Source organism: Spongiibacter marinus (assembly GCF_016906995.1).
GTDB lineage: Bacteria > Pseudomonadota > Gammaproteobacteria > Pseudomonadales > Spongiibacteraceae > Spongiibacter > Spongiibacter marinus.
In genome coordinates this window covers 378,353-435,069 of record NZ_JAFBBD010000002.1, presented here as the reverse complement: position 1 = coordinate 435,069, position 56,717 = coordinate 378,353, and the positions used below count along the sequence as shown (strand labels likewise).

Here is a 56,717-nt window from a genome sequence, read left to right as displayed (position 1 = left end):
AACCCAAGCCCACCGTACTGACAATCGCCTCGTGACCACTCACTTGCGCGTAGACATTCGGCCGCAGGCGCTGGCGGCGAAACCACTGCTCGATCAGGCTTCGTGCGACGCCCCGCTCAGGAAGAATAAAAGGTAGTGTATTGAGCAGGGACGCGCTGAACTCCCCGCCGTGGCCAGCAATTTGCTCACTGAGGGCGCAGGGAATATTCGGCACCAGCAACTGCAGTGAAGACCGGCTCAGCGGCAAGTAGTCTAGCCGACTGGGTAATTGCGGCGGGCGAACAGTAATTCCGAGGTCTTCGCCGCCATCAGCGATCCGGTCAACGGCATCAGCTTGGTCGCCGGTATGCAGTTTCAGGTCAATGCCGGGGTAGCGCTGACGAAACGTCTCCAAAATCGTACTGAGCACGCTGTAGGCCGCGGTCACCGAACAGAACAGACTGATCTCCCCCTGCAGAGATTCTCCTTGTTGCCGCAGACGCTGAGAAAGCGAGCGCCAACTCAACACCGCCTGCTCCGCGTAGCGCAAGAACTCTCTGCCGGCCGGTGTTAATCTGACACTGCGCCGATCCCGCTCAAACAAAGCCACGCCGGCTTCGTCCTCCAAGCGCTGTATCGCCCGGCTAACGGCTGAAACACTGAGATGCATTGCCTCACTCGTTTTGCCAAAGTGCAGCGACTGGCTCAGGTGAATATAGATCTCCAGCTCTTTGGTTTTCACGGCGGCTTCAGTCTCGAAAAATGCAACACAGTTTCCACTATATATCAATTTACGCAACAATAAAGACTTGCTAGAGTGCCTCCCACTAACCCCCCCTTTACTACACGAGCACATAATCAGGAGCCTCACCATGGGTCAGAACTACTTCAACAGCTTGCCGCTGCGCCTGCAGCTCGAAGAGCTGGGTAAATGCCGTTTTATGGATCGCAGCGAGTTTGCAGATGGCTGCAACTACCTGAAAGGTAAGAAAATCGTTATCGTTGGCTGCGGCGCCCAGGGCTTGAACCAGGGTCTGAACCTGCGCGACTCTGGCCTCGACGTATCCTATGCCCTGCGCGCAAGCGCGATCGAGGAAAAACGCCAAAGTTGGAAAAATGCAACCGAGAACGGTTTTACCGTCGGCACTTACGAAGAGTTGATCCCCACCGCTGACGTGGTGATGAACCTGACCCCAGATAAGCAGCACACCCCTGTGGTCAACGCGGTAATGCCGCTGATGAAAGAAGGCGCTTGCCTCGACTACGCGCACGGCTTCAACCTCGTTGAAGAAGGTATGCAGATCCGCAAAGACATCACCGTTGTTATGTGCTGCCCGAAATGCCCAGGCACCGAGGTTCGCGAAGAGTACAAGCGCGGCTTTGGTGTACCGACGCTCATCGCTGTTCACCGCGAAAACGACCCCAAAGGCGAAGGCATGGCCATTGCCAAAGCGCTGGCATCCGGTACTGGCGGCGACCGCGCTGGCGTATTGGAGTCCTCGCCAATTGCCGAAGTTAAGTCTGACCTGATGGGCGAGCAAACCATCTTGTGCGGCATGCTGCAAACCGGCGCGATCCTGTGCTTCGACAAAATGGTTGCAGAAGGCATTGAGCCCGGCTACGCCTCCAAGCTGATTCAGTACGGCTGGGAAACCGTTACCGAAGGCCTGAAACACGGCGGCATCACCAATATGATGGATCGCCTCAGCAACCCCGCCAAAATCAAAGCGTTCGATTTGGCCGATGAGCTGAAAGACATCATGCGTCCGCTTTACGAGAAGCACCAAGACGACATCATCAGCGGTCACTTCTCGAAAACCATGATGGAAGACTGGGCTAACGACGACAAAAACCTGCTGAACTGGCGCGCCGCTACCGCTGAAACCGCGTTTGAAAAGACGCCCTCTGGCGATATGGAAATCAGTGAGCAAGAGTTCTACGACAACGGCATTCTGCTTGTGGCAATGGTTAAAGCCGGTGTTGAGCTGGCCTTCGAGTGCATGGTTGCCGCCGGCATGAAGCCCGAGTCAGCCTACTACGAGTCGCTGCATGAAACACCGCTGATCGCTAACACTATCGCGCGTCGCAAACTGTATGAGATGAACGTGGTTATTTCTGATACCGCAGAATACGGCTGCTACCTGTTCGACCACGCTTGCCGCCCATTGCTGCAAGACTTTATGAGCAAGGTCTCTACCGATGTTATCGGCAAAGGCCTTAACGTCAAAGACGGCGGTGTTGATAACGCTGAGCTGATCGCGGTTAACGCAGAAATTCGCAACCACCCCGTTGAGGTCGTTGGTCAGAAATTGCGTAGCTACATGACGGCGATGAAGAAAATTGTCTAAACACTTTTAAGGCTTAGACAAAAGGGCGCCTATAGGCGCCCTTTTTTGTTTCATGCTTTGGTAATCGCGTTGATGTCAGCGCGGCGCATTCATCGCCGCTCTCTGATCGCTGGTGCCAACGGCGCTCCCCAAATCGAAATCGCCAACCATATTATTGAGCTCTTCCGCTTGAGCAGCCAGCTCCTCGGCAGCACTGGAAGATTCCTCAGAGTCCGCAGCGGCTGATTGCACAACCTTATCCATTGCCGCCATTGCCTTGGTGATTTCATCAATGCCCTTCGCCTGAATCTCACTGGAGCTGAATATTTCATTCACCAGCTCGGTCACCTGCCCAATGGCCGAAATAATGTCTGAAAAACCGCTATTGACCTCACTCGACAGCGCGCCGCCGTCCTCCGCAGATTCGGCGCTTTGCGCAATCAATGACTGCGTTTTATCTGCAGCGGTCTTCGCGCGAAGCGCCAGGTTCCTCACTTCTTCCGCAACCACTGCAAAACTGCGGCCTGCCTCTCCCGCCCGGGCAGCTTCAACCGCCGCATTTAGAGCCAGCAAGTTGGTTTGGAAAGCAATCTCGTTGATATCGCTGATAATATCCTGGGTATCTTGCGTCGCACTTTTAATTCGCGTCATCGCCGCCAGCATTTTCTCCATCGTCTCGCTGCCTCGTTCAGCAAGCCCCTGGGTCTGCGCCGCCCGGTCTTTGGCCAATCGCGTGCTATCCACATTCTTGCGCGTTTCCTCACTGAGGCTCTCTAAGGAGCGCCCCGTTTCCTCAAGGGAGGCCGCCTGCTGCGACGCGCCAATGGCCACCGAGTGACTACTCGACGCAATCAAACCTGCGGCAGACGACACCTGTTCCGACGCCACCGACACGTGGCTGAGCGAGCTTCGCAGCTGGGAAACCGCCGAATTCACGTAGCCCTTCAGTTCACCAAAGCGCCCCTTAAAGTCGCTCTTCACCCTGCGCGTAAGCTGATTGCTCGCCACAGCTTGCATCACATCTGCCACCTCATTGATCGGCAGCGTAATGGCATCGAGCATAAAGTTAATACTCGACAGCAACTCTAAGTTATCACCCTGAAAGCCATCTAACGTCGCTCGGTCATCAAGATAACCTTGACGGGCGGCGTCGATCAGCCGTGCAACCTCTGACATTGCCTGTTTGCGCTCGGTGATATCCGTCGCATATTTCACAACCTTGAAAACGCGCCCCCGCAGGTCTTTTATCGGCGTATACGAGGCTTGTATCCATATCTCACGGCCGCCCTTCGCCAAGCGCTTGAATTCACCAACACGGGCTTGACCCTGCGCCAGAGAACGCCAGAACTGCGCGTAATCTGCCGATTTGGCGTACTCGCCATCAACAAAAAGCCGATGATGCCGGCCTTTTACTTCCTCCAGCGAATACCCCATCGCCTGAAGAAAATTGTCATTTGCCGACAAGATCGTGCCATCAACTTCAAATTCAATAACTGCCTGACTCGCAGAAATACCCTCGATTTGCCCCTGATAATCGGCATTCACCCGCTTTTGTTGAGTGATGTCACTGGCATATTTCACTATTTTGAATACCTTGCCATCGACATCGCGAATCGGTGTATAGGACGCCTGAATCCAAACATCGTCACCGCGTTTATTGAGCCTGCAAAACTCGCCAAGTTTCGCCTGCCCCTCAGCCAAGTCGAGCCAGAATTGCCGGTACTCCTGACCGGCTCGGAAAGCCGGGTCAACAAATATGCCGTGGTGCTTGCCAACCACCTCGTCAAGGCGATAGCCCATCACCGAAAGAAAGTTGTCATTGGCATCAATTATCGTTCCGTCGACATCAAAATGAATAACTGCCTGCACCGAATTAATTGCATCGATCTGACCTTTAAAATCGGCATGCAACATTTTTTGCTCAGTGATATCAGTGGCGTATTTCACCACCTTCACCACATCACCTTGAACATCTCTGATTGGCGTATAGGAGGCTTGAATCCACACGACTCGGCCACCCTTGGCAATGCGTCGATATTCACCTACCTGCGCGTCGCCTCGAGCCAAGGACTGCCAAAACAGTGCATAGTCGCCAGAATTCCGCGTTTCAGGCGAAACGAACAGCGAGTGATGCTGGCCTTGTATCTCTTCAAGCTGGTAGCCCATCGTTTGCAGAAATAAAGGGTTGGCATCAAGAATAGTGCCACTGGGGTCAAACTGAATGACTGCCTGGCTGGCATTGATCGCCGTAATCTGCCCCAAATAATCGAGGTCGAGCGCCTTCTGCCGGGTAATATCGCTCGCGACTTTAATAATGCGCGTAACGTGCCCCTCGTCATTAACAACCGGGTTATACGAGGCCTGAATCCAGAATACTGAACCATGCTTGTCATAGCGGCAAAACTCGCCGCTCTGCGACTGGCCGTCGCGAAGTGACTGCCAGAATGCACGGTATTCCTGCGAGGCAGCATAGTCGGCGCTGACAAATACCCGATGATGCGAGCCCTTCAGCTCGTCGCTACTGTAACCGGTGACGTCTAAGAAATTCTGGTTGGCTCTTAGAATATTGCCGTCGGGGTCAAACTCTATGACGGCCTGAGACTCTTCTATCGCCGCTAGGGTCTGCAGCAACTGATCTCGGCTGGGTGCTGAGGGGGCCATGACAATGCGTCCTGATTATTTATATTGGTGTTTCAGGGAAAGCAGTAGCATTACTTTCTTGCCGAGTGTGGTTAAAAATCAAGCGGCTGACTATACGTAAAGTCCGCGCGCAAGCCGCCAGCGGATAATTCAAAAATGGCCCCCAATCATCGCCGATATCTGCGATAATTCAGCGTTTTCAACGGCCTCTCAGCAATTATGCAAAACGCGCAAAATTACGATGTTATCGTCCTTGGCGGTGGCGCCTCGGGCCTGCTTTGCGCTTTCACAGCCGCCCAGCGCGGACGCCGTGTATTGGTGCTTGAACGCGCAAACAAGGTCGGCAAAAAAATCCTAATGTCCGGCGGCGGCCGCTGCAATTTCACCAATTACTTCGTCGATGCAAACAACTTCATTTCAGAGAATCGGCACTTCTGTAAGTCGGCCCTAAAGCGCTACGGCGCTTGGGACTTTATCGGCATGGTCGAGCGGTACGGCATCGCCTATGAGGAGCGCAAGCACAGCCAGCTTTTTTGCCTGAACTCTGCCAAAGATATCCTGAGCATGCTTCTTGAGGAATGTTCGCAAGCGGGTGTTGAGATTCGCTGTAAGATCGAGCTGGAGGGCGTTCAAGCGCTAGAGGCGCGCGCGGGCTACCAATTGCACATCCGCCAGGATACCAGCGCTCTTTCTCTGCACTGCCAGTCACTTGTTGTGGCAACGGGCGGGCTTTCCATACCGACCCTAGGTGGCAGTGGCGTCGGTTATCAACTCGCCGAGCAATTTGGCCTTGGCGTGACGCCGCGCAGAGCGGGCCTGGTGCCCTTTATGTTTAGCGACCAGAGCAAAGGTCTGTGCGAACGCTTGGCAGGCCTGGCTGTTGATGTCTCAGCAACGTGTAATGGCCAGACCTTTCGCGAAAATTTGCTTTTCACTCACCGCGGCCTAAGCGGACCGGTGATGCTACAAATTTCCAACTATTGGCACCCCGGTGACGCCCTTCACATCGACCTGCTGCCGGATATCAACGCCGAGCAATGGCTCATTGAAGCGAAGTCACAGCAGCCTAAATCGCTATTGCGCAGTGTCCTGGGGCAACGCTTGGCGAAAGGCTTGGTGCAGGAATTCCAGGCCCTTTGGTGGCCAGAGCACGCCGATACCCCTATGGCCGGGCTCAGTGAGAAATTGCTACGCCGCATCGCCGCACAGCTGAATAACTGGGTCGTCAAACCCTCTGCAACCGAGGGCTACCGGACAGCAGAAGTCACCCTGGGTGGCGTGGATACCGATGGCATCAGTTCCAAAACCATGGAGGCGACGTCACAGCCTGGGTTGTACTTTGTCGGCGAAGTTCTCGATGTCACCGGCTGGCTGGGTGGTTTTAACTTTCAATGGGCCTGGTCTTCGGGTTACGTCGCAGGATTACACGTATAGGGTGTTCGAAGCACGGCGCAATACAGGATAGAATATCGCCCTCTTTACCCAACGCTTGAGGCCCAGCATGGCATCGCTGCAAGAACAGCTACTTATGGCAGGCATCGCCGACGAAAAGAAAGCCAAAAAAATTAAGCAGGAGCAGCGCAAGGCCAAAAAAGCCAACAAGGGTAAGCCTCAGGTCGATGAGGGCAAGCTCGCCGCGCAACGTGCACTGGCAGAAAAGGCCGAGCGCGACCGCGAGATAAATCGCCAGCGCCAAGCCGAAGTGGAGAAAAAGGCGATTTATGCGCAGATTTTGCAGTTAGTCGACATCAATAAGGTCGATCGCAAACAGGGTGATATCGCCTACCAATTTACCGATGGTAAGAAGATCAAGCGTATTTACGTCACCAATGCTCTACAGGAGCAACTGGTAAAAGGCCTGCTTGCCATCGTCAAAGTCCGAGACAACTTTGAGCTCGTGCCTGCCGCCATCGCCGATAAAATCAAACAACGCGATGCCAGCGTGATCGTTCTGCACAATGACAAACCTGCGGACCAGCCCGAGGAAGACGATCCCTACGCCGATTACCAAATCCCTGACGACCTGATGTGGTAATGACAGACGCCACTCTAAGCACTCAGGACAATGCTCGACAGGTATTGCAATCGGTATTCGGTTATTCGGACTTTCGCAACCACCAAGCAGAGATTGTCGAGCAACTGATCGACGGCGGTGATGCGCTGGTGTTAATGCCCACAGGCGGCGGTAAGTCACTGTGCTTTCAAATCCCGGCATTGATCCGCAGCGGCACCGCTATCGTCATCTCGCCATTAATTGCGCTCATGCAGGACCAAGTTGATGCCCTGCAGCAAAATGGCATTCGCGCGGCCTGCCTGAACTCTGCACTAGACGGTATGGCCGTACGCGAAGTCGAGCAGCAGTTAACACGCGGCGAGCTCGACCTACTTTACATCGCCCCAGAGCGGTTGATGATGCCGCGAATGCAGCGTTTGCTTTCGCAAGTGCACATCGCCTTATTCGCCATCGATGAAGCCCACTGTGTATCCCAATGGGGGCACGACTTCCGCCCCGAGTACATCCAGCTTTCAATCCTTCATCAGTATTTCCCCGACGTGCCGCGCATCGCCTTAACTGCAACGGCCGACGAGCGCACCCAACAGGAAATTATTCAGCGTCTCGGCTTAGAGCAGGCACGCGTCTTCAATAACGGTTTTGACCGCCCGAATATCCGCTACCGCATCGCTGAAAATAACGGCAATGCCCGCGAACAATTGCTGCGCTTTATTCGCAATGAACACGACGGCGAAGCCGGCATTGTCTACTGTTTATCACGCAAGCGTGTCGACGACACCGCAAAGTGGCTCAGCGATAAGGGGCTCAGGGCGCTGCCCTATCATGCGGGTCTCTCCAACGAGACTCGCCAACAAAACCAAAGCCGATTTTTACGCGAAGACGGCATAATTATCGTGGCCACCATCGCGTTTGGCATGGGTATCGACAAGCCCGATGTGAGGTTTGTTGCCCACCTTAACCTGCCAAAAAGCATCGAGGCCTATTACCAGGAAACCGGCCGCGCCGGGCGCGATGGCTTACCCTCTGACGCCTGGATGCTCTATGGCCTGCAGGATGTCATCACGCTGCGTCAAATGCAGGAAAGCTCCGACGCCGATGACAGCTACAAACGCATAGAGCGGCACAAATTAGATGCCATGCTTGGGCTTTGCGAACAGGAAAGCTGTCGGCGGCAGGCCCTGCTGCACTATTTTGGCGACAGGCTGGACAAGCCCTGCGGCAATTGCGACAACTGTCTATCGCCACCGGAAACATGGGATGCCACCGTCGCTGCGCAGAAGGCACTATCTTGCGCCTACCGAGCCGGCCAGCGCTTTGGTGTCAATTATCTGGTAGACGTTTTGCAAGGTAAGGCCAATAGCCGCATTCAGCAATTCGGGCACGACAAACTCACGGTTTTCGGTATTGGCAAGGAACTGAATACCAGCCAATGGCGGGGCCTGTTTCGCCAGCTTATCGCCAGGCGCCTGCTGAGCGTAGACCTGGATGGCCATGGCAGCGTGCAGCTCAGCCAAAGTGCCAGACCGATTCTGCGCGGCGAGCAAACCTTAACCTTGCGCAAGTTGGCGAAGGTGAGCGCCGGTAAAACACGCTCGAGCAATTTCGCCAATACCGCCCACAGCCAACTGTGGGAGGCTCTGCGCGCTCACCGTAAACAACTGGCCGACGAGCAGGGCGTTCCCGCCTATGTGATCTTTCACGATGCGACACTGGCTGAAATGGCGGAGAGGCAGCCGCAAAACCGCGAGCAACTCGCACTTATCTCCGGGATTGGCGAGCGCAAGCTCGACGCCTACGGAGACAGTTTTCTCGAGGTTATTCACGAGAATATTGGCAGCCAACCTCAATCCGGTGACAGCAATGCAGAGACTGTGCTGCTGCTCTGTCAGGGTATGACCCCGCTGGAAATTGCCCACCGCAGAGAGCTCACCGTCGCGACCGTATACCGCCACCTGGCAAAGGCGATCCGCGAGGGCGAATTGGAGCTCGCTGACGTGGTCGCCCTCGACGAGGCCGAGCTGCAGGAAATTCGCTTTGCCTTCGAACACAGCGAAGACAAGCGCCTTAAGCCGATCTACGAGGCTCTTGGCGGCGAATACGACTACGGTATTTTGGAGTGTGTACGCGCCGCCAGTTAAGCCAACTGCCAACAAGATCCAGCATTGCCTATACTGCGTACTACACAGTTTTGCAATTTGTATCACAGAGAGGATCTGACCTTGGTTTCCTGGCTTAGCCAACACACCCTTCCCCGCCGGCTCCTCTCCATTTTGCTTATCACGACTCTCGCCGCGCTTATGCTCGCCACCGCCGTTATTTGGGTGCCGCTCTTTTGGCTACTTGGATGGGGCTTTCCCGCAAGCCGGTCGGGCCTGCGTTGCCTTACATTTATCAGCCTGTTTCTCTTCTGCGAGGTCGCGGGCATTCTCGCCAGCACTTGGCTGTGGTTGCGCTACGCCATAACCGCTAACACCCAGTCCGAGGGCTACTTACGCGCCAACAGCGCACTGCAATACTGGTGGGCAGATACCTTGCGACGCGGCGCAGAACGCCTGTTTCGCCTGCGTTTCGAAATCGCCGGCCAGGAGGCCCTGGAAGGCAACGCCGCGATACTGCTGCCACGGCACACAAGTATTGGCGACACGGTATTGCCCATGTCTTTTTATGCCATACCGAAGGCTTTTCGCGTGCGCTATGTTTTAAAACGCGAGCTACTCATGGACCCCTGCCTGGATATCGTGGGTAACCGCCTACCCAACGTGTTCCTAAACCGCGTAGCCGAGGACATGGGGCCAGAACTCAGCGCTCTGAGCACCCTCGCTGCCACCGCCTCCGAGCAAGAGACGCTGATTATTTATATGGAAGGAACGCGGTTTTCGACAGCCAAGCGCCAGCGGCTGTTTGAGTCCTTTCAAAAAAAGAACGATCAGAAAGCCCTGCGAAATGCCGAGCGGTGGACCCATCTCTTGCCTATTCGACCTGCCGGTGCACTGGCACTGATGGCCGGCGCCCCGGACAAAGACCTCGTGTTTTTTGCACATAGCGGCTTCGAGAAGTCATCCAGCTTCGCCAGTTTGTTCAACGGCGGCTGGATGGATACCACCGTTAAACTCAAGTTTTGGCGCATACCCGCAAGTAGCATTCCTGCCGACGACGCTGGCCGACGCGAGCTACTGATAAACCAATGGCATAGAATGCAAGATGAAGTCGATGCTATGCATCGCGGTGTGGGCTAGTCTGCTCGGCAGCAATATTTTCGATAAGCCCCATCACTAAACGCACCGCAGCGCGCACCACGGTCCCTTTTGCAATGGCATAGTCGCTGCGCAGCCAGTGGGTTGCCGCCTGCCGCATGGCGCCAACCAGCGACATACCCAGCATCAGTGCCTCCTCATCGTCGAGCTGCCACTGAGGGTAGACGTAACGTGCCAGCTCCAGAATCAAGTCTGAAAAAGACATTATGTAACCGTGGTACAACTGCTCAACTTCTGGACTGATTCCCTCTAACTCCACCATACATACGCGCGCGACGCGGGGATCTTCCAGCGCGGTGAAGTAGGCGTCCAGCATTCGCTCAACAAGCTGCCTTACCGACATGCCAGGCGGCGCATCCATCACACTGTCGTAAATGCGCTGGCGTATCTGCCCCATATGAAGCTCGTACACTTCGGTTAATAGCGTCTGTAAATTGTCAAAACTTTCGTAAAAGTAGCGATCGGTTAATTTTGCTTGGCGGCACAATTTGCGCACCGTCGCAGCGCGAAAACCCTCTGTGCCAAAGATTTCTAATCCTGCCTCAAGGAATTGCTGCCGCCGAGCAGCCCGCCTCTCCTCCGCCTTTACACCGCCGTATACCCGGCCACTGGTCGCATTTTCAGCGACGGTTTTCACACTGTCATTTGCCATGACAGCAATTTGACATCACGCGTCGTCAAAAGTAAAGTGAAGACACTTGTCATCAGATATAGCCGAATGGGCTGCTCACAGATAGGAAAAACAACGATGAGTGAACAACAGCAGGCAAGCCGCCATCAGGTTGTGATTATTGGCAGTGGCTTCGGGGGGCAGTGCGCGGCAATAAACCTGAAGAAAAATGGTATCGATGACTACGTCATCCTCGAACGACGCGACTTTATGGGCGGCACCTGGTGCCAGAATACCTACCCCGGCGCCGCGGTAGATGTGCAATCAGCGCTCTACTCCATCGCATCAGAGCCCTATGACTGGTCACAAATGTTTGCCGACGGTGATGAGCTACAACGCTATACCAATCACGTCATCGATAAACACCGTCTCAGAGAGAAAACACGCACTGGCTGCAATGTCAGCAGTATTCGCTGGCAGGAAGCGTCGCAACAGTGGCAGGTGAGTTGTGAGGACGGCCGCCGCTTTCTCGCGCAATTCATCATTAATGCCTCTGGCCCGCTAAGCACCCCGGTTATCCCGGCCTTCAAAGGTCGCGAGCGCTTCGAGGGGCACAGCTTCCACACTAATAATTGGGATCACAATTACGACTACCGCGGTAAAAAGGTGGCGATTATTGGCAGTGGCGCCAGTGCAGCACAAGTGATTCCCGCTATCGCAGAAGACGTTGCGCAATTGCATGTCTTTCAACGCAGTCCCCACTGGGTGATTCCACGCCCAGACTATCGATTCAAACCTTGGCAACGCGCGATTCTGCGGCGCCGCTGGGCGTACAAGCTACTTCGCCAAGCCGTTTATTGGGCACTGGAGAGCCGCGTTATTGGCTTTAAATACTCCGAAGCCATGCTGAATATTCTCGCCAAACGCCGCGCCCTCAAGCACATTAACAAACAGATTGCCGACCCTGAGCTGCGCGCTAAAGTAACGCCGGACTACACCATCGGCTGCAAACGTATCATCTTGTCAGATACCCTCTACCCCGCCTACTGCCGCGATAACGTCACGCTTCACAGCAGCGAAGACGGCATTGCCGAGATCACCGAGCGCGGCATTCGCACGCAGCAGGGCCAAGACCTGGATCTGGACTTGATCGTCTACTCCACCGGCTACGATGCCACTGACGGTGTTATCTCATACTCCGTTGAAGGCCGCGGCGGCCAAACCTTGCAATCGGCATGGGCGGAGTTCCCACGGGCGTACCTGGGCACCAGTATGCCCGGCTTCCCGAATTTATTTGTGGTGACAGGGCCGAATACCGGCATCGGCCACACCTCGGCCATCGTGATCATCGAGGCGCAGATGGACTACATCATGAACAGCATTCGCGCGGTTCAACGCAGCAATAGTAAGACTATTGAGGTCAATCGCGACGCAGAGAAACGCTACACCGAGCACATCCACAGCGAAATGGAGCGCACCGTGTGGAAGTCCGGCGGCTGCAACAGCTGGTATCAGAGCAAAAGTGGCCATGTCATCGCCATGTTCCCGGGCTTCAGTTTCACCTATCGACGCTGGACACGGAATTTCCGCCCCAACGACCACCAACTTTCCTAGGCAAAATAATGAAAAACCTGATTAACAAAGTTGTTGTAATCACGGGGGCCGGCTCGGGTATGGGCCGCGCCTACGCCCATGCTTTCTCCGCTCAAGGTTGCAAACTCGCGCTGTGCGACCTCGACAGCGACGGCCTGACGGAGACCGTGGCGCAGCTTGACGTCAACCCGGCAGATGTCTTTCATCAGAGCGTAGACGTCAGCGACCATGCCGCCATGACGGATTTTGCCGACGCGGTGAAACGTCAATTGGGGCCGGCACATATTGTTATCAATAACGCCGGCATCGAAGGTAGCGCCAAACCAACTTGGGCAACAGACCTTAGTGACTATCGCCGCGTAATGGATGTGAACTACTTCGGCGCTATCCACGGCTGCCAGACCTTTCTCCCCCACCTACAGGCCAATAATGAAGGTGCCATTGTCAATATTTCCAGCATCTTCGGTTTGGTGGGCACACCGAATCACAGTGACTACTGCGGCAGTAAATTTGCGGTGCGCGGCTATACCGAAGCACTGATGGCCGAACTGCATACCAGCCCCATTCAAGTCCACCTCGTGCACCCGGGCGGCATCGACACAAATATTGCGCGCCAGGATCGCAGCCGCGCTTTCTCCGACCACTTCCTCAGTACCAAACCGGAGGCAATTGCCGCCAAACTCATCACCTGTATTCGCCGCAACCAGCCACGCCTGGTGTACGGCAACGGGTCGGGCAAAACCTGGTTGGGCGCGCGCTTCGTCCCACTTAAGTGGCTAAGCAGTATCATATGGCGCGAAATGCGCCCGGTCATCGACCTAAGCGAATACCCCAAACAACCTTAACCCGCCATAATAATTCCAACACAATAAAGGAACGCGCTCGTGAAAAAGTTTCTGCTGATTGCATTTGTCACCCTGATTGCCGGTGGACTGTGGAGTTATCACAGCTACCCCGCTTTAGGGCACCTCCTGTACACCGCCAGCATGGCAGGCGAGGCATCGATCTATGGCTTCAAAGAGCGCCGTGTCGATATCGGCGAATTGGAGATGAGCTTGTATCAAGGCGGCAACCCAGAGCAGCCCACATTGCTGATGCTGCATGGCTACAGCGCCGACAAAAATGTCTGGCTACGCTTTGCCAAACACTTCGTCGACGACTACCACATTATTATCCCGGATATGGCCGGTCACGGTGACACCGCATTTGTCAGTGGCGGCGACTACAGTATCACCGCGCAACCCCGGCGCCTCCAAGGCCTGTTGGATGCGCTGAACATCGACCAGGTGCATATCATCGGCAACTCCATGGGTGGTTTCATCAGCGCCGACTTTTCACTCAGCTACCCAGAGCGGGTATTAACGACCGGGCTCGTAGACCCAGCGGGAGTGAATTCGCCTGAGCCCAGCACAATGCAAAAATTACTCGCCGAAGGGCGCAACCCCTTCCTCGTTGAAAAACGCGATCAGTTCCGTGAGTTCTACGCGATGACGATGGCCAAGCCGCCGTGGATGCCCGGCGTCGTGCTGGATGCAATGGCTGAAGACTACCAGCAGCGTCGCACTGATCTCGCTGAAATCTTCAACGACTTTCACAGTACCGCTTTGCTAGAACCACGATTGGCCAATCTGCGCTCGCCTGCTTTATTACTGTGGGGCAGTGAAGACCAACTTATCCATGTAAGTAGTGTCGACACCTGGCGCGCGGCGATTCCTACGCTGGAAATCACCGTGTGGGAAGGCATCGGCCATATGCCCATGCTGGAAATTCCCGCAGAGAGTGCCGCGCGCTACCAACAGTTTTTGACCAAATACTCGGAGTCAGCCCAATGAAAAACCTAGCCGGCAAGGTTGTCGCGCTTACAGGTGCTGGCTCGGGAATAGGCCGGGCCCTCGCCCTGCAACTGGCGGAAAAGAGATGCCACTTGGCGCTGGCCGATATCGATGAAACCGGGCTCGAGGAAACGGTCCGCCTTATTCCCGCCAGCGACCTAAAAGTCACTCAGCAAGTGCTGGATGTCAGCGATAAAGCAGCGGTATTCAACTGGGCCGACACGGTGCAGCGCGATCACGGTCAAGTGAATATCGTCATCAACAATGCGGGCGTTGCATTGTCGGGCACCGTAGCGGGCTTAAGCCTGGAAGAATACGAGTGGATTATGGACATTAATTTCTGGGGAACGGTCTACGGCAGCAAGGCCTTTCTCCCCCTGCTGGAGCAGTCCGGAAGCGGGCATATCGTTAATATATCAAGCGTGTTTGGCTTAACCGCACAACCACTAATGAGCGGCTATAACGCCAGTAAGTACGCGGTGCGGGGCTTTACCGAGTCACTGCGGCAGGACCTGGAGCTGATGGATTCCAGCGTTAGCGCCACCTGCGTCCACCCCGGTGGGATTAAAACCAACATCGCAAAGCGCTCAAAGGTGAACGCCAGCGTGGCCGCGGCCACCGGCAACAGCGCCAATGACGCCGTAAATCAGTTTGAAAAGCTATTCTTCAATACGCCAGAGAGTGCCGCAAAGGTGATTATCAAAGGCGTGGAGAAAAATCGCCGCCGCGTACTGATCGGCCCGGACGCCCGGGTTTTTGACTTCTTAGCGCGCGCCTTCCCGGCGGGCTATCAACGCCTGTTCACCTTTGCGGTGAAATCACGCCGCCAAGCTCATTGATGACGGCGCGGAGGTTGGCAGCGCCCCTGCCAGCCTCCAAACAGCGCACTGCCTCAGTTACCGAAGAGTTTATTAAAAGCCTTATCTAACGCCTTATCGACAACGTTATCAGTTTGTTTGTCGACTTCCTCTTCCGTTCTATCCTTTGCTCGTTCTTGCTGGCGTTCAGCCTTTTGTTGAAAGATACTGCCAAAACTAAAGCCGGCACTGCCCTGCGCGTTCTGCTCATCACTTTCCACTTCAGCACCTGCTGAAATCGCCGCGCCAAAGTTACCTAAGTTAGGCATCTGCATCGGCTCCGCAGGCAACGCAAAACGCCCCTTATCGATTTTCTTGCCCGACAACGCGACAACTTTCATGTCATTGCCAACACGAAGATACCCGTAGCCGCGCTTTCGCAACTGCTCGAACATCTCATCGGCTTGATCAGAATTTGATCCACTGGCTTTAATCATGCTGCGCATGAAGCCCATCATGGCATCGCGCATTTCCCTGGCGGCGGCATCCTTTGATAGCACCATTTCCACCTGATGCCGGCCCTCTTCATCAGTGTAATCGGCGATCCACACCTCACCTTTCACACCTGCCACCGTTTCTTTTCGGCCGGTATTTCGCAAACTGTGAACGCCCGTCGCGCTCGGGCCTACATCGGGCATCATTCCCCCGAACATTTTCATCGCCGCGGAGGCGTCAATAACGGTCTCCTCGCCCTCGGCACCACTGACAACATAGAGCGTGCCGTTTCTGTGTAACATGTAGCCATCGCGGTCTGTCTGCATACGCAGGTACTCTTCACCGCGAAACTCCAGAGTATTTCGCTCCCCATCTGATTCGATAGTTGCCGTACCGGCGGTCACATTCGCGCCCACCACAACGAATGACATAGCGAGACAATAGCGGAGGGTTTTATTGATTGGTGTGTTCATTGTTATCGTCCTTGAGAGTGCGTTCCATATCCTTTGGCAGCGCAGGGAGACAGCGCTGGCTCACGATGTAGAATGTATCAGGAGAAGGAGCGATTCACTAGCGCCAACCTCCCCCTGCTGTGAACCTTAGTCAGACAGGTAGTATTCTACCGTCGACACAACCCGCAAACGCTTTATATGCGGATTGTTTCGATCGCGGTCGCTGATCGAGAACTGGCCTTGGCTCGCGCGTTTGATTTTGCCCAGAACGCTCTGTGAGTCTGCAGCAAACTTTAGTGCAACCTCTCTGGCTTTCGTCGTGGCTTCCTCGATCATCACCGGTTTGACTTCATTCAAGCGCGTAAACAGATACTCGGTCTGCGACTGGTAATCACCGCCCGTTAACACAATCCCCTGCTTACCTAGCTGCGAAACCTGGCCCATCAGCTCACGGACGGCGTCCACCTTCGTGGAATATACCGTTACCGACTGGCTCGCGGTGTAGCGAAACTCCGCGCGTCCGCCGCCACCGTATTGTTGTGCCGATTTATCGATAATGACGGGTGCCGCCCGCGTGATCTCCTGCGCGGTAATGCCATTTTCAAGCAGAAAGCGGCTAACCGCTGCCGCATTCGCTTCAAGCTGATCATAGAGCGCGCCGAGCTGATTGCTGGCCAAGGTATATTGAATGGGCCAGATGACAATATCAGCTTTATACTCACGTTCAGACAAGCCTTTCACACGCACACTGCGCTCATACTGTTTAAAGTCATGAACGGCACCGGCAAGCACCCCCCCCAACGAGGCCAGACCGATTATCAGGCTGACGCCCAGCATGGCGGCACTACTTCGGGAAAAGAGATTCATCGTATTGTCCTCATTAGGGGCGGCATAGTGATAGCTAACAGACCCTCATCGCTGAAATAAATTCCAGTCGTACTAGCGATGAAGCTCGCCCGCCCGCTCGGGCTGATAAATCACTTCTTCTATTCGCACCTGCAATACACCACCAGAGGGCTTTGGCCACTCGATAGTATCGCCCTGAGAAAGCCCCAGCAAAGCGCTTCCTACCGGCGCCAAAATCGAGATTTTATCACCCTGACCATCAGCATCCCGCGGGTATACTAAGGTCATACAAAACTCGCGGTCAGTCGAAACTTCTTTAAAGCGCACCGTCGAGTTCATACTCACTACTGAGGGCGGCATGTCGCTTGGCGAAACAATTTCTGCGCGCCCCAGCTCGACCTCCAACTCCTCACAGCCCGGCGCATTGGCCGCCGCCGGCGAGTCCAGCAAAGCCTCAAGACGCTCCGCGTCCAAGGATGAAATAGTAATATTTGGCCTGATATCCATGATGTCTCTCTTTGTTACGTCCAGCCTTTCCACCTATGCGACATAGCGAACACCCTCGCGCGGCGAGCGTGTCTGTGGAGGAAATTGAAATGAGGTTAAAACAGCCAGCCGAGGGGATCCGGGTATGGCTCGCGTGCGTCCAGAGCTTTGAGCCCTTTGATACAGCGCACTACCAGCCATATTAGACAAAAAAATAAAATAAGCCAGCCCACCAGCACCAAGGACAATACCGTGCCCAGCGTGACGTAAAGCGCGCCAATCCAAAATGTGCGTATTTGAAATTGATAGTGACTTCGCAACCAGGGGGCGCAGTCATCTCGATTGATGTAAGCAATTACAACCGCAACGATGGCGGTGATACCAAATACCAGGCTCACCAGATACAGCACATAGACGACCTTGGCCATATTTTCCGCCGACGATGAAGGCATCGCAGCTTGCGTCATATCATCCACTCCTTGTTGATAGATGCGCTTAACACAATCACTATCCGCTGACCTTAGATCACGATCAAGGGCGTATCAACGCCCCAGTGTCAAAACCCGCTTGCTCAGCCTTGCGCAAAAAGGACTGCCAAACGTCCTCGCTAACCGCAGGCTCCCTCGCCAGCAACCACAAATAGTCGTTGTCTGGCCCAGAAACGAAGGCGTGCTGGTAGTTTTCGTCCAAGCCAAACACGACATAAGACGCATAAAAAGGGCCAAAAAATGACACTTTCAAATGCGCAACCGACGCATCACCAACGAAATAGGCGCGGCCCTCTGCCTCTTTCCACTCGCCAGCCTCCGCGTCAAAGCCTCGGTTAATCACGCGTACCCCGCCGTCGTCTCGGCGTTCGTACTGCGCGGTAACCTTGCTTAAACCGCGCTCAAAGCGATGATCCAGCCGAGCAATTTCATGCCACTGCCCGAGATAGCGATCGAGTACAAAGTTAGTCACCGGCGGCGCCCCGGCAGGATATGAGGTACAGCCGCACAGAAAACAGATCAGTAGACACAATGACACGCTACGCATGGCTGGCACTCCTCAATTATCCAGTGATCACCCAAACAAAAACGGGAGCCAAAGCTCCCGTCACAACGCCTAATCTGGGGACAGCTTACCAGTAAAAGCTAAAGAATAAATACAGCGCCAAAAATACCGACAGCCAACTTACCATGGTGCCCGTAGACAAGTTGCGCGACATCACTCCGCCCGGTCCGTGGCTCTGAGCCACTTTTTCAATAACGGCATGAACGGCCTTCATTGCCACGGCACGCACTGCCGAGTCGAGTCGCCACATCCACGCCAACAGCTTCTTCACGACGGCCGGCAACAGACGTCTGTATACCCAGTCGAAATCCAAGTTCGTTGAGCGAATCTCTTCCGGGTACCAGCCTTTGCGAATTAACACACAAAACGCCAGCGCGGCAAACATCAGTAGCTGCAACTGCGTGATGATGTGGTAGCTGGTATAGGGCTTGTAATCCACCGGGAAAGGCAGAATTGCATATAAGGGCTCAGGCCAAACACCAATAGCAATACACAGGAAGGCCGTTACCCCCATTGCCAGCAGCATGTTCCAGGGGGCTTCTTTCACCCGGTGCCCGGCGTCATGATAAAAGAAGGAAAAGAACGGAACCTTAATGCCCGAGTGATCCAATACCCCGGCCGAGGCAAACAGCAGCACCGTCCACACCAACCACTGGTGCTCAGCAGCTGCCGCGGTAAGAATCATTGACTTGGTAACAAAGCCAGAGAACAGCGGGAACGCTGAAATTGACATACCACCAATAATGCAAAACAACGTGGTCCACGGCATGGATTTATACAAGCCGCCCAGCTCACTGGCCTTAACCGTACCAACTCGCAACAGCACAGCCCCCATCGACATAAACAACAATGCCTTGTAAAGGATGTGCGCAAAGGCGTGGGCCGCGGCGCCATTCAACGCCAGTTCGGTGCCCAAACCGACGCCAACAACCATAAAGCCAAGCTGGTTATTCAGGCTGTAGGAGAGTACCCGCCGCAGATCGTTTTCAATTACTGCGAAGAAGATCGGGAACGCCGTCATCACCGCGCCAATGGTGATTAATATATCCTCGCCGGCAAAGCCCCGCGCCAGAGCGTAAACCGCCAGCTTGGTGGTGAACGCCGACAATACCACGGTCCCCGTTGCGGTAGCCTCTGGATAGGCGTCTTGCAACCAATTGTGCAAAAGTGGAAACGCACATTTGATGCCGAAGGCCAGGAAAATAATCCAGCCACCGGGGCTGTCTAAGCCGAGGTGATCAAAGGCCAACGAGCCTGTCGCTTGATAGTGAACAATCGCGCCGGCCATTAATAACAAACCGGAGATCACCTGAATAACCAGGTAGCGCAGGCCCACGGTATACGCGCGTGCCGTGCGGTTTGCCCAGATCAACAGCACAGAGGAAATGGCTGTTAACTCCCAGTACAAGAACAAGGTCAGTAAGTCGCCCGCCAACACGGCGCCAATCGCGGCACCGGCATATACCAGCGCTGCAGATTGCTGCATGCGATCTTTCACATGCCAGGCATACAGCCCCGCCAGTATCGCAGCAATATGAAAGATCACCGCCCATACGAAACTGAGGCCGTCCACTCGCAGCGTTGTCAGTGTTAGACCGTATAACGAAACAATCCCCTGCTCACCATTGGGCAACTGGCAAAGCATTAGCAAGCCCAATGTCGGGGTTACCACCGCCAGGGGGCCCAGCAATTTCGTGGGAAGGCGAATCGCCAGCAGCCCTGCCAACATCATCAACAGGGCGGGATTCATCAGCCAATCATTCGCCATAATAATCCTCGCTACGTTTCAACACACGACGCAGCGCCTTTGCAGAGAAAACGATCGTGCAATACGCCAAAAATCCGAAGCCCGCGTAAAAGCCGAAAGATCCATCAAAGCCAAAATAAGGGTGCTTTTCGTAAAAAAATTCAGCGACGAGTAAGACGCCACAAATCAGATAGACCAGGTAGACCAACTTGTCGACATTGGCCGGCTGCTCCAGCCATGCTTTTTTATCCGATGTCTTCATGTCAGGCTAATTCCTTGCAGAAACTGCATAATGGGCCCTGCGGTAAAAAACAGCACAATACAACTGAGCGCCGTTACGCACAGCGCCAATAGTGATGGCCACGGCGCTTCCCCACCATGTTGATCGCTTTCACTAGCAGGAGCCGCGCGCAGAAAGGCCCGCGCCGGTAATTCCAAAAGGTAAACAATATTCAACAGCGAACTCAGCGCTAATACTGCCAATACAAATAACTGATCGCTATCAACAGCCCCCAGCATCAGCGTCCATTTGCTCCATGTGCCACCCGTGGGTGGCAAGCCAATAATCGACAAGGCCGCAATGGTGAACGCCGCAAAGGTATAAGGCATTTTTCGACCTAAGCCGTCCAGCTCACTCACCAACGTCTTATGCGCGGCAACATAAATTGCCCCTGCACAGAAAAACAGGGTGATTTTGCCCGCCGCATGCATGGCAATGTGCAAGGCGCTTCCCAACACACCATTGGCGCTGGCAAGGAAGGCGCCCAAGGTAATATAGCCAAGCTGACTGATGGTGGAATATGCCAATCGCGCCTTAATATTGTCCTGGCGCATGGCCACTAGCGACGCCAGCAGAATAGAGGCACATGCCAGATAGATTAGCCACTGCGTGACCGGTAGCGACTGCACCGCGTCAATACCAAAGATAAATACCACGACCTTCAGCACGGTGAAGACCCCCGCCTTCACCACCGCCACAGCGTGAAGCAACGCTGAAACAGGCGTCGGCGCCACCATCGCACTCGGCAACCACCGGTGGAACGGCATCAATGCGGCCTTGCCGACACCAAAGGCAAATAACACTAACAATACCGACAGCAAAACAACGGACGTTCCTTCCTCGAAAACGCCTCCCGCTGTGAAGCTCAGTGTGCCGCTTTGCATCCAGGTAATAATCATCGCCGGCAGGAAAAACGCGATGGAGGTACTCAACAAGATGCCCAGATACACACGGCCACCGTGCTTAGCTTTATCCGTGCCCGCATGGGTAACAAGTGGGTAGGTGCAAAGCGACAGTACTTCGTAGAATACAAATAACGTAAACAGGTTCTCGGCAAGGGCAACACCCATCACCGCGGCGATCGCCACAGCAAAGCAGGCATAGAATCGTGTTTGATTCTGTTCGTTATGGCCGCGCATATAACCGATGGCGTACACCACTGTCACAAACCACAGCGAGCTCGCTATTAGCGCAAACATCATCCCGAGGGGCTCGACATGGAAGGCGATCGTCAAGCCTGGCAATAGCTCCCACCACTGCGCGGCCAGCACGGTGCCCGCCTGCAACTGCTGAAAGAGGTTCACTGACAGCCAGGTCAACGCCGCGGCGGCAATGAGTGACACCGCTTCACGCAGGTTTTGCTTGTTGCCAAACAATAAAATACCCGGCACGGCCAATACAGGCGTAAGAATCGTTAGACTGATCAACAGTTCTGTGGTCATTGTCATTTGCCCCACCCCAACAGCGCTTGGGCCGCATCAGCCGTCACGGATACGGGTAGCGCCGTATCGATACCGAAATAAATATTGGCGACCACCAGTAACCAGAGCGGCAGCAATACACTGACGGGAGCTTCTGAAACCTGACTCGATGCCGGCGGGTCGCGGAAGTACATCACCTCCACAACGCGCCAAATGTACATAACGGCAAGTAAAGAGCCGACCAGTATCAGTACCGCAACCGGCCACATGCCCATTTCCAGTGTCGCGATAACCAAATACCACTTGCTAATAAACCCGACGGTCAGCGGCACGCCGATGAGGCTCAAACCACCGAGGACAAAAGCCATTGCAGTCAGCGGCATACGCTGAGACAAGCCAGCCAAGTCATCCAGGCGTGTGCTGCCCATACGCAGCGCCACGGCTGCCAGGCTCATAAACAACGCACCTTTCATCAGCGCGTGGTTAAATAAATGCAACAGGGTTGCCTGCAAGCCCGCCGCACTGCCGAGTCCCAAACCGATAATCATGTAACCGATCTGAGCGACACTTGAATAGGCGATCGCGCGCTTAATGTCGATCTGCAGGATTGCCACCAGCGACGCGCTGAACACCGCAATCAAGCCCAGGGCAATAAATAGTTGATGAAGGGGTATATCCATGGCGCCGAAGTCGGCACCAAATACCGTAAAGCTGAAGCGAATTAGCAAGTACACCGCAACTTTCGTCGCTGTCGCCGCGAGAAATGCGGTAACGGCCGACGGGGCATAGGCATACGCATTGGGCAACCACAGGTGCAGCGGAAACAGCGCCAACTTCAAACACACGCCAACAATCACAAAGGCATAGGCAGCGAAAACCGTGCGAGTGTCTGCAACAACAGGCAGGCGCTGGGCGAGGTCCTGCATATTGAGGGTGCCGGTCATCATGTACATGAGGCCAATACCAATCAGGATAAAGGTGGCGCCGATGGTGCCAACAATCAGGTATTGGTAACTGGCCCACAGCGCTTTGCGGTCGCGGCCTAGGGAGATTAACGTGTAGGTCGACAGCGACGACACTTCCAGGAAGACGAAAACATTGAATGCATCGCCTGTTGCGAGAATGCCGAGTAAGCCGGCGAGGCATAACAACCACGACACGTAGAAAAGTGTCTGTTTATTCGGCTCGACCTCTGCCGCCACGCTCTGACGGGTTCCCGCCAACACTACCGTGCTTAACGACGAGACGATCAGCAGTAAAAAGGCATTGAGCAGGTCTATGCAGTATTCGATCCCCCAGGGCGCTTCCCAGCCGCCGAGAAAATAGCTAATAGGCCCCTCTAACCAAACCTGTTGCAGCAACAGCATGCTAATGAGCATGGCGGCAGCACTGGTAGCAAAGCTAAACCCCCACGCCAGCGCCGGGCGACCAAGAATTAAGCACGACGGCGCCGCAAGAAGCGGTAAAATAACCTGCAGTATGGGAAGGTGACTCAACACTGATTCTGTTCCTGAATATCTTTTTCTTCCGCACTGCCGTATGCCTCGCGCAGGCGAATAATCAGCGCCAGCCCTAGTGCAGTGGTCGCAATGCCCACAACAATCGCAGTCAGAATTAATACGTGGGGCAGCGGGTTGGAGTAGACCGAAATCGCGTCATCCAAAATGGGAGCACTGCCGCCCGATACCTTGCCCGCGCTGATATACAAAATGAACACCGAGGTCTGGAAGATGTTCAAACCCACCAGCTTTTTGACCAGATTGCCCTGGGCGATCACGATATAAAAACCAATCATCATCAACACCATCACAACCCAGTAGTTGTAATGGGTAAGCAGCATGTCAGTCATCTTGATGCCCCCTGTCGACCAAGCGCCCGGCAAAGGAGAAGTAAATCAGCACCATTACCGCCGCAACGGTAATGCCAACGCCCAGTTCGATAACGATGATGCCGTAGTGTTGGCCGTGGAGTGGATCCTTGGCCAGCACATCGTAGTCAAGAAAGTTGCCACCGTTAACCATGGAGACCACACCGACGGCGCCATACAACAGCACACCGACCGCCGCCATCACCCTTACCCAGGCTTGATCAATCACCTGGCGAGCGGAATCCAGCCCGAACAACATGGTGTAAACAATTATCGCCGCGGCAAAGATCACCCCTGCCTGGAAGCCGCCACCGGGGCCATAGTCGCCGTGGAACTGAACGTACAGAGCGAAAAGCAGAATAGGCGCGATCAGCACCTTGCTGACGATACGCAGAATTTTATGTTGACTGGCCTTCAGTAAGTGACTGGAAAGCGGTTTGGTCGCCCTGTCGCCAACCATCAGCAATGACAGCACACCGACGCCGGCGGTAAAAATCACCGTGACCTCACCAAACGTATCGAAGCCGCGATAGGTCGCCAGCACCGACGTCACAATGTTGGGAATACCCACTTCTTGTCCCGATTGCTCGATGTAGCGCGGCGCAACATGCTGCTGTGCCGGCGCATCCGGCGCACCAAACGCGGGCATATCCATGGTAGCCACTAACAACAATGCACCAGTGATGCTCACCAACACCAGGGCAGACAGCGACCAGCGATGGGGAAGCTTTTCGTAACGTCCGACAATCGCCATGGTTGTAAACATAAGCAGCGGCGAAATTCCGGCACCCACGGCCGCCTCAGTAAACGCCACATCCACGGCATCCATTGTCACAAAGAAATTGGCGGACAGCAGTCCGTAGATCGACGACAACATCACCACAGACAGCAGGTCGCGATTCACCGCTATACCAATCGCGGTGGCAATCAGCATACTCAGCAAACTGATATCGATAAAAAGTTCTATGGCGAAATCCTCCGGGCCTCTATCACATTTACCGCTGCAGCGACTTTCCGGTTAACGGCTTTACGCCTGCCTTCCACGCCGCCTTGCCCAAAGCATGGCTGGATGTTGGGCCGGTAATCAGCAAAAACGCCAGTATCATCATCAATTTGAGAAGTACCAGGCTAAAGCCAGCGAGCAACATCAGCGCCAGCAGTATCAGGCATGCACCGAGGGTGTCAGTAATCCCGGCTGCATGCATACGGCTGTACACATCGGGAAAACGTAACACGCCAATACCGCCAGACAATAATAAGAAGCTGCCAGCGGCGAGCAGGACGGCGCTCAATAACTCATAGGTCTCCATCACGCGTCCTCCTCTTGGCTACTGCTATTTTCATCTTCCAGGTACTCAATAAGCCTGAGCATACCGATCACGCCAATAAAGTTAATCAGCGCGTATACCATCGCAATATCTAAAAATTCTGGCCGACCAAATAGAAAGCCAATCACCGCTATCAATAGGACGGTTTTGGTTCCGAACATATTCGCTGCAAGAATGCGATCAAATACGGTGGGGCCTACAAACGCTCGGGACAGCGCCAAGGCCATAACCAGTAGCAACGTCACTGTGGTAACTGTCAGCATCACTCTTCCAACCCGCAAACTCGTCGGCTCATCTCACCGCTTTTCAGCTCAGCCATGCCGTCACTACTGAGGGAGTGCACCAAAATATAATCGTCTTCAACCACCACAGAGAGCGTACCCGGCGTCAAATTAATGGAGTTCGCGTAAATCACCCGGCCGATATCCGTCTTCTGAGGGGCCGGTACTCGCTCGAATTGCGGGCTGATCGACGACGGTCCCCGCCAGGCACGTATCACCACGTCGATATTGCTGGCGACGATTTTTTTGAACAACCAGAAGTAGTAAGCAGGAAGTTTTGTGGTGAGATGCAGCGGCTGTGACTCGTGATCGACAACATCCATACGATGAGTGATCCACAGCACGAGGGCGATGGACACAACCCCAAAGCTCAGTAACAGCGCATCATAATGGCCGGAATTCCCCAGCCAAATAGCGGCCAACACCAGAGTTACACTGGCAGTATGTCGCATAAGTCTCCTAACAGCACAGCGAGTCGTTGCCTTGCGAAAACCTGAGGTGCATCGCCCCACGAACTCCGACAACGGATTGTTATTTTATTGACCTAGATCATACCAAAAGCGCGAAAAATCGTTGTTTTTGGTCGCCAGGGCCCTTGGATTGTAAAAAAGGTTCTCTCACAGAGTCCAGAAAAATCGGTTCTAATTGCCCACCGCCCACTCAAGCCTCGGTCGCCGTCAGGTTTTTCGACGCCGTTTTCACTTCCTCGCGCCGCTGCTGTGCCCTCACTGAAGGCTGCCCCTGCAGCGCATAGTGGTTTAATCCCGGCATATGAACCTGGCGAATGTAGTGCTGCCAATCAATCACTCCGGCATCCACGGGAAACAACTCCTGATCGACAGCGCCCATCGACTTCGATAAAGAGAGCAACTTGTCGCCGTGAAAGCAGTAATTGGGCTGAGCATAGAAAGAGAATATTTTGGAGAGCTCGACAGCGGTGTCGATATTTCGCCGCGCCCTGAGCTTGCCGCGCCGCCCGAGGCGACGCAGTATCGCGCCAACGATCGTCAGCGCCACCTGAACGCACATTGCGACGCTACTGAACACGCGCTTATCGACTGCCGTAAATCGCCGGCGGGGCGGCGCGTTAAACAGCTTGTCGTAGTCACCGTGATGACTGCTGGCCTCTGCCACCAAGTGGTCAATAAAGTCTCCCAGCATTAGTGGGTTACGGCCACCGCTACAACATTGATAGATGCGATGCTGGCCCGGCTCGAGCAGCTGCTCGGCTGTCGAGAGCAATACCGCATTGGCCACGAGATCGGCCGGAATAATATCGATCACCCCGGCCCGCTTACCGGGAAAGAACGCAACCTTGCCGCGCGCATATGCCATCAACACCGCGTCGGCGACCTTGACCCCCTCAATCCACCCGGGGTTTGGCTCGCGCAGTGTACTCTCGATGATCGACGGACGAACCACCGTCAGCGAATAGCCTCGCATCACCTTGTACAAATATTGCTCACCCAGCCACTTGGTGAAGGTATAGGTATCGTTCCAGCCCGCAGCTTGCGCTTCCTTCGCGCCATGCTCTATGAGCTTGGCCTTTAGCGCCCGCCCCTCGTATTGCCCGCGCAACGCCTCAACCAGGCGTTGCAGGCGCTCAATCAAGGCCGAGGTTTCGTAGAATCTACCCGGCCCCTCAGGTAACGCCAGCCCAACAGGCCCCTCGGACGTCTCGTGGATATCACCCGCTCGGTAGCCGTTTACATAGCAAGTGGACACGTGAACAAGAGGTATATTCCCCCCCAACTCACAGAGTTTGGCGACGTTTTCCAGGGAGAACGTATTAATTTCCAGCGCTCGATCCAACTCTTCACGAAAATTTACACTCGCTGCGGAATTGATCACCACATCGAGCTTGTCAGCCAGCGCCGTAAAGTCTGCACGCGTCAGACCAAACCGCGGTGCAGTAATTTCCCCCGTCACACAGTGAACGCGACTTGCAATCAGCGCCTCAAAGCCTTCTTGCCCCAGTTCATGTCGCAAGGTGTCAAAAATGGAGGAGCGGATCACTTCTTCCCGAAAGCGATCAGTGGCATCACGAAAATGTCGATTGCCCCGCATCAGCAAGTAAATACCGCCCACACCGGGCGTGGTGCGCAGAACCTTCTCCAACAACACCTTGCCCAGGAACCCCGTCGTACCGGTAATCAGCACCTGCTTACCCGTCAGGGCCGCTATCGTCGACGACTTATCTCGATTCAGATCCCGCATCCTCATTGCCCCCTATCGCGAATTTCATCGCCACATTGATCGGCCTCTAACGCTAGCAAGCGCAGTTGACGACCACATGACACCTCGCCGGCATCCCCTCTGCCGCTTTGTAGGCAATTCACTTGCAGGAAACACGCCAGTTATCGTGTCACTCAACGACCCCTGTAGAAGAGGCATCGGTTTTTTCGATCGGATTCAACAACAAACACGACCCATACTGAATCGCTCCGGCCATACACTATCCCTGAACACTGAGATACGGAGAGAACGATGGGTTTACTCATAGACGGAAAGTGGCACGACCGCTGGTACGATACAGAGAACAATCAAGGGGAATTCAAGCGCGAACAATCACAGTTTCGCGGCCAAATTGGTAGCGATGAATTTCCGGCAGAAGCCGACCGCTATCACCTGTATGTATCGCTAGCCTGCCCATGGGCACACCGAGCGCTGATTTTTCGCCGCTTAAAAAAGCTTGAATCGCTGATCTCTGTTTCCGTGGTAAGCCCAATCATGCTTGAACACGGCTGGACCTTTGATATTGACCAGGGCAGCAGCGGCGATCCGCTGCACAACGCAAAGTACTTGCACGAACTGTATACCCGAAACCAACACGACTACAGCGGGCGCGTTACCGTGCCGGTGTTATGGGATAAAAAACAACAGCGTATCGTGAATAACGAGTCCGCCGATATTATTCGGCAATTCAATGACGCCTTTGCAGACCTCGCTGAAAAAACCCAGGACTACTACCCCGAGTCGCTGCAAGCGGATATAGATGCCATCAACGACGAGGTCTACAACAAGGTAAATAATGGCGTGTATCGCTGCGGCTTTGCGACAACGCAACAGGCCTATGAAGACGCCTACGACGCGCTTTTTGCAGCCTTAGACACGATTGAAAATCAGCTCGGCACGCAGCGTTTTCTGTGCGGCGATACCATCAGCGAAGCAGACTGGCGGCTTTTCACCACCCTTATTCGCTTTGATGCCGTTTATCATGGGCATTTCAAGTGCAACCGTCAGCGCCTTGAGGACTACCCTCACCTGTCAAACTACCTTCGCCACCTATACCAATGGCCTGGCGTGGCCGATACGGTGGATTTTTCTCATATCAAACGGCACTATTACGTCAGCCACCCGATGATCAATCCCACGCAGGTCGTACCTGTCGGCCCAGACATCGACTACAGTCGCCCACACAATCGCAACGAATAGCGCTTTACCGAAAATGCTGGAAATTTCTAACGCCGTCCGCTTACCTGATAACGAAATTGAACTGAGTGCGATTCGCGCTCAGGGTGCGGGCGGCCAAAATGTCAACAAGGTGTCTTCGGCCATACACCTCCGCTTTGATATTCGCGCCTCGTCACTGCCTGAGTTTTATAAAACAGAACTTCTGGCCCTGAAAGATCAGCGCATCAGCAAAGACGGTATTGTGGTGATTAAAGCTCAGCAGTTTCGTACTCAGGAGCAAAATCGAGAAGATGCCCTGCAACGCCTTCAGGCACTGATCCGCAGCGTCGCCGTCACCCGCAAAACACGTCGCCCCACCAAGCCCAGCAAAAGCGCCAAAGCAAAAAGGATGGACAGCAAAACCAAACGGGGAAACATCAAAGCCCTTCGCAAGAAAGTGTTTGATTAGTCCCTCTCCCACGCGCCCCTCGGATATACCGTATACCGCCCTCGACCGAAGCACCTGACACTATCATTAATAGCGTCAGCACGGCCCAAGGCGATAGCGAAATCCAAGGAGAGCACGATGCGTTTGGCAGAAGATATTAAAAATTACATGGAAACGCTGGTGGAAGAAGAGATTGCCCTGCGTGGACTGGCCGAAAAACATGACAACGACTATCTGCAAGACCTTTTTTGTCTGACGCTAAACGCACTGCCGCCAAAGTATGTTCGCTATGCTATCGATATACTTATGTACATGAGCAACGAAGAGCGTGCAGCCCTGCAAAAACAGGTTACCCGAGCATTGAATGATGCAACGATTGTGATGGGAAGCAACCGTCGAAAAGAGTCCCGGTCGGAATAATATCAGGCAACACTAATGCCCCTTCACCACCGCCAGCTCCTTGCTGGCTTTAGAGGCGTGGTAAAGCTCAGAGAGCCTAGGCGCAATTTTCTTCAGCGGTAGCAATTCCTGTACAGCGCCCAATTGATATGCCGCGCCCGGCATCCCCCATACCACCGAACTGGCTTCGTCCTGAGCAAGCGTCAGGGCGCCCGCCTCACGCATCGCCAGCATGCCAGCGGCGCCATCTTTTCCCATGCCGGTGAGCAATACACACATTGCATTTTTGCCCATCTCACGGGCCACTGACTCAAACAACACATCGGCAGAGGGCCGATGACGATTGACCGGCTCAGTCTCATCAACCACGCAATAATAGCGCGCACCGTCGCGTCGCAACCTTAAGTGCTTGCCCCCTGGCGCAATATATACGTGACCATGCAGCACCCGCATACCGTCTTCCGCTTCACATACCGTCATCTCGCTGCAGCCATCCATACGTTTGGCGAAAGCCGAGCTAAACATACCGGGTATATGCTGAACGATGACCGTGCCAGGTGTGTCGGCAGGTAGCCCTTGTAGAACCTCGCGGATCGCCTCGGTTCCCCCCGTGGAAGCGCCAATCGCCAAAATCTTATCGGTAGTACCAAAGTTCAAGGCCGTTTTCTTCGCCTTTTTACTCGCTACCTTTTTGTGCTCCACCTCGTTCGCTAAGCGGCTTACATTGGCGACACTCGCCGCCTTAACCTTCTCAATTAAGTCGTCGGCATAGGCCTTGATACCCTCTGCAACATCGACCTCGGGCTTCGCGACAAAATCCACCGCGCCAAGCTCCAAGGCCTCAAGAGTAACTGCCGCACCTGCCTGAGTTAAGGATGACACCATCACCACAGGCATCGGCCGCAGGCGCATAATATTGCGCAAAAACTGTAAGCCATCCATGCGCGGCATTTCTACATCGAGGGTGATCACATCTGGGGATAGCCGCTTAATTTTTTCTCTGGCGATAAACGGGTCTGAAGCCACGCCGACCACCTCAATACCCGGGTCTGCAGACAGAATTTCCGTCAGTAAATGCCGAATCAACGCTGAATCATCAACCACCAATACCTTAATACGCTGCTCCGGCATAAACACCTCTAACCAATGAACGCCTTATCCCCTTCCCTGAGTGACTTTCAATGCACTCAGAATTCCTCCCACTCGTCGCCGCCGGATACGCGCTTACCACTTACGCCGTGATAGTTTGCATTGCTTCCCGCTGCTTCGGGCTTCGCTCTGGAGGGGCTACGCAGCGGTGCCACCGTCTTGCTTGCAGGCGCTACGCCATGGCCCATGGGCGCCTCGGCCTGGTCACCAATTTTGAAGTAGTTCATCCGATCACTGAGGCCAGAAGAGAGGGTATCCATTGACTGACTCGCCGCCGCAGCCTGCTCTACCAGTGCCGCATTCTCCTGGGTCACTTTATCCATCTCTGATACCGCTTTATTCACTTGCTCAATGCCAGCTGCCTGCTCCTGACTGGCCAGCGCGATTTCAGAAATAATGTCCGATACTTTTTTCACGCTTTGAACAATTTCTTCAAGCGTTGAGCCAGACTCGTCGATCAATCTTGAGCCTTCCTCGACCTTCTCGACGCTGTCTTTAATCAGGGTTTTAATCTCTTTGGCGGCCTCCGCACTGCGTTGCGCCAAATTACGTACCTCTGATGCCACCACAGCGAAACCACGCCCCTGCTCTCCGGCACGTGCGGCCTCAACGGCGGCATTAAGCGCAAGCAAGTTAGTCTGAAAGGCTATCTCATCGATCACCCCGATAATGTCGGAAATACGTTTCGAAGAAGAATTAATCTCGCGCATTGCATCGACCGCGCGGCCAACCACATCGCCGCCTTTCTCGGCTTGGCCCCGTGCGCCGGAAGCCAGGTTATTTGCCTGTGAGGCATTCTCAGCGTTCTGCTTAACCGTCGCAGTAAATTGCTCAACGCTGGATGCCGTTTCTTCCAGCGACGCGGCCTGAGCCTCCGTGCGGTTCGATAAGTCGAGGTTCCCTTGCGCGATCTCAGACGCGGAGCTGCGAATACCCATCGCGGCCTCTCGAATCTGCACCACCATGTCCTTCAGGTTACCCACAGAGGTGTTGACCGCATCCTGCATCGACGCGAACTGGCCTTGATACTGGCCGGCCATCACTTCCATCAAATCACCTTCGGCAAGCGCCTCCATAACCCGAGAGCTTTCTCTAAGCGGCTCAGCAATGGTGTCCATAAGGCTGTTCAAACCCGCACCGAGACGCTGCAGGAATCCGGTCGTCCCCTCCAGATCGATCCGTGCTTCAAGCTGGCCAGCAATGGCGCTATCTACCAGCTCTTTAATTTGCTGTTCGGCATTATTCTGATCATCGACAATGGCATCCATTAGCCCGTTAACAGACTTCCCGAGCCGCTGCATAAAGCCAGAATAATTCTCCGCGTCCAAGCGTTGATCAAGTTGCCCCTCCGCCGCCGCGGAAATCAGGCTGGCAATCTGCCGCTCGGCGTCCTTCTGCTCCGTAATATCCTTCCACTCGACCATATTCCCCATATAGTCGCCGTTTGCATCCAAAATTGCCGTGGCGTTCACTTCAAACTCCAGGTCAGCAATTTTAATTTCTGCCTTCGCCGGCAGCGCGGCCACATTGGCAAGCAAGCCGCGCTGATGCGCGGGGTTTTTGTGAAATTGGTCAATGGACTGGCCGACAAGATTATCTGCAGAGAAGCCCGGGAAATGCTCGCGCAATATTGCTTCGCGGTTTTTCAGCATTTCAACAACCGCCGGATTCGCATAGGTAATATTCAGATCAGCGTCGCACATCATAAAGTTAGCATCAGCGCCGTTCACCGCAGACTGTAACGCCGCCACCTGCGTTTCGCGTGCGCGCTGCTCGGTAACATCGAGCCACTCCAAGGTGTTGCCAATGTAGTTACCCTTGGCGTCAATTTGGGCCGTCACATTAATATTGAAAGTCAGGTGCCCTACGTGAATATCGGCCGAATGCGGCAGGTTGGCTGGGTCGGCGAGCATTTTACGCTGATGAGCGGGATTCTTGTGGAAGATATCAATGCAAGTGCCAACGATATTGTCGACATCAAAGCCTGGGTATATCGCCGCCAAAGCCTCTCGGTGACTACCCAATAGGGTCTGCGTAGATTCGTTGACATAGGTGACGTTAAAATCACGGTCAATCATCATAATCGCTGTCATCGCCGAGCCAACAGCTGTCTGCAGACGTGCAACCTCCGTCTCCTTAGCTCGAACGTCTGTCACGTCGAGCCACTCTAAGGTATTACCAATGTAATTACCTTTGCCATCTATCTGCGCCGTTACGTTGATATTGAAGGTGAGGTCGCCCACATGGATATCGGCCGAGTGCGGCAGGTTGGCGGGGTCTGCCAATAAGCGCCGCTGGTGTTGAGGGTCCTTGTGAAAAATATCGATGCAAGTGCCGACGATATTTTGCACGTCAAAGCCCGGATATACCGATGCCAACGCAGCGCCGTGCTTCTGCAGTAATGCTTCAGTTGCCGTATTCACATAGGTTACCGTCAAATCACGATCGACCATCATGATAGCGGTCATGGCACTATCTACCGCTGTTTGTAGCCGCGCAACCTTATCCTCATGAGCGCGTTGAGCAGTGACATCTAACCACTCAAGCGTATTACCAATATAATTACCGCTATCGTCAATTTGAGCAGTCACGTTGATATTGAAAATAAGTTCGCTAACATGAATATCGGCCGAATGTGGCAGGTTGGCTGGGTTAGCGAGCAAGGTGCGCTGATGGGCGGGATCCTTGTGGAAAATATCGATGCAGGTACCCACAATGTTATTGGCATCAAAGCCTGGGTAGGTGGCCGCCAACGCATCTGCGTGCTTAGCAAGTAACTTTTGTGTGGATTCATTCACATAGGTGACCACGAGGTCGCGGTCGACCATCATGATGGCGGTCATGGCCCCACCGACGGCCGTTCGCCAACGCGCCAGCTCTTGAACTTGTTGTTGGTCGGCTTTGCTGCGACGGGGGGTTTTCGCAGTGCCGGTAGTACGGCGGGCTGTTGCGGATTTTGTATTCTGCGCTGCCATGTGACTTCTCCTGAACCTATCTATGCTGCCCTATCTCAACCCTTTGGTCATGAGAGACGGCTAATTATCTAGTCGTTGGTATATTGTTCTTCCGATCAGTGCGTACTTGTCGGTCACTGCCGCAAGATTTTCAGAGTGGCCAATGATCAACACGTCACCAGGTTGTTGTAGTTTTGCAATTTTGCTGAATATTTTTCTTTGCGTGTCTTTATCAAAATAGATAATGACATTACGAAAAAAAATCAGATCGAAACCCTTCTTAAACGGGAACTCATCTAAAAGATTCAGTTGGCGAAACACCATATTGGTGCGCACCTCATCGCGAATCTTCACTAATCCGTTACGCGCGCCTTTCCCGCGTAGAAAAAAACGTGACCGCAGACGCTCATCAACACCTTCTACGCGCGCTGCGTCATAGACGCCCTGTTCTGCTTTGCGCAATACCGACGTATCGATATCGGTGCACAGAATCTTTATATCCCAGGCATCCGGGTTAGCAATGCTGTCCAACACCGTCATCGCGATACTGTATGGCTCTTCACCGCTACTGCATCCCGCGGACCAAATACGACAATACCTCGACGCCATCTCGCGTTCGGCAATAAAGTTTTTAAGAAACTCGAAATGATGTGGCTCTCGGAAAAAGCTGGTGAAGTTCGTCGTGATGGCGTTAATAAAATCGGTGACTTCCGATTCCTCATTTTTCTCAAAGTACTCGATGTATTCCGAAAAATTTTGAAGATTCAATTTGCGGATACGCTTGGCAAAGCGACTGTATACGAGCTGGCGCTTTTCTTCCCCTAAAGTAATCCCTGTACGCGCGTACACGATCTCTTTCAGCTTATTGAAGTCGCGATCTTTGAATTGATATTCAAATTTCACGTCAGACAGATCTTCCGCAGCACTCACAGCAACGCCCCTTGATTAGGCACTGAAACTTCAATTTGAGTACATCACAGCGATTGCCTCACAGACCATAAGTAATGGCACCTACCGCGATTACGATAAACGTCAGTGGGGAATACAAGTCTTCAGAGAAATCACCACCGCGCCACCAACAGCCATTAAGGCAGCACAGGCGATTTGTCCGGCGAGTGTTGGCACCGCAAAGACAACCGAGCATCCCCCAACCGCAAGCATTGACAAAACGGCGATCCATTTTGTTCGACAGTTTACGCAGCGCTGACGCTCCCAGCGTTTTATCGTCGGACCGAAAAGACGGCTTGCCAACAAGCGCTGATGACAGCGCTCAGAACTCTTTGAAAAACATGCTGCGGTAAGCAACAAGAAGGGAGTGGTCGGGAGCAGTGGCAAAAACACGCCAGCCAATGCCAGCAACAGGAATAATAGTCCCGCAGACAAATAGAACATCCGTGCGACGCCAGTCGCTTCTACCGCTCTCATCGCTACGAGACGACGAAATACAACTTGCCATTACCATAGCGTGGAATCGGCACAGTAAAACCGATCACCGCTGAGCCCTCTAGGGTGCCAACGGCATCTGCCAATGCAGCGCCTTCGACTAGCTCTGCCAGCTTTATATGGGTGGATTGATCATTCATCAGCAATCGCGAACAAATGTTTGCCACTTCGTAGAAGTTAGCCCGTACACCTTCGGAGAGATCCTCGTCCTTAGCCATGTCCTCAGCGCCACCTTTGGGAATCATAGAAAGTGCGGCCCCCGAAAATGCGGCGAATGAATAATCGGCAACGAGCATAGCAACCAGTGCACCCTCATCATCGACATAGCTCGCGCCTATCGCAGATGATGGCAAAGACGCATCACCGTCGCCGACCTCTAAGTCATCGACGCCGAAAAGCATGGCGAGCATACTCGCTACCGAACCGGCTTTGGGTTTTAACAGTGATGCCATGGGATTTACCTTCTACATGATTGCACTTAGTACTTTTTGAAAGGAGTCCACAGAGAACGGTTTTGAAATCAAAAACTTCGCGCCACCGGCTGTGGCCTTGGCACGCATTTCCGATGTGGCTTCGGTTGTTATAAACCCAAATTTGGTTTTCAGCCCTTCCTCGTTCATGGCTTCTAAAAGCTCTATGCCGGTCATATTTGGCATGTTCCAATCTGCGAGGACTAAATCAGGCAACTGGCCTTTCACCATTTCCAAGGCGATGGCGCCATCTTCAGCCTGAGAAACGTCATTGCCGTCGAAGCCTGCTTGACGCAATGTTCTGATAATCATATTTCTCATCGCCGCACTGTCGTCGACCACAAGTATGTTCATGCTTAGCCACCTTTTTTCATCGAAATTGCGCAATACTTCTATGCTGATAATTTGAGCACACACATTGCGAAACTCCCAATTAGTGAACATACCTATTGTTGAAAAGGCGCTGCGAATGAGACTGTTTGTAAAATAACTTGTCCGGGATTACGCCAATGGAAAGTGCAAAATCACTGGTAACAAATGCGAGCTCTCTGGTGTCTTTTCCCAGCATCGCCATTGAAGTTGGAAAAGTGATTAATAGCGAAGATGGATCCGTTCGAGACGTCGCAAAACTCATTGAATCAGACCCTGCTTTAACCGCGAAGTTACTTCGAGTGGCAAACAGTGCTGCCTTCCCCAGTGTCTCAGAGGTCGACACCGTCCCTAAAGCCATTACCCGCATTGGTTCGCGCACGATCAATCAAGTACTCACAGGAATCGAGGTGGCACGCTGCTTCGAAGGCGTCGAAAACGCCGCCTTTTCGATTGACGAATTTTGGCGCCACAGTATTTATACCGCGCTTATCGCCCAGAATATTGCCAACATCTGCCGGAAGGTTGAGCCCGGCGTGGCGTTTACCGCAGGCCTGCTACACGATATTGGCGATCTTATTTTATATAACGCGACAAAAGAGCGTGGCGAACAATGTTTCTCACAGTCGCTGCTCGACAACGACGGTCTGGAAACTTATAAAACTGAGCAAGATTTTTTTGGCTTTGACCACAGCGACGTCGGCTACGAATTAGCCAGTCAGTGGTCACTGCCGACGTCGATCCAAGAGAGTATTCTTGCTCACCACACACCGAATAAACTGGAGGATATTCCAGACCTGGTATATGTGGTGCATATCGCAAATAGCCTCGCTGTATTATGTGAGCTAGACAGCGACGATTTTTCTGAGGCGGCGCCGATTCTGGACACGGCGTGGCAGACTTTAGGTCTGGACCCAAGTCAGGCGACAGAGATTATCGGCGACATCAAAGCCAGCGCTGAAGACATTCTCCAGGCATTTTCCGCTTAAATATTCAGGTCCACCAAACGTCGCTTCTCCGCCCAGCGATAGGCGAAACATCCTTCAGCAGGTGAAATTCAAACGGTATTAACCGGCCCTAGTCAAAGAGTTCAATATCACCGTACTCCGGCTGCTCAACCAATGTTTTACCGTAATCGGTTTCTTCTCTGGCAATTTGCTGTGCATGTAGAGAGCGCAATCTCTTCACTAGCACCTGACCCGTAGTGGGGAAATAATTCACCTTCCTGGAAAAGCTCTCACCCAAGTCAGCGGCAGCTATCGGATAGCCTTCCACACTGAGGAACTCTCGAACAAATTTGATATTTTTTGCACCAATATCAGTGAGTCCTCGCATTATTTTGCCGCCGCCGAACAGCTTGATCTCCAAGCGCCTTTTATCGCCGCCACGACGGATAATGTCGTTGATTAAATGCTCCATTGCGTAAATACCGTAGCGCGCCGCCACGCCATCTGCAGCGACGTCACCACCAGGCAGCATAAAGTGATTTAAACCACCCACCCCAATCTCCGGATCGCGAATGCACGCTGCGATACACGACCCCAGCACGGTTGAAATCATTTGATCACTGCGGTCTGTCACGTAGTATTGGCCAGGCAGAACGCGAACCGCATACACGTTGTGTACGCTGTCCCAGTGACAGGATACGCCTGGATAGTGTTCGGAGATTTCACTTCGATTGCGATTTGGCATATTCAAGCAAACGCGCTCCGCCCGTTGTCATGGCTCTACTATTTGTCTGGTGCGCCGCCAGCCTCATTACATACCTGGCCATGCACCTCATGTTCTACCGGACAGCTGTAGCTGCTGGCTAATGTTGCAAGCTCAGAATGGTCGCTATCCAATGTCTTCATTCGCTCAGCGCTGTCTGCAATATGCCCAAGACGCTGAGCACTGCCATCAAACATCTGTAAGCGCTCTGTAATGGTATTTAATGCGCTGCGAACCGCCTCAACGGCCTCGGGCTCACTACCGCCATCGCGCTCCATCCGATCCAATGCTGAAGTAATCTCCATGAACAGAAGAATAATGTCACAGGCTTCCTCTTCCAGCTCCGATGCGACCGCGCGTAATTGAGCAGCATATACAGACAGTACTCGCCGGTCCTCTTCCGACCTCGGTAACATACCGTGATTTACCTCTCGACTGAGTACCACCATTAAAGCCTCTTTCGCGGGTTCCCACTTGCGGTGTCATGCGGCCAACAACGAGGCGAACCCTGCACGACGTATCACGGTATCGATGTCGTCAGGAAAGCCTTGATAGCTAACCTCCCGACCGGTTTTCTGTTGACTCTGGCGAAACAGCGCCAATAACTGCAGACCGGCACTATCGACCTGCTCAACGGCCGACGCATCAATGCTGATATCGCCGTCTGCCGCGGCAGCAAATTCTGCCAAAACCTGATAGAGAGAACCGGCACTGGCAATAACAAGTTCACTGGGAAGTGACTTACCACCGGGCTCACCGTCTTCGCTGCCAAGCAGGACAACAAAACCGTCGTCTTCGGTGTTCGGAGTGGCCGCTCCTTGTTCTGGTTCTGGGCTGTTTATATCGCTGCCCGAGCCCTGTTCAGGCTCATCACCCAATAGAATAATAAATTCTTCATCTGCCATCGCGTTTTCTCACGCTGTTTTCGCCATAGGCGTCGGCGCGTCGTGGTTGAGTTCATTGCCGGAGAAAAGCTTGTCGATATTTAGAAGAATGAGCATCTTTTCATCGACGGTAGACAAGCCTTTTACATAGTCACTACTCACGCCGCTCGCCCCGACTTCAGGCAAGGCCTGTATATTGGCATCATCCAAGCGATACACTTCCGATACCCCGTCCACCACCATGCCAATGGTTCTCGGCTTGTCAGCGCTCTCGACTTTGACAACAATAATCACCGTAGTCGGACCGTGGGGTATGGTCTCCATATTAAAACGCTTTCGCAGGTCGATAATTGGAACGATAGCGCCCCGCAAATTCATGACACCAAGCACAAAGTCAGGCGAATTCGGAATTGGCGTCACGGTGTCCCAGCCCTGAATACCTTGCACACGCAATATTTCGACGCCGTATTCTTCACCATTCAGAACAAAGGTCAGATACTGATTGGCATCGCCGGCGCTCAACTGATCGTCAGGGCTGTTGCTATATTCACTTGTCATTCGATTTCCCCTACTTTTTAAGCGGCGTTAGAGTCATTGGCTTTGGCATCGCCTGCGTCGCGTACCAGGCCCGGTACGTCGATAATCATGGCAACGTTGCCGTCCCCCAAAATTGTTGCGCCCGCTAGGCCGGTGACCGGCATGTAGTTTTCCTCAAGACTTTTAATGACGACCTGCTGCTGATCTAACAGCTCGTCGACAAATAGCCCCAAGCGCTTTCCATCACTTTCCACGACGACCATCAACTCGCCATCGCTCTCGAGGTACGTTTTTCTTGGTGCAGAGCAATTTAAATTAAAGCGCTCACGCAATCTCACCACGGGGATGTAATCCTCCCGCAGCCGATAGACAACAGAGCCCCCAGCCAAACGCTTTATCTGGTTTGGCGGCACAAGCACCGTTTCGACAATGGACCTTAGTGAGAAGATGTAGACATCATCGCCCACACGCACGAGCTGACCATCGAGAATAGCCAGTGTGAGGGGCAGGCGAATTTTCAGACAGGAGCCTTTTCCTTGCTCGGAGTGAATATCAATCCGGCCACCCAGGTCGGCGATGTTTCTTCGCACGACATCCATACCCACACCGCGGCCAGATAAATCGCTCACGGCCTCGGCTGTCGAAAAGCCTGGCTGGAAGATTAGGTGATGAATTTGCTCTTCACTGAGTTGCTCGGTTTCGCTCACCACACCACGCTCTATGGCGATTTGGTGAATTCTTTTGGCATTCAGGCCCGCGCCGTCATCTTCAACTTCAATAACGATACTGCCGCCTTCGTGGTACGCGCTCAGTTTAAGCGTGCCCACTTCCGGCTTACCGGCCGCGAGGCGCTGCTCGGGCATCTCTATGCCGTGATCTAAGGAATTTCGCACCAGGTGTACTAACGGGTCGCTCATCTTTTCGAGAACGGTTTTATCCAGCTCAGTGTCTTCTCCGGATAATACGAGCTCTACTTTCTTGCCCAGCTTACTACTGATATCCCGAACCAAGCGCTTAAAGCGACTAAAGCTGCTGCTAATCGGCAGCATGCGTATTTGCATCGCACTCTCTTGCAGCTCCCGAGTGTGACGTTCCAACACCATAAGCCCATCGCGCAGACCGGAGTTCGCACCTCTCTCACCACCATTCTCGCCAAACCGCGCCAGCATGGATTGGGTGATAACCAGCTCACCAACGAGATTCAACAGAGCATCAATTTTATCGATATTAACGCGAATCGACCCCGAGTCCCGGCTAGCGGCGGCGGGCGCGGCTGCCGGCTTCGCGGCGTTAGATTCACTTTTCGGCGGCTCAAGTTGGGCAACGGTATTGGCGCTTTCAACAGCGCCCGTATCGGCTGCTGCAGCAGCTTGCGGGTTCCGGCAGTGTATTTTTAAATCACACTGCTCTTTCACCCATTCAAACGCTGCCTCAATCGCCTCTGCGTCTACGTCGGCTTCCAATTCCAGAACCCAGCCGCAGTAACAATTTTCCGGGTCGACGGAATCAAACTCGACATCCTCAGCCAATTCAGCGAAGACATTTAGCTTCCCCAGTGACTCCAGCTCTCTAAAAATGCGAATAGGCTCATTGCCGGTTTTGAATATATTCGCATCCGGTCTGAACTCGATGTCCCAGGTTTTCACGCCCGGCCTTTGCGCCATTACCTCATCGGTGTCAGCAACAGAGTCCGCCGCTGAAGTGACCGGCGCACTGCCCAACAGGGCATTTATTTTCTCCTGGCACTCCGTCACGGAATTCAGATCGAGCTCAGCGTCGTCCTTAAGCGCAGCGAGCATACCGCGCACGCAATCAACGGCGCCGAGTAACACTTCGATAAGGTCTTCACTCACCGCCCGCTGATTACTGCGCAGCTGGTCTAAAAGTGTTTCAACACCGTGAGTGAATTCTGAAATTGCTGTGAAGCCAAACGTTGCGGCACCACCTTTTATCGAATGTGCCACTCGGAAAATCGTATTGATAAGCTCTGGGTCAGCATTCCCAGGCTCCAGCCCCAGAAGCCCGGACTCCATTACATCGATACCTTCCTCGCTTTCTTCGAAGAAGATATCGTGGATTTCCTTCATATCCATATCAATGGACATATCTCAACTCCTAGCCGAGCACGCGATCAATAACCTTTATCAGCGACTCAGGGTTAAACGGCTTCACTATCCAGCCTGTTGCACCGGCCTGTTTGCCACGCAGCTTCATATCAGACGCCGACTCGGTCGTCAGGATTAAAATGGGGGTAAACCGACAGGTATCCAACTTGCGAAGATTTTCGGTAAGCGTAATACCATCCATTATCGGCATGTGGACGTCGGTAATGACCACGTCGTAGGCATTGGCTTCCGCCAGCTCCAATCCTTCTTGACCATCGCTTGCCGATTCCACACTATGGCCGGCCTTACTCAGCGTGGCAGACACCAGCTTCCGAATAGATGGTGAATCGTCTACCGCTAAAATGTTCGCCATAGCCCCGCTCCGACTTTCTCGCTGCACTGCTGATTTTTAGAGTCCCCAACGCTATTCAGTACATAGACTTCACGAAAGCCTAAGTATTCGTAATTGTACTAATCTGAGCGGGAACTCACGCAGGCAGAGCGCGGACACACGCTATGATTTGCCGGCATCACGACTCGGCGAAGCCCCAACTTCGTTATGCGAATATCAGCTAGGTACAAACTCGAATCCCCTCTCTGATAAACATCTCAGATACTCTAATTCACATTGAACGCCACAAGGGATTCGCCGCCATGGAACGCAAGCAACCATCGGGACTCGCTATCTTCGCAAATGTCTTACTTCTGTGCGTGAGTGCGGCTGTCGCGCCGACTGAAATTAGCATCATGAGCGGCATCGCTATGCTAGCGATCTTGCTTCTCAGCGCTGCGGCGTTAAGTGGTTGGCACCGACATAGCTAATGTCATTACGCAAGCAATTAACGCTGATCTTATGCGGCTTCGCACTCCTGCCGCTGCTGTTCTTTGGTGCAGTGGACTATTCCATGTCCGTCGCTCACCTAAAGGCCGCCGCTATGCGGGAGCTAACAGCGTTAAGTGACATCCAGCGAGAACGCCTACTCAATCAAGTTAATCAACACAAACAACAAATGCTAATGATTGCCCAGGCACCCGCTGTGACGCAGGCGGCCTACGCGGTGTGGCAGGGCGATGCCGACAACAACAGGTTGGGCTCAGCGCTGGAAGAGGCGCTTTCCCTAGCGCCAAACGTGACCGAGGCGCATATCTATGGCCCCGCTAATACACTGCAGAGTCGCGTGTTTGGTGCGGGATATCATGCCCAGACACCCACCGACGGCCGCCGATATTCTGAGATCTCTTTATCCCACGACACCAATGGGCAGGCGCTGCTCGTCGATGAAGCCCCTATCTACCACAGCGGAAAATTTGTCGGCCGGATTCGTCTGTACACAAATGCTGAGCCACTACTGCATATATTTACCGACTACAGCGGCATGGGTGAAACCGGCGAATCAATACTGATCCAACCCGACCAGGACCTTCGAGTCAAAGCGCTACACAAACGCCGATATAACGACAGTGGCGAATTGACCTACAACCCCTTTCGCGCGCCCTTTAATAGCAACCATAAAGAGGCTTACGACGTTTTTGATTATCGCGGCGAAGCTGTGCTCTTAGTGGGGCAATTCCTTCCCGAGTTGAACTGGGGAATTATTGTTAAGCGCGATATCAGCGAGATACTCGGCCCTGCCAAAGCCATGCTATCGCGTCTCAACATATTCATTATTGCGATTGCCGGGCTCAGCATAATTATTGCCCTGCGTGCAGCAGCGATCATTCATCGCCCTGTGGCGAAGCTAACGCAAACCGCTGAGCGCATTCGCACAGGCGATCTGCGCAAGCGGGCCGATGAGAGCGGTCACAATGAAATGGCGGTTTTGGGTCGCGCGATTAACGGCATGCTCGACCAGCTTATCGACGATAATACCCAGCTTGAGAAAGCCGTCGCGCAGCGCACCTTCGAGGCGGAGTCAGCAAGAGAGCGAGCCGAGGAAAATAGCCGGCTACAAAGCGAGTTTCTGGCCAATATGAGCCATGAAGTCCGCACACCACTGAATGGTATTATGGGTATCGCGAGCATACTAAAACGGTCGGTCAGTGACGACCGAACACAAGAGTACCTCGACATCATCGAAAACTCTGGGCAAAACCTGCTTGTTATTATCGATGACATATTAGAATTATCGCGCGCAAACACCGGGCAACTCTGTCTTCACAACGACGACTTTAGCGCCCGCGATGTCTTTTCCACGGTACTGAAATCATCTGCTGATGCGGCCAGGGAGAAAGGGCTCGCATTTACCGTAGCGTTTTCCAGCAATGTGCCACGCACCTTGCACGGCGATGCCACACGACTTACGCAGGTGTTAAAGCAGTTGCTTAGCAATGCTTTGAAGTTTACCCAGTCAGGGAACATAGACGTTAAAATTAGTTGGTCGGCGACGTCTGCTTCTCGCGGTCAGCTTTGCCTGTCCGTTACCGATACCGGCATCGGTATCCCGCCATCAAAACAACAAGATGTCTTCAAGCCCTTTGTTCAGGCTGACGGTGGCAGCACTCGCCGCTACGGGGGCAACGGTTTAGGGTTGAGCATTGTCTCCCACATCGTCGCCATCATGAACGGCCGTATTGACGTCACCAGCACGGAGAACCGCGGCACGACATTCACCGTAACTACCGAATTACTCGTTGCTGAGCCAGCACCACTGGCAAGCCAGAGAACGGATCACGTTAATGGCAAACATACCGATGCAAGCACAGCAAACATAGAGTCCAGCTCGCCAGCGAGTGGGAACGTACATCAACTACAGCCGCCGGCCCAGCGAGCGGCGCCAACCAGAATGAGACCTGCAACGGCGAAACTCTCATCACAAGCAGCTACACTGGCATTTATAGATGACTGCACGTCGTTGCCAGAACCGGCGGTAGAGGACGATAGACACATGATACTGGATGAACAACGCCTGCGTGATATTACCCGCAACAAGCCTGCACTCATCACCAGCATCTCTCAGCTCTTTATCGATGAGCTTCCAGATATGTTGCAAAGTATCGATGATGCCTATGCCAAGGGCGAGCGCGACGAGCTCGCTCAGGCCGTTCACAGGCTGAAAAGCGCACTGGGGAATTTCGCAACGCAGGAATACTACCGCGACATTAGTGGATTGGAGGCCCAGGCCAAGGAGTCTGACGAACCGCTATCCCTGTGGCGTGAAAAATGGGATACAGTCATCCTTAAACTACAATTACTGGAAAATGAGTTAAAGGATATAGCGGGCCTCTAGCCGATGGATATTTTACTGGTCGACGACGACCCAATCACTCGCCTCGCGCTTTGCGCCGCCGTAGAAGACTGGGGCTTTACGCCCATTGTCGCGAAAAGTGGTGAACAAGCGCTCGAGATCCTGAATGAAGACAGCCCGCCTCACCTTCTTATCATCGACTGGTCGATGCCGGGAATGAGTGGCCCTGAACTTTGTGAAAATATACGGCTGCGAGATGACGGCCAGTTCTTCTACATTCTTATGCTCACAGGCAAAGAGGGCAATGAGGCGGTTATAGAAGCGATGGAGTCTGGCGCCGACGACTTCTTGAGCAAACCCTTTGATCACCGCGTGCTCAAGGTTCGGCTCGCCGCAGGCAGCCGCATCGTTCGCCTGGAGCAAACCCTCAATCAACTGGCTTCCCGCGATTCTTTAACCCAGTGCTGGAATCGTCGGATGATCGATGAGCTACTCGACTCAGCGATTGCAGAAGCCCGCCGCAAAACCTCAAATCTGTCGCTGATGGTGCTGGATATCGACCATTTTAAGAAAGTAAACGACACCCACGGCCACGCCGCCGGCGATGTTGCCCTTAAGCATATGGTCAATATTCTCAATACAAATTTGCGCGAGTACGACCAGGTCGGGCGCTATGGCGGAGAGGAATTTGTGGTGATCTTGCCCTCGACCGACAAAGATTCCGCCTGGGGCGTTGCCGAGCGTATCAGGGCCTCTCTGCAATACCACCCAGCTCAGGTTGATGCCGAGCTCGATATATCAATGACAGTAAGCATTGGTATTACCGAGTTCCGGCACGACGGCAGCGACGGCCGCATAAGCCTGTTTGAACGGGCCGACCGGGCTCTGTATACCGCTAAGCACTCGGGCCGAAACCGCGTCGTCTATGGTGATTAGGCGATGAACTTTCTTTGGTATCGCGCTCGTTTTAATATAGTCGAATTAAAAATACCATAACACATCTCACTCGTCACGAGTAGCGTATAACGCCGTATCACCAACACAATGGAAATGATCATGCCTAGCCCCAGCCTCACATTGAGCCATGGCTCTGATATTCGGCCTCCGCGTCTCTCGAACACCCTCGGAGAGTTCGGTCGCGCCGCCAAGGAATGTAGCTTGCTAGTTTCCCGCCACCGGCAGCTCGCAAAATTGCCGAGAGGCGACGGCCACCCGGTTATCGCCCTCCCCGGCTACGGTGGTGACGATGGCAGCATGTCAGCATTGCGTTACTGGCTGCGGCGCTGGAACTACCAGGCCGAACCGTGGAAGCTTGGCCGCAATATTCCCGCCGGGCGCATCTCACAAATGGAGCACATGCACGAGTTTCAAGAGCATATGCTCAGCCGCATCCAGCAGCGCGTAGATGATTTATACGAGCTGTGCGACAGGCAGCCCATCAGTCTAATCGGCTGGAGCCTGGGGGGCATTTACGCCAACGCAATGGCGCAGCGTGAGCCAGAGAAAATCCGTCGCGTGATTAGCCTGGGCACCCCCTACGGTGACCCGAAAGGAACCGCCGCCTGGAATGTCCTCAAGCTACTCAATCGCAGTACAACGCCCGACCACGAGCAAAACACGGATCAATGGGTAGAGTTGAATGCAGGGCCGCGCACCGTGCCGACAACGGTGATCTACAGTCCCTGCGACGGGATTGTGTCGCCCTCTATCGCCCGACTTGAGGGGCCAAATATCGACAATATCGAGGTCGAGTCCAGCCACCTCGCCTTTGCCTGGAATCCCGCTGTTATGGAGAAAGTTGCCGAGGTTCTCGCTCGCCCCCTCCCCTGAGCACATCGTCGCCGCTACGATGCGGCGATCTCCCCCCACATCGTAGCCGCGCGCTCCCCCAGCGCGATGCCAACAGCCTCTAGTACAAATGGGCTGTTGCGTGCAGTAGTCGAATATGCTTTAACTGCACACTGCAACATAACAATAATCAGCACCAATGGAGCACTACGTGAAGAACACAACCCCTATTGCAGCAGGGCTGTGCCTGCTCGCCAGCTCAATCGCCCAGTTAAGCTACGCCCAAGAGAAAAATACGCCTCGCGGCCTGGAAGAGGTGATTGTGACCGCTCAGAAAAAAGCGGAATCCCTACAGGATACGCCCATTTCGCTGACGGCCTTCGGCGAAGAGCGCCTAGAAATTGACGGCATCAACAACTTGAACGATATCGGCTCCAAGGTCCCCAGCCTGACGATCGAGCCATTTCCGATCAACAATGCAACACTGCGAATCTTTATCCGCGGTATCGGCCTGTCGGACGTTCAGGTAACGCAGGATCCGCCGATCGGGATTTATGTGGACGGCGTTTATATCGCACGTTCCACAGGCACCGCGCTCGACGTCGCTGAATTACAGCGTATAGAAGTACTCCGCGGCCCCCAGGGCACACTATACGGCCGCAACACCACTGGTGGAGCCATCAACCTAGTGACTAAGCGCCCAACGACTGAGGCCTTCGAATTCAAAGAAAAACTCACATTTGGCAACCGCAACCAGTTCACCTCTAAAACCACCGCGAACATTCCCATCAGCGATACCTTGGCGGCCAAGGTCGCCTATCTGACAACGGAAATGGACGGTTTCATCGAAAACACCGGCCCCGGCGGTGATTTTGGCGACCGCGAAGTCGAGGGCTATCGCATCGACTTTCGTTGGGATATCAGTGACACCATGACCTTGGATTACGCCTATGACAAATCCGAGTATGAATACATAAACTACATGTATCAGTCGATTCGCCCCGGCGAACAAAACAAAGGGCAAGCAGAGCCCGTTAGAGAGTTTTCGGTAAGTCAGGCTAAGCACAGTGAAGACCGCTTCGACTCCATGGAAACGTTCCGCCCGATGGAGACGTCAGAAACCGAAATCGAAGGCCACTCCCTCATCCTGACCAAAGATTTTGAAAATGTTCAGGTGAAGTACATCGCGGCCTATCGCGAATTGTATGACGCGTCGTATGCTGACTTAGGCGGCGGAATAGGTTCAGGCCGCTACCGCACCGACTCACATGAGTACTGCGGACCCGCAGTCGAGGCACAAACTGGCGAGGAATGCCTGCCTCTCGTCGTGCCGAAAATCTCTCAAGAACAAACCTCTCACGAGCTGCAGTTTGCAGGGAGCCTGTTTAAAGATTCGGTTGACTACATCGTGGGCGCGTACTACTTCGAAGAAGAAGCCACGGAAAACAATGCTCCGCTCCACCACCAGTTCAGCTCAGAAATCAGTGATAACGTTATTCCTATCCCCGTTTTGGGACAAATTCTGGGAAGCACGCTACTCACGGCTGGCGACGTTAAGATCGTTAATATGTTGTCGCAGCGATACGACATCGAGAACACGGCCAAAGCGGTATTCGGTCAGTTTACCTGGACACCGGGCATTCTTGATGAACGCCTACACCTAACCTTTGGTGCTCGCTACTCCAAAGACTCCCGCGAAGCACTGAAGAATCAGACAGATAAAACCTACCTAGAGATAGGCACGTTAAACCAAGCAATAGATATGCAGAACTTGGGTCCATTGCAGCCTGTTTTGGGTGCAGGTGGCTTCTTATTACCGGGCGATCGCGCCTTCGATAATATCTACGCATCGAAGGATTTCACCGATAGCTCCTTCAGCTTTATTGCCGAATTTGACCTGACCGAGGACATCAACCTCTACGGTAAATTTATCCAGGCCTATAAATCAGGCGGCTTCAACACGCGCGACCCACAACGCGGCTCCACAGGCACACCCTCAGGGCCAACCACACCAGAGGGACGCGGTGACGACACAGATCAGCCCGCGCCAGATGGCGTCGTCTACGGCTACGGCTTTGCTGACGGCTTCGACGAGGAACACGTGGACTCTATTGAAGCAGGGATCAAGAGCGAGCTTCTGGATCGCCGACTGCGCATAAATGCCAACCTGTTTTACAGCGAGTACACCGACATTCAGCTCAACTTTATTCTCGCCGGCACCATTGCCGACACCAAAGTGGCGAATGCGGGTGAAGCGGAAATGCGCGGCCTTGAAGCTGACATCACCTTCATGGCGACAGATAACTTGATGCTGATGCTGAACTACGCTTACCTCGACGCAGAAGTGACCAAGGCCGTGGACAAGGCCGGTAACGATGTTACCGATACCTTCGTGTTCTATTCCGCGCCCGAGCACAGTTACACCGCGTCTGCGGACTGGACGATCGGCTCTTGGGATTGGGGCGTGCTGTCGGCCAACGTGAGCTATAACTTCATGGACGACCGCAACGGCGGTGTGCGCGAAGCCAATGCCGTCAACACCTTCATTGGTAGCTACGGCCTGTGGAACGGTCGCCTAAGTCTCAGCCAAGTGCCCGTAAGTCGATTTGGTACATTAAATATCGGCCTGTGGGGTAAAAACCTCGGCGATGAGGAATACGAAATCACGGCTATCGACAACCTGCCGCACAGTGACCGGGCCGTTATCTGGGGAGAACCTCGTACCTACGGTATCGACGTGATCTACGAGTTCTAACCGCCCTCACACCGAGTGTGATAATACTAAGCAATAAAAAAGGCAGCCCAAGGTCTGCCTTTTTTCTACACAATCCCTTCTAGATTTTGATAAAGGGTTGCACCAATTTAGCGATCCACCCGCGGAACTCCAGTGGTGCATCCATGCCAGCTAAACAAATGCAGTCTTGATCTGCATCGGCGATCGGCTGGTGCTCAACCGAACCGTCCAAATCAGCAAAGTCTCCCGCGTTGAACTTACCGAGACTGTCGCTATAGCCACCGCGCAATATCAGTGTCAGTTCGTGGCCGCGATGGGTGTGAACGGGCATTTGCTTGCCAGCCGCTATTCTCAATAACTTGGCGTCCCCTTCCCCGCACTTCAAATCCACCTGCTTCATACCAGGCACGATACTTTTCCATGGCAGAGAATCGAAGTCGTCTTGGTCCACCAGATTGCGCAGCAAACGAGGTAACTCGCTCCGCGACGCCGCCGCAGGTGAACTTTCGTGCGCCGCGGCTGGGCTTGCTTCGCCGCTCGGACTCGCGTCCAGCAACGCCATCATGGATTCGCGTCGCCCGTCTGAAAGCGGCTTCTCCTGCAACTGCGACATCAAGCTACCGCCAACAGCGTCAGCCTGCGCCACTCGTTCCCGGCATGCGCTGCAGTATTGCAAATGGCAACCCACAACCAGCGCCATGGCGGCTGGTAACGAACCGGCCGCGTAGCTCAAAATTGTCTCATCGTTTGGATGATGTTCGATGTGCCCCATCATTCATTATCTCCGAAGTGCTGGCGAAACGCCCGAATCGCCAGCCGTAAACTAGATTTCACACTGCCTAGAGGCATCCCAGTCTCTAGCGCTATCTCACTGTGGCTTTTGCCCTCATAATAAGACTTGTACACCACTTGAGCCTGGTTGTTTGGCAACTGCTCAATGACTCTCAAAAGTCGGTCGCCGTCTGCATTAATGCTCGGCTCGGGTTCGTAGGTCTCTGTCAAATTCTCGTCAGATTCATACGCTATCCCACGTTGTTTACGCAAACGATCTATCCACAGATTTCGCGCCACGCGAAAAAGCCACGTGCTTACCGCGGCTTTTTCGCGCTTGTACAAATGCGCTTTATTCCACAAAGCGAGCAGTGCATCCTGCGTCAAATCTTCCGCTAGTGAGGCTTCCACGCCTTGGCCCAGCAAATAGGCGTTCACCCTGGGTGAAAAGTGATCAAAAAGCAGCATAAAGCTCTTTTTATCCCTCTCACCGGCAACGCGCTCCATGCAATCCGCCCAGAATGCCCCTGTGCGCTCTTGTTGTGTGGCTTCTTTTGCCATGTATTAACCTCTTGAGGCCTCGTTTACGTTGGAGGACTGATTACGGATCATCCCTGATGTTGCCCATAAAATAGCGGCTATCAGCACGAATTGCAGCGGTATGCGCAACCATAGAACCGTGTCAGGTAGCTCGCCGCCGGGGCCTGCAACGCCCGCCATAGCTTGGTAGATATTGGCGGGCAGAACAGCGATGCAATACAGCGCCATAATCTGGCCAACTCGCTGGCGCCAGCGAGATAAAAATATCAGTGGCGCAATCAGCAGTTCGAACACACCGGTTAACCAAACAATCCAAACTGGGTATGGCAGAAACGGCGGCACAATAGCAGCAAACTCCTGGGCGAACAGAAAATGTGCAACCCCGCCCGCTAGAAAGAATAAACAGATCAAGCCACGAATTACTGCCTTCACCCTAATCTCCATTTTTGCAAAGGTGTACCCTAGCACCGCGCTGGCAGATTCTACACAGATGCTATCGGCATTTATCAACAATAGTCTAAATACAGGCGCTTGTGACCGCGTCCACCGCTCGTTAACATGGACCTATTCGCTGTGGAGAAGTAGTAATGACCTATAAGAGCATGCCGGAGCTCATCGGCAACACCCCTTTAATACAGCTGAAGGGAGTATCAGAACTCACCGGCTGCACTATTCTTGGCAAAGCGGAGTTTCTTAACCCCGGAGGCTCCGTCAAAGACCGCACAGCACTCGGCATTATTCGCGAAGCAGAACGCGACGGCTCACTGCGCCCCGGCGGCACAATTGTAGAGGGCACCGCTGGCAATACGGGTATTGGTTTGACACTGATCGCCAATGCTCTGGGTTATAAAAGTGTTGTTGTAATGCCGCAAAGTCAAAGCCGCGAAAAGATTGAATTACTCGATCTCTATGGTGCAGATTTGCGGCTCGTTCAAGCCACAAGCTACAGCGACCCCAATCACTATATTCATACTGCCCGCCGCCTCGCTGAAAGCCTCAATGACAGCGAAGCCAACGGAGCCATTTGGGCGCGCCAGTTCGATAATACGGCCAATGCAAAAATTCACCAGGAAACCACCGGCGAGGAAATTTGGCGTCAGACCGACGGGCAAGTTGACGGCTTTATCTGCGCCGTGGGCACTGGCGGAACACTGGCCGGCGTCAGTCGCGCACTCAAAGCCCACAACAAGGACATACACATTGGTCTTGCCGACCCACAAGGCTCTGCACTCTACAACTACTACACCCACGGCGAGCTGCAGGGCGAAGGCCGTTCCATCGCTGAAGGCATTGGTATTAGTTTAATCACCGACAATTTACGCTTGGCGGAAGTCGACAGTGCCCACCAGATCGCAGACGCGGAAGCGCTGCCCTACATCTTTGATTTGCTCCGCAATGAAGGCCTGTGTCTTGGCGGCTCATCGGCAATTAATATCGCGGGCGCCGTTGCACTGGCCCGCAAGTTGGGTCCCGGCCATACGATTGTCACGATTCTTTGCGACTATGGCGACCGTTACAAAAGTAAGCTCTACAACCCGGTATTTTTGGAAAATATGGGCCTGCCCGCTCCAGATTGGCCGGTGAACTGAGTCCTGCAATAACAATACAACACGGAGAGCACATCGCCATGGCCGTAGGCACGATGGTATTTCTAGCAGTACTGGTATTTACCGTACTCTACTTAGTTCTTATGTATAACGGCTTGGTGAATCTCAAGCACAACGTTGCCAAGCACCTCGCCAACATCGATGTGCTGCTCAAACAGCGCCACGACGAACTCCCCAAGCTCGTCGAGACCTGTAAACAGTATATGCAGTTCGAGCAGGATACCCTGCAAAAGGTTATCCTGGCTCGCCAACAAGTCGCTGACGCACAAGCTCAACACGACATAAAAAGCCTCGGGCAAGCGGAAAATGGCTTGCGCAGTAGCCTCGGGCAGCTCTTCGCTCTCGCGGAAAATTACCCAGAGCTCAAAGCAGATGGGGTATTTCAAAATCTCCACACCCGCATTTCTGCGCTCGAGAATGCCATTGCGGACCGGCGCGAGGTCTACAACGAAGCCGTCAACAATAACAACGTGCGTATAGAACAGTTCCCGGACGTACTGATTGCCCGAGCATTTAACTTCAAGGCCTTCGACTTGTTACAGTTCGAAAAAGCAGAATTGAAGGATGTGAATATCAGCACCTTGTTCAACAGCTAGCGCAATATGGAAGGGCTTTTCCATATTGCCTTATTGGGCGTAATAAGCACTGTTGCCGCCGTTGCCAGCTTTTCTCGGCTGGGACGCGCGCGCCTCATTGAGGACACCCCAACATCCAAGATCCGCTCAGCCTCTCAGGGCTATGTGGAGCTAATCGGCAGCGGCGAGCGCCCGGAGCAAACCACGCCGTTGCTTAGTAAGCTATCGGCCAGCCCCTGCATTTGGTTTCGCTATCGCATAGAACGCTATGAGCGCAGTGGCAAAAACAGCCGCTGGCGTAAAATAGAAGGCTTCAGCAGCGAGCAGCCTTTTTTGCTCAACGACGGCAGTGGTCGCTGCTACATCTTCCCCGACAAAGCAGATATATCCAGCCACCGCAAACGCAGCTGGTATGGCAGTAGCCGCTACCCGATTTCGGGGCAGAAGCACTCGCTGTTTGGCCGGCGTTACCGCTATACCGAAGAGCTTCTCTGCGAGGGCGACCTACTCTACGCGCTGGGCCTTTTTGAAACCCGCCACCCGCCGAGCGACGCTCAGCGCAACCAATCGCGAATGGCGGAGATTCTCAAGGACTGGAAACAGGACTACGACAAACTCGTGCAGCGCTTTGACCGCGATAACAATGGCGAGATAGACCCGGCTGAGTGGGAGCTGGCGCGCAGGGAGGCCCTTCGCATGGCAGAGCGAGAAGCGCGTAAAAGCTCGCCGAGCCAAGCAGTGAATACGCTCCGTCACTCGCCCAATCGACAACAACCGTTTATCATCGCCACCTCAGAACCCGAATCCCTGAGTCGACGCTACCGCTGGCAGGCGCTAGCATGGTTAATAGTGAGTGTGGGCTGCGCCGCTGGCGTGGCCTGGCTTTTGCTTCAGGAAAACCTGTCGACGATAGGCGCAGTATAGGACCAGCACCATGACAACGCGGCGCAATACCCGTGAGCGCATTTTACAAGTGGCAGAGGAACTGTTTGCACAGCAGGGCTTCGCCGCGACTTCTATCAGTGAAATCGCCGTGCAGGTTGGCATCAGCAGCCCCGGGATCTACAAACACTTCAGCAACAAACTCGCCATTTACGAGGAAGTTTGCGAACGCCTGATGGCCCCCCTGGTGGAAAAAACCAGCAAACTCCACACGGCTGCCAACTTTCTGGAGATCCGCGAGCAAATTCATACCATCATGAGTGACCTGAGCGCTCGCCCCAATATTGCTCGTCTGGTGCAACACGCCACACTGGCGCAAGATGAAACGCTGACTCTGCTCAGCGAGCGCTGGTACCGGAAAATATTCGCCTTTATCAGCGACGGCGCTAACAACCCCAATATCGAGTGGATACACGCCCCCACTGCGATGGCCTTCCACTGTATGATTTTGGGCTACGTGACACTGGCCCCATTACATCAATCCATCTTTGGCATAGACCCAATGGAGCCAAAACAGCTAGAGGCACAATTGCAGCTGCAGCACGATATGGTCGACGGCTTCAATTTACTGTTGCCCGAGCAGCAATAAACCCATTACCTGGCTAGTATTTCCGCCGCCTCTCGCATGGCAGTGGCGTGCTTCTCCTCGAGCGCAGCCATATGCTTGCGATAGTTCTCACGCTCGGTGCGACCCAATGATTTCCAGGCATCGTGAGTGGGGATATCTGCTAGTTCTGCCGCCATTTCAACAAACACCCCGGCTTGCTGCCGCACCCCAGCATCGATAGCCGGCTGATCAACCAGCACAGCGACCCGCAAACACAGCTCACTGCCCCCCACCTGCCCGTCGAGGAAACACTTTGCCAACACGCGAATACTCTCGCGCGCCCCCAAGGCGTGCTCGTTGCTCGCTGGCTGAAATTCTACCACTGCGTCGTCTGCGGCCTGCACTGCAGCGCGCTGGGCCTTGGATAGCGCGCGCAACCGCATCAGCAGTATCGCGGCGTAACTGGCCAATACCAAAATGATCACTGTGCCCGCCACAAGCCACACTGTGTAGCCTTCCATAATCCCCCCAAGCCGTTTCGTAAAGGCGAGCATTTTACCCGCTATCAGCGGAGAACGCCCTGCCTTATAATGGCGCCCCCAAAAACGGAGGCTTGCCGTGTCTACGCCAGATGCTATCCGCTGGAACAACAACCAGCTAGAACTACTCGATCAACGCGCACTGCCCAATACCTGCGCCTACTTGAGCTACGACCGTGCTGAAGACGTTGCCCACGCAATACGCGACATGGTCGTGCGCGGCGCGCCCGCCATCGGCATTACCGCTGCCTACGGTATGGCATTGGCGTGTAGACAATGTGGTGAGCAGCCCAGTGTTGCCGCTTGGACAAAAGCCTTAGCGGCACCTCGCCAGGCCCTCGCAGACAGTCGCCCCACTGCCGTGAACCTGTTTTGGGCGCTGCAACGTTGCGATCTCGTCGTGGAACAGTACGGCAACGGCCCGGGCCTTGGATCGGCGATGCTGGCATTGGCCCAGCAAATCCATCAGGAAGACATCGATATTAACCGGCGCATCGGCGACCACGGCGCGACATTAATCGAGCCCGATAGCCTGGTGTATACCCACTGTAATGCCGGCGCGTTGGCGACTGGCGGCTACGGTACAGCGCTCGGCGTCATTCGCTCTGCATGGCGTGAAGGCACTCTCCGCGGCGTGATTGCCGGAGAAACTCGGCCGTGGATGCAGGGTGCCAGATTAACCAGCTGGGAACTCATGCAAGACGCTATCCCGGTAACGCTGGCAACCGAGGGTGCAGCCGCTCAATTAATGCGCGAATTGACACCCAGCTGGGTCATTGTCGGGGCCGACCGCGTCGCCGCCAATGGCGATGTCGCCAACAAAATCGGCACCTACAACCTCGCCATTATCGCGCGTCACCACGGCGTAAAGATGATGGTGGCCGCGCCTACGAGCACCTTTGACCGCACGATGGATGGCCCTGACATCCCCATCGAGCAGCGCAGCGCCTCGGAGATCACTCACAGCCAAGGCACTGCCATTGCGCCTCAAGGCTGCCCGGCACACAACCCGGCCTTCGATGTCACGCCCGCGTCACTCATTGATGCCATCGTGACCGAACACGGTGTCATACATCAGCCAGGGCGAGACACCATCGCCGCTCATCTCGACAAAGCAGCAACCGGGAGCGCCTCATGAAAAAGACCAAGACCTTTTTCGACAAGGCGATCGCGCTGGCTGCCGCGGGCGCCGAGTTGTATCAGCGCGGCTGGGTGCCAGCCACTAGCGGCAACTTTTCGCTCCGCCTGGACAGTGATAGCGCGCTGGTAACCGCCTCAGGTAAACACAAAGGCCAGCTCGGCCCCACCGACTTTATTGCCGTCGACTTCGACGGCGCCGCGCTTAGCGACGGCAAGCCCTCGGCGGAAACCCTGCTCCACACCGCCCTGTACCGCCGCTTCGCAGACCTCGGCGCGGTCCTGCACTGCCACAGCGCAACGGCGACCATTCTGTCGCGGCTCCACGCCAGCGACGGCAAAATCACGCTGCGTGACTACGAGTTGCTAAAGGCTTTTCCCAACATTGACAGTCACGCGACGTCGGTTGATATTCCGATCTTTGCAAATACGCAAGACATCGCCGAGTTGGCCATAGAAGTAGATCAGTACCTTCAGGAATACCCAGCGTGCCCAGGCTATCTGATAGAAGGTCACGGTCTGTACTGCTGGGGGCAAACCCTGAACGACTGTTTACGCCACCTGGAAGCCCTTGAATTTATGCTGGACTGCGAGCTGGAAATGCATCGCTTGCGCCGCTAACCGAGGATCAACACCATGACAGCATTGCGCGTGTACCGCGACGATAACAGCGACGACATCGTTACCCAAAGCACTGACGCTGCCGAGATTCAACACCAGCTCGCCGCGCTCGGCGTGCGCTTTGAACAGTGGCGCACGCGCAGCGAGGTCAAAGCCGGTGATGATGCCGAGACGGTGTTAAAAACGTATCAAGCCGAGGTAGACGCCCTGGTTGCGCAACAGGGCTACCAGAGCGTCGACGTTATCAGTCTTGATAACAGCCACCCCGACAAGGCTGCCCTGCGCGAGAAATTTTTATCCGAGCACTGCCACAGCGAAGACGAGGTGCGCTTTTTTGCCGACGGTTGCGGCCTGTTTGCACTGCATATTGGTGCCATGGTCTACGAAGTGCTTTGCGAGCGTGGCGACCTGATTAGCGTCCCGGCAAACACCCCACACTGGTTTGACCTGGGACCCACTCCGGCATTGCTCGCGATTCGATTTTTTAATAATCCCGACGGCTGGGTGGCACACTACACCGGTAGCGATATTGCCCAGCGTTACTCTCGCCTGGACACACTATGATCAA

At 54.0% G+C, this 56,717-nt stretch carries 59 protein-coding genes (2 of these 59 running past the window's edge); 25 read left to right on the top strand and 34 right to left on the bottom strand.

Going from position 1 to position 56,717, the window contains the following annotated elements; translation table 11 throughout:
- Positions 1–721, bottom strand: the 5' portion of a protein-coding gene (ilvY, locus tag HNR64_RS04515; RefSeq protein WP_204995346.1) for an HTH-type transcriptional activator IlvY. 191 nt of this gene lie to the left of the window's left edge; only the first 721 of its 912 coding nucleotides appear in the window; it begins with the start codon at positions 719–721; the stop codon falls past the left edge of the window.
- Positions 722–851: 130 nt separating this feature from the next.
- Here ilvY and ilvC point away from each other — a divergent pair, with 130 nt between their 5' ends.
- Positions 852–2,327: a ketol-acid reductoisomerase gene (gene ilvC, locus HNR64_RS04510; protein ID WP_204995345.1), complete on the top strand. Its 1,476-nt coding sequence runs from the start codon at positions 852–854 to the stop codon at positions 2,325–2,327.
- A gap of 75 nt (positions 2,328–2,402) precedes the next feature.
- Here ilvC and HNR64_RS04505 read toward each other — a convergent pair whose 3' ends face one another.
- Positions 2,403–4,967 (bottom strand): methyl-accepting chemotaxis protein, encoded by a 2,565-nt coding sequence (locus tag HNR64_RS04505; RefSeq protein ID WP_204995344.1) that lies wholly within the window; start codon positions 4,965–4,967, stop codon positions 2,403–2,405.
- Positions 4,968–5,165: 198 nt separating this feature from the next.
- On the opposite strand from HNR64_RS04505, the gene HNR64_RS04500 reads away from it, so the two are divergent.
- The 4 genes from HNR64_RS04500 (at position 5,166) to HNR64_RS04485 (ending at position 10,196) form a co-directional block, all read left to right on the top strand.
- On the top strand, positions 5,166–6,380 hold the full coding sequence (locus HNR64_RS04500; protein ID WP_204995343.1) for a BaiN/RdsA family NAD(P)/FAD-dependent oxidoreductase: 1,215 nt from the start codon (positions 5,166–5,168) through the stop codon (positions 6,378–6,380).
- A gap of 67 nt (positions 6,381–6,447) precedes the next feature.
- Positions 6,448–6,981 (top strand): DUF2058 domain-containing protein, encoded by a 534-nt coding sequence (locus HNR64_RS04495; protein ID WP_204995342.1) that lies wholly within the window; start codon positions 6,448–6,450, stop codon positions 6,979–6,981.
- A complete protein-coding gene (gene recQ / locus HNR64_RS04490; RefSeq protein ID WP_204995341.1) occupies positions 6,981–9,098 on the top strand; it encodes a DNA helicase RecQ in 2,118 nt (705 codons plus the stop codon). Before HNR64_RS04495 ends, recQ begins: the two co-directional genes overlap by 1 nt.
- Before the next feature lie 81 nt (positions 9,099–9,179).
- Positions 9,180–10,196, top strand: coding sequence for a 1-acyl-sn-glycerol-3-phosphate acyltransferase (locus tag HNR64_RS04485; RefSeq protein ID WP_204995340.1), 1,017 nt, complete (start codon positions 9,180–9,182; stop codon positions 10,194–10,196).
- Here HNR64_RS04485 and HNR64_RS04480 read toward each other — a convergent pair.
- On the bottom strand, positions 10,174–10,866 hold the full coding sequence (locus HNR64_RS04480) for a TetR/AcrR family transcriptional regulator (RefSeq protein WP_204995339.1): 693 nt from the start codon (positions 10,864–10,866) through the stop codon (positions 10,174–10,176). The two genes, HNR64_RS04485 and HNR64_RS04480, sit on opposite strands and share 23 nt — an antisense overlap.
- A 96-nt stretch (positions 10,867–10,962) precedes the next feature.
- Here HNR64_RS04480 and HNR64_RS04475 point away from each other — a divergent pair, with 96 nt between their 5' ends.
- Genes HNR64_RS04475 through HNR64_RS04460 form a run of 4 tightly spaced genes read left to right on the top strand, consistent with a single transcriptional unit; the run spans position 10,963 to position 15,088 of the window.
- Positions 10,963–12,438, top strand: a complete 1,476-nt coding sequence (locus HNR64_RS04475) for a flavin-containing monooxygenase (protein ID WP_204995338.1) — start codon at positions 10,963–10,965, stop codon at positions 12,436–12,438.
- A gap of 8 nt (positions 12,439–12,446) precedes the next feature.
- Positions 12,447–13,262 carry an SDR family NAD(P)-dependent oxidoreductase gene (locus HNR64_RS04470; RefSeq protein ID WP_204995337.1) on the top strand — a complete coding sequence of 272 codons (816 nt, stop codon included), beginning with the start codon at positions 12,447–12,449 and terminating at the stop codon, positions 13,260–13,262.
- A gap of 39 nt (positions 13,263–13,301) precedes the next feature.
- Entirely contained in the window at positions 13,302–14,249 is a 948-nt protein-coding gene (locus tag HNR64_RS04465; RefSeq protein WP_204995336.1) for an alpha/beta fold hydrolase, read from the top strand.
- Positions 14,246–15,088 carry an SDR family NAD(P)-dependent oxidoreductase gene (locus tag HNR64_RS04460; protein ID WP_204995335.1) on the top strand — a complete coding sequence of 281 codons (843 nt, stop codon included), beginning with the start codon at positions 14,246–14,248 and terminating at the stop codon, positions 15,086–15,088. The genes HNR64_RS04465 and HNR64_RS04460 overlap by 4 nt, the downstream gene beginning before the upstream one ends.
- Before the next feature lie 53 nt (positions 15,089–15,141).
- On the opposite strand, the gene HNR64_RS04455 is transcribed toward HNR64_RS04460, so the two are convergent.
- From HNR64_RS04455 to HNR64_RS04385, 15 genes are all read right to left on the bottom strand, one after another.
- Positions 15,142–16,014: a hypothetical protein gene (locus HNR64_RS04455; protein WP_204995334.1), complete on the bottom strand. Its 873-nt coding sequence runs from the start codon at positions 16,012–16,014 to the stop codon at positions 15,142–15,144.
- Between the two features lie 126 nt (positions 16,015–16,140).
- Complete coding sequence (locus tag HNR64_RS04450; RefSeq protein WP_204995333.1) at positions 16,141–16,860, bottom strand: SIMPL domain-containing protein; 720 nt, start codon at positions 16,858–16,860, stop codon at positions 16,141–16,143.
- A gap of 72 nt (positions 16,861–16,932) precedes the next feature.
- Positions 16,933–17,346 (bottom strand): nucleoside diphosphate kinase regulator, encoded by a 414-nt coding sequence (rnk, locus tag HNR64_RS04445; RefSeq protein ID WP_027874731.1) that lies wholly within the window; start codon positions 17,344–17,346, stop codon positions 16,933–16,935.
- Positions 17,347–17,441: 95 nt separating this feature from the next.
- A complete protein-coding gene (locus HNR64_RS04440) occupies positions 17,442–17,792 on the bottom strand; it encodes a DUF4870 family protein (RefSeq protein WP_027874730.1) in 351 nt (116 codons plus the stop codon).
- Between the two features lie 64 nt (positions 17,793–17,856).
- A complete protein-coding gene (locus tag HNR64_RS04435) occupies positions 17,857–18,360 on the bottom strand; it encodes a lipocalin family protein (protein ID WP_204995332.1) in 504 nt (167 codons plus the stop codon).
- 85 nt (positions 18,361–18,445) lie between these two features.
- Entirely contained in the window at positions 18,446–20,146 is a 1,701-nt protein-coding gene (locus tag HNR64_RS04430; protein ID WP_204995331.1) for a Na(+)/H(+) antiporter subunit D, read from the bottom strand.
- Positions 20,136–20,387, bottom strand: a complete 252-nt coding sequence (locus HNR64_RS04425; RefSeq protein WP_027874727.1) for a hypothetical protein — start codon at positions 20,385–20,387, stop codon at positions 20,136–20,138. The genes HNR64_RS04430 and HNR64_RS04425 overlap by 11 nt, the downstream gene beginning before the upstream one ends.
- Positions 20,384–21,853: a proton-conducting transporter transmembrane domain-containing protein gene (locus tag HNR64_RS04420; RefSeq protein WP_239547572.1), complete on the bottom strand. Its 1,470-nt coding sequence runs from the start codon at positions 21,851–21,853 to the stop codon at positions 20,384–20,386. Before HNR64_RS04420 ends, HNR64_RS04425 begins: the two co-directional genes overlap by 4 nt.
- Entirely contained in the window at positions 21,850–23,325 is a 1,476-nt protein-coding gene (locus HNR64_RS04415; protein WP_204995330.1) for a monovalent cation/H+ antiporter subunit D family protein, read from the bottom strand. Before HNR64_RS04415 ends, HNR64_RS04420 begins: the two co-directional genes overlap by 4 nt.
- Positions 23,319–23,675: a cation:proton antiporter subunit C gene (locus HNR64_RS04410; protein WP_036256799.1), complete on the bottom strand. Its 357-nt coding sequence runs from the start codon at positions 23,673–23,675 to the stop codon at positions 23,319–23,321. The genes HNR64_RS04415 and HNR64_RS04410 overlap by 7 nt, the downstream gene beginning before the upstream one ends.
- Positions 23,668–24,642 carry a Na(+)/H(+) antiporter subunit B gene (locus HNR64_RS04405; protein WP_286694558.1) on the bottom strand — a complete coding sequence of 325 codons (975 nt, stop codon included), beginning with the start codon at positions 24,640–24,642 and terminating at the stop codon, positions 23,668–23,670. The genes HNR64_RS04410 and HNR64_RS04405 overlap by 8 nt, the downstream gene beginning before the upstream one ends.
- 46 nt (positions 24,643–24,688) lie before the next feature.
- On the bottom strand, positions 24,689–25,003 hold the full coding sequence (gene mnhG / locus HNR64_RS04400) for a monovalent cation/H(+) antiporter subunit G (RefSeq protein ID WP_204995365.1): 315 nt from the start codon (positions 25,001–25,003) through the stop codon (positions 24,689–24,691).
- Positions 25,003–25,284 carry an MrpF/PhaF family protein gene (locus HNR64_RS04395; RefSeq protein ID WP_204995329.1) on the bottom strand — a complete coding sequence of 94 codons (282 nt, stop codon included), beginning with the start codon at positions 25,282–25,284 and terminating at the stop codon, positions 25,003–25,005. The genes mnhG and HNR64_RS04395 overlap by 1 nt, the downstream gene beginning before the upstream one ends.
- A complete protein-coding gene (locus HNR64_RS04390; protein ID WP_204995328.1) occupies positions 25,284–25,754 on the bottom strand; it encodes a Na+/H+ antiporter subunit E in 471 nt (156 codons plus the stop codon). The genes HNR64_RS04395 and HNR64_RS04390 overlap by 1 nt, the downstream gene beginning before the upstream one ends.
- Positions 25,755–25,962: 208 nt before the next feature.
- Positions 25,963–27,519, bottom strand: coding sequence for a fatty acyl-CoA reductase (locus tag HNR64_RS04385; protein WP_204995327.1), 1,557 nt, complete (start codon positions 27,517–27,519; stop codon positions 25,963–25,965).
- A 270-nt stretch (positions 27,520–27,789) separates the two neighbouring features.
- Here HNR64_RS04385 and HNR64_RS04380 point away from each other — a divergent pair, with 270 nt between their 5' ends.
- The 3 genes from HNR64_RS04380 (at position 27,790) to HNR64_RS04370 (ending at position 29,563) form a co-directional block, all read left to right on the top strand.
- Complete coding sequence (locus tag HNR64_RS04380; RefSeq protein WP_204995326.1) at positions 27,790–28,737, top strand: glutathione S-transferase family protein; 948 nt, start codon at positions 27,790–27,792, stop codon at positions 28,735–28,737.
- 13 nt (positions 28,738–28,750) lie between these two features.
- On the top strand, positions 28,751–29,164 hold the full coding sequence (arfB, locus tag HNR64_RS04375; protein ID WP_204995325.1) for an alternative ribosome rescue aminoacyl-tRNA hydrolase ArfB: 414 nt from the start codon (positions 28,751–28,753) through the stop codon (positions 29,162–29,164).
- A 117-nt stretch (positions 29,165–29,281) separates the two neighbouring features.
- The gene (locus HNR64_RS04370; protein WP_204995324.1) at positions 29,282–29,563 is read left to right on the top strand and encodes a late competence development ComFB family protein; all 282 of its coding nucleotides are present in this window, start codon (positions 29,282–29,284) and stop codon (positions 29,561–29,563) included.
- 12 nt (positions 29,564–29,575) lie between these two features.
- Here HNR64_RS04370 and HNR64_RS04365 read toward each other — a convergent pair whose 3' ends face one another.
- The 6 genes from HNR64_RS04365 to HNR64_RS04340 all read right to left on the bottom strand — a co-directional run bounded on the left by HNR64_RS04365 (position 29,576) and on the right by HNR64_RS04340 (position 35,912).
- Positions 29,576–30,673 carry a protein-glutamate methylesterase/protein-glutamine glutaminase gene (locus HNR64_RS04365; RefSeq protein ID WP_204995323.1) on the bottom strand — a complete coding sequence of 366 codons (1,098 nt, stop codon included), beginning with the start codon at positions 30,671–30,673 and terminating at the stop codon, positions 29,576–29,578.
- 56 nt (positions 30,674–30,729) lie between these two features.
- Positions 30,730–33,666 carry a methyl-accepting chemotaxis protein gene (locus HNR64_RS17325; RefSeq protein ID WP_204995322.1) on the bottom strand — a complete coding sequence of 979 codons (2,937 nt, stop codon included), beginning with the start codon at positions 33,664–33,666 and terminating at the stop codon, positions 30,730–30,732.
- Between the two features lie 60 nt (positions 33,667–33,726).
- Complete coding sequence (locus HNR64_RS04355; RefSeq protein ID WP_204995321.1) at positions 33,727–34,575, bottom strand: CheR family methyltransferase; 849 nt, start codon at positions 34,573–34,575, stop codon at positions 33,727–33,729.
- A 102-nt stretch (positions 34,576–34,677) separates the two neighbouring features.
- Positions 34,678–35,037: a DUF454 family protein gene (locus HNR64_RS17525; RefSeq protein WP_353743900.1), complete on the bottom strand. Its 360-nt coding sequence runs from the start codon at positions 35,035–35,037 to the stop codon at positions 34,678–34,680.
- A gap of 35 nt (positions 35,038–35,072) precedes the next feature.
- Positions 35,073–35,540, bottom strand: coding sequence for a hypothetical protein (locus HNR64_RS04345; RefSeq protein ID WP_204995319.1), 468 nt, complete (start codon positions 35,538–35,540; stop codon positions 35,073–35,075).
- 12 nt (positions 35,541–35,552) lie between these two features.
- Positions 35,553–35,912 carry a response regulator gene (locus HNR64_RS04340; protein ID WP_204995318.1) on the bottom strand — a complete coding sequence of 120 codons (360 nt, stop codon included), beginning with the start codon at positions 35,910–35,912 and terminating at the stop codon, positions 35,553–35,555.
- A 155-nt stretch (positions 35,913–36,067) separates the two neighbouring features.
- On the opposite strand from HNR64_RS04340, the gene HNR64_RS04335 reads away from it, so the two are divergent.
- Positions 36,068–36,916 carry an HDOD domain-containing protein gene (locus HNR64_RS04335; protein ID WP_204995317.1) on the top strand — a complete coding sequence of 283 codons (849 nt, stop codon included), beginning with the start codon at positions 36,068–36,070 and terminating at the stop codon, positions 36,914–36,916.
- Positions 36,917–37,004: 88 nt separating this feature from the next.
- Here HNR64_RS04335 and cheD read toward each other — a convergent pair whose 3' ends face one another.
- From cheD to HNR64_RS04305, 6 genes are read right to left on the bottom strand one after another with little or no spacing between them, the layout of a single operon-like run.
- Positions 37,005–37,619, bottom strand: coding sequence for a chemoreceptor glutamine deamidase CheD (cheD, locus tag HNR64_RS04330; RefSeq protein ID WP_239547620.1), 615 nt, complete (start codon positions 37,617–37,619; stop codon positions 37,005–37,007).
- A 38-nt stretch (positions 37,620–37,657) separates the two neighbouring features.
- A complete protein-coding gene (locus HNR64_RS04325; RefSeq protein WP_204995315.1) occupies positions 37,658–38,086 on the bottom strand; it encodes a hypothetical protein in 429 nt (142 codons plus the stop codon).
- 33 nt (positions 38,087–38,119) lie between these two features.
- Positions 38,120–38,542, bottom strand: coding sequence for an STAS domain-containing protein (locus HNR64_RS04320; RefSeq protein ID WP_204995314.1), 423 nt, complete (start codon positions 38,540–38,542; stop codon positions 38,120–38,122).
- Between the two features lie 9 nt (positions 38,543–38,551).
- The gene (locus HNR64_RS04315; protein WP_204995313.1) at positions 38,552–39,079 is read right to left on the bottom strand and encodes a chemotaxis protein CheW; all 528 of its coding nucleotides are present in this window, start codon (positions 39,077–39,079) and stop codon (positions 38,552–38,554) included.
- A 17-nt stretch (positions 39,080–39,096) separates the two neighbouring features.
- Positions 39,097–41,163, bottom strand: coding sequence for a chemotaxis protein CheA (locus HNR64_RS04310; protein WP_204995312.1), 2,067 nt, complete (start codon positions 41,161–41,163; stop codon positions 39,097–39,099).
- A gap of 10 nt (positions 41,164–41,173) precedes the next feature.
- A complete protein-coding gene (locus tag HNR64_RS04305) occupies positions 41,174–41,536 on the bottom strand; it encodes a response regulator (protein WP_204995311.1) in 363 nt (120 codons plus the stop codon).
- A gap of 448 nt (positions 41,537–41,984) precedes the next feature.
- Here HNR64_RS04305 and HNR64_RS04300 point away from each other — a divergent pair, with 448 nt between their 5' ends.
- The 4 genes from HNR64_RS04300 (at position 41,985) to HNR64_RS04285 (ending at position 48,891) form a co-directional block, all read left to right on the top strand.
- Positions 41,985–44,390: a hybrid sensor histidine kinase/response regulator gene (locus tag HNR64_RS04300; RefSeq protein ID WP_204995310.1), complete on the top strand. Its 2,406-nt coding sequence runs from the start codon at positions 41,985–41,987 to the stop codon at positions 44,388–44,390.
- Between the two features lie 3 nt (positions 44,391–44,393).
- The gene (locus HNR64_RS04295; protein WP_204995309.1) at positions 44,394–45,284 is read left to right on the top strand and encodes a GGDEF domain-containing response regulator; all 891 of its coding nucleotides are present in this window, start codon (positions 44,394–44,396) and stop codon (positions 45,282–45,284) included.
- A 120-nt stretch (positions 45,285–45,404) separates the two neighbouring features.
- Entirely contained in the window at positions 45,405–46,178 is a 774-nt protein-coding gene (locus HNR64_RS04290; protein WP_204995308.1) for an alpha/beta fold hydrolase, read from the top strand.
- A 169-nt stretch (positions 46,179–46,347) separates the two neighbouring features.
- Positions 46,348–48,891, top strand: coding sequence for a TonB-dependent receptor (locus HNR64_RS04285; RefSeq protein WP_204995307.1), 2,544 nt, complete (start codon positions 46,348–46,350; stop codon positions 48,889–48,891).
- A 79-nt stretch (positions 48,892–48,970) separates the two neighbouring features.
- On the opposite strand, the gene HNR64_RS04280 is transcribed toward HNR64_RS04285, so the two are convergent.
- The 3 genes from HNR64_RS04280 to HNR64_RS04270 are packed head-to-tail and all read right to left on the bottom strand — an operon-like array spanning position 48,971 to position 50,691.
- A complete protein-coding gene (locus HNR64_RS04280) occupies positions 48,971–49,645 on the bottom strand; it encodes a ChrR family anti-sigma-E factor (protein ID WP_204995306.1) in 675 nt (224 codons plus the stop codon).
- Positions 49,642–50,202, bottom strand: coding sequence for a sigma-70 family RNA polymerase sigma factor (locus HNR64_RS04275; protein WP_036256790.1), 561 nt, complete (start codon positions 50,200–50,202; stop codon positions 49,642–49,644). Before HNR64_RS04275 ends, HNR64_RS04280 begins: the two co-directional genes overlap by 4 nt.
- Before the next feature lie 3 nt (positions 50,203–50,205).
- Positions 50,206–50,691: a DoxX family protein gene (locus HNR64_RS04270; protein WP_204995305.1), complete on the bottom strand. Its 486-nt coding sequence runs from the start codon at positions 50,689–50,691 to the stop codon at positions 50,206–50,208.
- A gap of 77 nt (positions 50,692–50,768) precedes the next feature.
- Between HNR64_RS04270 and HNR64_RS04265 the strand changes: the two genes are divergently transcribed.
- The 4 genes from HNR64_RS04265 to HNR64_RS04250 are packed head-to-tail and all read left to right on the top strand — an operon-like array spanning position 50,769 to position 53,894.
- Entirely contained in the window at positions 50,769–51,770 is a 1,002-nt protein-coding gene (locus HNR64_RS04265) for a cysteine synthase A (RefSeq protein WP_204995304.1), read from the top strand.
- A 38-nt stretch (positions 51,771–51,808) separates the two neighbouring features.
- Positions 51,809–52,384, top strand: a complete 576-nt coding sequence (locus HNR64_RS04260; protein WP_204995303.1) for a LemA family protein — start codon at positions 51,809–51,811, stop codon at positions 52,382–52,384.
- 6 nt (positions 52,385–52,390) lie between these two features.
- Positions 52,391–53,287, top strand: a complete 897-nt coding sequence (locus HNR64_RS04255) for a GIDE domain-containing protein (protein ID WP_204995302.1) — start codon at positions 52,391–52,393, stop codon at positions 53,285–53,287.
- A gap of 10 nt (positions 53,288–53,297) precedes the next feature.
- Complete coding sequence (locus HNR64_RS04250; RefSeq protein ID WP_051171304.1) at positions 53,298–53,894, top strand: TetR/AcrR family transcriptional regulator; 597 nt, start codon at positions 53,298–53,300, stop codon at positions 53,892–53,894.
- Between the two features lie 5 nt (positions 53,895–53,899).
- Here HNR64_RS04250 and HNR64_RS04245 read toward each other — a convergent pair whose 3' ends face one another.
- Positions 53,900–54,373 carry a DUF2489 domain-containing protein gene (locus HNR64_RS04245; RefSeq protein WP_204995301.1) on the bottom strand — a complete coding sequence of 158 codons (474 nt, stop codon included), beginning with the start codon at positions 54,371–54,373 and terminating at the stop codon, positions 53,900–53,902.
- 97 nt (positions 54,374–54,470) lie between these two features.
- On the opposite strand from HNR64_RS04245, the gene mtnA reads away from it, so the two are divergent.
- The 4 genes in view from mtnA to mtnC are tightly spaced (at most 15 nt apart) and all read left to right on the top strand, a layout consistent with a single transcriptional unit that may run on beyond the window.
- Entirely contained in the window at positions 54,471–55,529 is a 1,059-nt protein-coding gene (gene mtnA, locus HNR64_RS04240) for an S-methyl-5-thioribose-1-phosphate isomerase (RefSeq protein WP_204995300.1), read from the top strand.
- Complete coding sequence (locus tag HNR64_RS04235; RefSeq protein ID WP_204995299.1) at positions 55,526–56,149, top strand: methylthioribulose 1-phosphate dehydratase; 624 nt, start codon at positions 55,526–55,528, stop codon at positions 56,147–56,149. Before mtnA ends, HNR64_RS04235 begins: the two co-directional genes overlap by 4 nt.
- Before the next feature lie 15 nt (positions 56,150–56,164).
- Positions 56,165–56,713, top strand: a complete 549-nt coding sequence (locus tag HNR64_RS04230; protein ID WP_204995298.1) for a 1,2-dihydroxy-3-keto-5-methylthiopentene dioxygenase — start codon at positions 56,165–56,167, stop codon at positions 56,711–56,713.
- Positions 56,710–56,717, top strand: the 5' portion of a protein-coding gene (mtnC, locus tag HNR64_RS04225; protein WP_204995297.1) for an acireductone synthase. It continues 673 nt past the right edge of the window; 8 of the gene's 681 nt are visible here — the first part of the coding sequence; the start codon lies at positions 56,710–56,712; its stop codon lies off the right edge, out of view. The genes HNR64_RS04230 and mtnC overlap by 4 nt, the downstream gene beginning before the upstream one ends.

Excerpts from the sequence above, each read along its gene's own strand:
- HNR64_RS04335 (WP_204995317.1), top strand. The coding sequence starts at position 36,068 with ATGGAAAGTGCAAAATCACTGGTAACAAATGCGAGCTCTCTGGTGTCT.
- mnhG (WP_204995365.1), bottom strand. The coding sequence starts at position 25,003 with ATGGAGACCTATGAGTTATTGAGCGCCGTCCTGCTCGCCGCTGGCAGC.
- HNR64_RS04460 (WP_204995335.1), top strand. The coding sequence starts at position 14,246 with ATGAAAAACCTAGCCGGCAAGGTTGTCGCGCTTACAGGTGCTGGCTCG.
- HNR64_RS04290 (WP_204995308.1), top strand. The coding sequence starts at position 45,405 with ATGCCTAGCCCCAGCCTCACATTGAGCCATGGCTCTGATATTCGGCCT.
- HNR64_RS17525 (WP_353743900.1), bottom strand. The coding sequence starts at position 35,037 with ATGTTCTATTTGTCTGCGGGACTATTATTCCTGTTGCTGGCATTGGCT.
- HNR64_RS04370 (WP_204995324.1), top strand. The coding sequence starts at position 29,282 with ATGCGTTTGGCAGAAGATATTAAAAATTACATGGAAACGCTGGTGGAA.
- HNR64_RS04450 (WP_204995333.1), bottom strand. The coding sequence starts at position 16,860 with ATGAATCTCTTTTCCCGAAGTAGTGCCGCCATGCTGGGCGTCAGCCTG.
- arfB (WP_204995325.1), top strand. The coding sequence starts at position 28,751 with ATGCTGGAAATTTCTAACGCCGTCCGCTTACCTGATAACGAAATTGAA.
- HNR64_RS04505 (WP_204995344.1), bottom strand. The coding sequence starts at position 4,967 with ATGGCCCCCTCAGCACCCAGCCGAGATCAGTTGCTGCAGACCCTAGCG.
- HNR64_RS04425 (WP_027874727.1), bottom strand. The coding sequence starts at position 20,387 with ATGAAGACATCGGATAAAAAAGCATGGCTGGAGCAGCCGGCCAATGTC.
- HNR64_RS04435 (WP_204995332.1), bottom strand. The coding sequence starts at position 18,360 with ATGCGTAGCGTGTCATTGTGTCTACTGATCTGTTTTCTGTGCGGCTGT.
- HNR64_RS04320 (WP_204995314.1), bottom strand. The coding sequence starts at position 38,542 with ATGGCAGATGAAGAATTTATTATTCTATTGGGTGATGAGCCTGAACAG.
- HNR64_RS04480 (WP_204995339.1), bottom strand. The coding sequence starts at position 10,866 with ATGGCAAATGACAGTGTGAAAACCGTCGCTGAAAATGCGACCAGTGGC.
- HNR64_RS04295 (WP_204995309.1), top strand. The coding sequence starts at position 44,394 with ATGGATATTTTACTGGTCGACGACGACCCAATCACTCGCCTCGCGCTT.
- HNR64_RS04470 (WP_204995337.1), top strand. The coding sequence starts at position 12,447 with ATGAAAAACCTGATTAACAAAGTTGTTGTAATCACGGGGGCCGGCTCG.
- HNR64_RS04300 (WP_204995310.1), top strand. The coding sequence starts at position 41,985 with ATGTCATTACGCAAGCAATTAACGCTGATCTTATGCGGCTTCGCACTC.
- HNR64_RS04385 (WP_204995327.1), bottom strand. The coding sequence starts at position 27,519 with ATGCGGGATCTGAATCGAGATAAGTCGTCGACGATAGCGGCCCTGACG.
- HNR64_RS04325 (WP_204995315.1), bottom strand. The coding sequence starts at position 38,086 with ATGGTGGTACTCAGTCGAGAGGTAAATCACGGTATGTTACCGAGGTCG.
- HNR64_RS04245 (WP_204995301.1), bottom strand. The coding sequence starts at position 54,373 with ATGGAAGGCTACACAGTGTGGCTTGTGGCGGGCACAGTGATCATTTTG.
- HNR64_RS04260 (WP_204995303.1), top strand. The coding sequence starts at position 51,809 with ATGGCCGTAGGCACGATGGTATTTCTAGCAGTACTGGTATTTACCGTA.
- HNR64_RS04410 (WP_036256799.1), bottom strand. The coding sequence starts at position 23,675 with ATGACTGACATGCTGCTTACCCATTACAACTACTGGGTTGTGATGGTG.
- HNR64_RS04250 (WP_051171304.1), top strand. The coding sequence starts at position 53,298 with ATGACAACGCGGCGCAATACCCGTGAGCGCATTTTACAAGTGGCAGAG.
- HNR64_RS04275 (WP_036256790.1), bottom strand. The coding sequence starts at position 50,202 with ATGGCAAAAGAAGCCACACAACAAGAGCGCACAGGGGCATTCTGGGCG.
- HNR64_RS04365 (WP_204995323.1), bottom strand. The coding sequence starts at position 30,673 with ATGCCGGAGCAGCGTATTAAGGTATTGGTGGTTGATGATTCAGCGTTG.
- HNR64_RS04390 (WP_204995328.1), bottom strand. The coding sequence starts at position 25,754 with ATGCGACATACTGCCAGTGTAACTCTGGTGTTGGCCGCTATTTGGCTG.
- HNR64_RS04500 (WP_204995343.1), top strand. The coding sequence starts at position 5,166 with ATGCAAAACGCGCAAAATTACGATGTTATCGTCCTTGGCGGTGGCGCC.
- HNR64_RS04230 (WP_204995298.1), top strand. The coding sequence starts at position 56,165 with ATGACAGCATTGCGCGTGTACCGCGACGATAACAGCGACGACATCGTT.
- HNR64_RS04255 (WP_204995302.1), top strand. The coding sequence starts at position 52,391 with ATGGAAGGGCTTTTCCATATTGCCTTATTGGGCGTAATAAGCACTGTT.
- HNR64_RS04475 (WP_204995338.1), top strand. The coding sequence starts at position 10,963 with ATGAGTGAACAACAGCAGGCAAGCCGCCATCAGGTTGTGATTATTGGC.
- cheD (WP_239547620.1), bottom strand. The coding sequence starts at position 37,619 with ATGCCAAATCGCAATCGAAGTGAAATCTCCGAACACTATCCAGGCGTA.
- HNR64_RS04280 (WP_204995306.1), bottom strand. The coding sequence starts at position 49,645 with ATGATGGGGCACATCGAACATCATCCAAACGATGAGACAATTTTGAGC.
- HNR64_RS04340 (WP_204995318.1), bottom strand. The coding sequence starts at position 35,912 with ATGAACATACTTGTGGTCGACGACAGTGCGGCGATGAGAAATATGATT.
- HNR64_RS04420 (WP_239547572.1), bottom strand. The coding sequence starts at position 21,853 with ATGACAATGACCACAGAACTGTTGATCAGTCTAACGATTCTTACGCCT.
- HNR64_RS04380 (WP_204995326.1), top strand. The coding sequence starts at position 27,790 with ATGGGTTTACTCATAGACGGAAAGTGGCACGACCGCTGGTACGATACA.
- HNR64_RS17325 (WP_204995322.1), bottom strand. The coding sequence starts at position 33,666 with ATGGCAGCGCAGAATACAAAATCCGCAACAGCCCGCCGTACTACCGGC.
- HNR64_RS04430 (WP_204995331.1), bottom strand. The coding sequence starts at position 20,146 with ATGGCGAATGATTGGCTGATGAATCCCGCCCTGTTGATGATGTTGGCA.
- HNR64_RS04440 (WP_027874730.1), bottom strand. The coding sequence starts at position 17,792 with ATGACGCAAGCTGCGATGCCTTCATCGTCGGCGGAAAATATGGCCAAG.
- rnk (WP_027874731.1), bottom strand. The coding sequence starts at position 17,346 with ATGGATATCAGGCCAAATATTACTATTTCATCCTTGGACGCGGAGCGT.
- HNR64_RS04495 (WP_204995342.1), top strand. The coding sequence starts at position 6,448 with ATGGCATCGCTGCAAGAACAGCTACTTATGGCAGGCATCGCCGACGAA.
- HNR64_RS04265 (WP_204995304.1), top strand. The coding sequence starts at position 50,769 with ATGACCTATAAGAGCATGCCGGAGCTCATCGGCAACACCCCTTTAATA.
- HNR64_RS04455 (WP_204995334.1), bottom strand. The coding sequence starts at position 16,014 with ATGAACACACCAATCAATAAAACCCTCCGCTATTGTCTCGCTATGTCA.
- ilvC (WP_204995345.1), top strand. The coding sequence starts at position 852 with ATGGGTCAGAACTACTTCAACAGCTTGCCGCTGCGCCTGCAGCTCGAA.
- HNR64_RS04310 (WP_204995312.1), bottom strand. The coding sequence starts at position 41,163 with ATGTCCATTGATATGGATATGAAGGAAATCCACGATATCTTCTTCGAA.
- recQ (WP_204995341.1), top strand. The coding sequence starts at position 6,981 with ATGACAGACGCCACTCTAAGCACTCAGGACAATGCTCGACAGGTATTG.
- HNR64_RS04315 (WP_204995313.1), bottom strand. The coding sequence starts at position 39,079 with ATGACAAGTGAATATAGCAACAGCCCTGACGATCAGTTGAGCGCCGGC.
- HNR64_RS04395 (WP_204995329.1), bottom strand. The coding sequence starts at position 25,284 with ATGCTGACAGTTACCACAGTGACGTTGCTACTGGTTATGGCCTTGGCG.
- HNR64_RS04305 (WP_204995311.1), bottom strand. The coding sequence starts at position 41,536 with ATGGCGAACATTTTAGCGGTAGACGATTCACCATCTATTCGGAAGCTG.
- HNR64_RS04235 (WP_204995299.1), top strand. The coding sequence starts at position 55,526 with ATGAAAAAGACCAAGACCTTTTTCGACAAGGCGATCGCGCTGGCTGCC.
- HNR64_RS04345 (WP_204995319.1), bottom strand. The coding sequence starts at position 35,540 with ATGGCATCACTGTTAAAACCCAAAGCCGGTTCGGTAGCGAGTATGCTC.